Raw genomic sequence first — 57,671 nt, 5'->3', positions numbered from 1 at the left:
TCGTCGCCGCGATGCTCGGCGTACTCAAGGCGGGGGCCGCGTATGTGCCGCTGGACCCCGACTACCCGGACAAGCGGATCCGGCTCATCCTCCGCGACTCCAGTGCGGCCCACCTGCTCACCACGCACGCGCTGGCGGGACGTGCCGCGCCAGCGGACGCCGTACCCACCACGTGCGTCGACCGGCTGGGCCCGGTGCCAGCGCCCGCGGTGCCGCCACCTCCGGCCGCGGTGGATCCCGGCGACCCGGCGTACGTCACCTATACCTCGGGGTCGACCGGCGTGCCCAAGGGCGCGATAAACACCCACCGCGGGATCGTCGCGTTCGCGCTGTCCGCAGCGGAGATCTACCACCTCACCGCGGAGGACCGGTGGCTGCAACTGGCCCCGCTCGGCTTCGACGTCCTCTCCGAGGAGATTTACCCGGCACTGCTGGCGGGCGGTTCGGTCGCCCTGCCCGACGGCCCGGCCCCATGGGACCCCGTGGAGCTGTGGCCGCTCGTGCAGCGGACCGGCGCCACCGCAATGTCCACCACACCCTCGGCACTGCTGTCTTGGGCGGTCGACGGGGTGGCGAAGGTTCCCCGCAGCCTGCGGCGCATCATCTTCGGTAGCGAGACCGCGCCGTCGATCCGGGCCTTCGACGCGTGGCGGGACTGGCCGGGAGAGCTCTGGCACACCTACGGACTCACCGAGACGAGCTGCGCCTCCAGCGCATACCGCGTCGATCCGGCCACTGCGCTGGAGGGCGCGCAGATGTCGGTGCCCATCGGGCACCGACTGGCCCGGACCCAGATCTACCTGCTCGACCGGCACATGGAGCCGGTGCCCGACGGCGTCGTGGGGGAACTGTGCATCGGCGGCCCCACGGTGGGGCTCGGCTACTGGAACCGCGCGGAGCTCACGGCGGAGCGCTTCGTCCCCGACCCATACACACAGACGTCCGGCAGCCTGCTGTGCCGTACTGGGGACCTGGCCCGGCGGCTGCCGGATGGGGCGCTGGAGTTCCTCGGTCGCCTCGACGACCAGGTCAAGCTGCGCGGTCTGCGGATCGAGCCGGGCGAGGTCGAGTCGGCGCTGCTCGCCTATCCAGGGCTGCGCCAGGCGGCGGTGGTCGTGGACGGCGGCGAGCGGCTGATCGGCTACGCCGTGCCCGCGCCCGGGCACGATGTGGACGCCGCGGCACTACGAGAGTTCGCCGGGAAACGGCTCCCTGCATACATGGTGCCGGCCGCGATCGAGGTGCTGGACCGGCTGCCGCTGACCCCCAACGGCAAGCTAGACCGGCAGGCGCTTCCCGCACCGCAGTTCAGCGGGAATTCGGGCGACACGCCCCGGAACGAGGTCGAGGCGATCCTCGCCGGTATTTGGGCAGAGCTGCTTGGCCTCGACCGGGTCGGCGTCTACGACAGCTTCTTCGACCTCGGCGGCCACTCCCTGCTCGCAACCCGGATGGCGAGCAGGGTGCGACAGGCGCTGGGCACCGAGCTCTCCGTGCGCGACATCTTCCACCGGCCGACGGTGGCCCTGCTCGCCGAGGAGATCACGCCGGAAAGTACGACCGGGACCGGTGAGGGGGCTGACGCCGCGCCCGGCAGCGGCACGGCACCGCAGGAGACGGCCGCCCCAGCGGAACGGCCGGAGCGGATCCCGCTGTCGTCCGCGCAGATGCGCCTGTGGCTCGTCAACCAAATGCGGCCCGACCTTGCCGACTACCTGATCCCCACGGTGCTGCGGGTCCGAGGCGCCCTTGACCTGACCGCGCTGGCCGCCGCGTTCACCACCCTGGTGGCGCGGCACGAGTCGCTGCGCACCCGGTTCATCCTCGGCCCAGACGGAGAACCGCACCAGATCGTGGACCCTCCCCGGCCGGTCGAGGTCGACGAACACGACCTCTCGGCTGTTAACGACATGCCCGAGCGGTGCCAGCGGGCCCAGAAGCTCATCGCGGCGGAGACCTCTCGCCCGTTCGACCTGGCCAAGGAACCGATGCTGCGGGTCGCCGTCATCCGGTCGACGGCTGACGACGCGACGGTCGTCGTCTCAGTGCACCACATCGCGGCGGACGGCTGGTCCATGGACCTGCTGGCGAGGGAACTCACCGCCTGCTACGCGGCCGAGTCGGCCGGCCGCTCTCACGGTCTGCCGGAACCGCGGCTTCAGGCCGCGGACTTCGCTCTGGCGGAGCAGGACCCGTTGCAGGTCGCCGAGCAGGAGCGCCAACTCGACTACTGGCGGCGGCAGCTGGCCAACGTTCCGGAACTGGCCCTGCCGACCGACCGGCAGCGGCCGGTGAAGCTGTCGGGAGCGGGCGCGTCGCTGCCACTCGAGGTGTCGCCGGAGACTGCCGCGCGGTTGCGCGCTCTAGGCGCCGAACTCAACGCTTCCCTGTTCATGGTGATCCTGGCTGCGTTCGCGGTGGTGCTGTCCCGCTGGAGCCGGCAGGACGACATCGTCGTCGGCGTGCCCGTCGCGGGCCGCAACCGGACCGACGCCGAGGACGTGGTCGGCTGCTTCGTCAATGACCTGGTGATGCGGGTCGACCTCGCGGGCGCACCCTCGTTCACCGACCTGGTGACGCGCGTGAAGCAGATGTCTCTGGACGCGTACGCGCACCAGGACGTGCCGTTCCAGCGACTGGTCGAGGAGCTGGCCCCGAACCGCCGAAACGGACGCAATCCACTGTTCCACGTCGGGTTCGCGCTGCAGAACGCGCCCGACGCGCACTGGTCGCTCCCCGGGCTGGACGTCACACCGCTGCCGGTGGAGACCACCGCGGTCAAGTTCGAGCTCTCGCTGATACTGCGAGGGCGGCCGGACGGCGGCATCGAGGGCACCCTCTCCTTCTCCACCGAAGTGTTCGACGGCACCACGGCCAGCGGGATGGCGGCGCACATTGCCCGGGTGCTCGACGCCGTGGCAGAGCGGCCGAACGTCTCGATCAGCCAGATCGACTTGATGGCCCCCGGCGAGCGCCGCCACTTGCTCCACGAACTCAACGCCACCGCAGCGCCGTTCGCCGACCAGGTGCCCGTCCACCGACTGGTGGAGGAGCAGGCCGCGCACGCACCGGAGGCGATCGCGGTGGTCTGCGGGGACCGGCACCTCAGCTACCGCGGACTAAACGCGCGGGCGGACCGGCTCGCTCGCCACATCGCCGACCGCGGCACCAGGCTGGGCGACCTGGTCGCCGTGCACCTCGACCGCGGCATCGACCTGGTCGTCGCCCTGCTCGCGATATGGAAGGCCGGCGCGGCGTACGTCCCGCTCGACCTGGACCACCCCGCGGCGCGGCTGCAGTTCATGCTCGCCGACACCCGGGCGTCCCTGCTACTCACCACCACGGCGCTGGCCCGGACCTTCCCGGACGCGGACGTGGCGGTCTTGGCCGTGGACGATCTGCCGTCCAGTCCCGAGTTCGCGCACCGGCTGCCCCGGCCGGGCCCGGACGACCTTGCGCACGTCCTCTACACCTCCGGCTCCACCGGCCGACCCAAAGGCGTCGTGATCCAGCACCGGTCCATCGCCCGGGTCGTGCACGACACCTCCTACCTCCGCGTCAAGCCCGGCGACCGGGTCGTCCAGGCGTCGAACGTCTCCTTCGACGCCTACACGTTCGAGTGCTGGGCGACCCTGACGTCCGGCGCGACGCTGGTGGTGCTGCCCACCCCAACCGTCCTCGACCCCGCCGATTTCGCCACCGCGCTGCGCGAGCACGGCATCACGGTGCTATACCTCACGGCGGGGCTGTTCAGTCAGCACCTGACGGCCGACCCCGCGCTCACGGACGGGATCCGCGAGCTGGGGTACGGCGGCGAGAAGATAGACCGCACCGCCGTGGACGCCCTGGTCCGGCGGGCGGCGGCGCCCCGCACAGTCCGCAACATGTACGGCCCCACCGAGACCACCACGTTCGCCACCTCCTACGAGGTGGCGGCTCCCACGACGCGGCAGGCGCCGGCCGCGGGGCCGTGGGCCACCGAAGCATCCGCGCGGCCTTCGGCCCGCCGGCCCTCGATGCCGATCGGCAGCCCTCTCCCGAACACCGAGGTGTACGTGGTGGATCCGACCGGCGAGCCCGTCCCGGCCCATGTGCCTGGTGAGCTGCTGATCGGCGGCCCCGGGGTTGCCGCCGGGTACTGGCGGCGCCCCGAGCTGACAGCCGAACGGTTCGTGCCGAACCCCTTCGCCCGGACCCCGGCCCCCGGGGCGTCGCTCCGGCTGTACCGGACAGGCGACTTGGTGCGGTGGCTGCCGGACGGCTCGCTAGAGTTCCTCGGCCGGATGGACGGCCAGGTCAAACTGCGCGGGCAGCGGATCGAGCCGGGTGAGGTCGAGTCGGCGCTGCTGGCCCACCCAGGAGTGCGGCAGGCGGTCGTGGTCGTCGACGGAGGCGAGCGCTTGGTCGGTTACGTCGTGCCGGCGCCTGGGCACCGACTCGATGCCCCGAAGGTGAGGGAGTTCACCGGCGCGCACCTGCCTGCGTACATGGTCCCGGCCGCCGTCGTCGTCCTGGACCGGCTGCCGCTGACCACCAACGGCAAGCTCGACCGGCAGGCCCTGCCCGCGCCGCGGTTCACCGGAACCGCCGACGACCGGCCCCGGAACCGGACCGAGACGATACTGGCCGAAATCTGGGCCGAGCTGCTCGAGGTCGAGCAACTCGGCGTCCACGACAACCTCTTCGACCTCGGCGGCCACTCCCTGCACGTTCCCCGGCTGGCCGGTGCGGTACGGCGCGCCTTCGGGGTGCACATCCCGCTGTCCGCCGTGTTCGAGTCCCCGACGGTCGCCGGCCTCGCCCGGCACATCGAACGTGCGCTCACCACTGCGCGCGACGAAGTCATCCGTCCCGCCACGGCACCCGATCACGCTCCACTCAGCCACGCCCAGGAGGGCATCTGGTTCGACCACCAGCTCCGGCCGGACAGCTCCGAGTACAACAGTGGCAGCGCCTACCGGATCCGCGGGCCGCTGGACACCGCCTGCCTGGTCGGGTGCCTGAAGACGCTAATCGACCGTCACCGGTCGCTGCGGGTGGTGTTCCGACTGGAGAACGGCGCTCCGATGCAGCGGGTGCGCCCGCCCCAGGAGGCTAACGTCACGGTAAGGGACCTGGGCGACCTGCCCGCCGCCGAACGCGAGCAGACCATGCGCCGGATCGTCGACGCCGAGGCGGCCCGGCCATTCGCCCTGTCTGCGGCGCCGCCCGTGCGCTGCTCCGTGCTGCGGTTGGCCGACGACGACCATGTGCTCATCCTCTTCGTCCACCACATCGTCTTCGACGGCTGGTCCAACGGCATTTTGCTGCGCGAGCTGACCGCGCTGTACGGGACGCGGCGGCACGGCGCACCGGATGCGCTGCCACCGCTGCCGATCTGGTACGGCGACTACGTCGCCTGGCAACGCGAGCACATCGACGACGAGGCGCTCGCCGGGCAGCTCGACTACTGGGTCCAGGAGCTCCGCGACGCGCCCGCCCGGCTCGCCGTGCCGGAGGCCCGCTCAGCCGACCCCGCCGTCGATGCGGCCCCGGCCACCGGCACTCGGCGCCTCTTCACGCTGCCCCTCGACGCCACCGAACGGCTGGAGCAGCTGAGCCGCGAGGAGGGCGTCACCCTGTTCGTGGCTCTGTTGTCGGGCCTCGGCATCGTCCTGCACCAGTACACGCGGCAGGACGACGTCCTGGTCGGCGTCCCGGTGGCGGACCGTACCCGGCCGGAGACCCAGGGTGTGGTCGGGCTGTTCTTGAACGTCCTAGCCATGCGGCTGCGGTTGGACGGCCGGCCGACCGTCCGCGAACTGCTCGGCCGCGTCATGCGCACGGTGTCCAGCGGCCTCGCTCACCAGGACGTGCCGTTCAGCAGAGTGGTGTCCGCCCTGCGGCAGGCTCGCGGGAACACACCGTCCGCCTCGCCGGCGCAGGTGCTGTTCACCTTCACGCCCGCCTCTGAGTCGGACGCCGAGCGGCCCGAGCTGGCCCTCGAACCGGTGGTGGCGCACCGCGACTCCGCCCCGGCCGACATGGTCGTCGCCTTCTGGCGCACTCCCGCCGGATTGACCGCGGAACTCTCCGTTGCCCGGACGCTGTTCACCCCGGACAGCGCCGCCCGCTTGGCGGACCGGCTGCGGCTACTGCTGGAGAACCTCACCGCCCGGCCGGACGCGCGGGTGGCGGACCTGGACCTCACCACGGACGAGGAGCGCATGGACGCCCTGCGGTGGAGCGTCAGCGCGCCCTCGCCCTTCGACGGCCCTTTGGACCGATGAAAGCATCACACAACCCGCCCCCGGAGAGTCGAGGAGACGCCTGATGATGGACACGGACACGCAGGACTATCGGGTCGTCGTCAACGCCGAGCAGCAGTACTCGATCTGGCCGGTCGACCGGGAACTTCCCAGCGGCTGGGACGATGTCGGTGTGTCGGGCGGGAAGCAGCACTGCCTCGACCACATCGCGCGGGTCTGGACCGACATGCGGCCGCTCTCTGTGCGCAGGCGGATAGCCGAACAGGCGGTTACGGCGCCGGAGAACGACCTGGTGGCGGACGAACCGCCGGAGGAGCCGCCGTCGCTGGTGTCCCGGCTGTCGGCACAGGAGCACCCCGTCGAGCTGCGGCTGCGCGACGGGGAAGACCTCGCACTGATCGTCGCCCGCGGGCATGTGCGGCTGTATTTCCCGGCCACGCAGGGCGGGACCGAACTGACGGTGCCCGTCGACCGCGCTGCTAGCGACCTTTCTGCCGCAGAAGCCGGCTTGGGGTCGGGGACCGTCCGGGTCGTGGGCGAGTTCGTGCTCGACTACGAACGGGTACGGTGCGAGGCCACGGTCGAGCTGGCGTCGCTCGCCGGACGCGGCCGGCTGCGGCCGGTGCCGGAGCAGGCGGCCCATGCCTGACCGCGCCGACCCGCTGTTCCCGGTCCTATGGACGGCCGGGCCCGCCACCAGCGCGACCGGTGATCCGATCCGGCCAGCGGCCGTCGGGGCGAGCGCCTGCGCCGCCGCCGCGTATGCCCTGGCGACCCGGTACGCCGGGCAGCCGCCCGCCGAGCTCCTCGTCCGTGCTCGCGGCGCGGGCGCCTGGACGGCGGCCCCGGTCCGAGGTCTGGGGCCGAACCCGACGATGGGCGCCCTCCGCGCCGCGCTGTCACTGCCGTATGCAGATGATTCCGCGAGCGTGGCGTCCTACGGCGCCGCGGATGTGATCTCGGCCAGCACCGTGACCACCGTAGACGTGGCGCTCGGCGAGTCCGTGACACTGCGCTTCGCGTCACACCCGGACGCCACCTGGACGGTCACCGTCAACGGTGCGGCGACGCCGGCTGATAGCGAGGCACTGGCCAGAATAGCCGCCCACGTCGGCGCCTATCTGCTCGCTCCGGACGACGCGTCCATTGGCTCCGTCGACCACCGCACCGAGGCCGAGCGTGCGCTCCTCGCAGAAGTCAACAGCACCGCCGCTCCGCTGCCGGAGACTGCCTGTCTGCACGAGCACATCGAGGCCGTCGCCCGGGCCATGCCGGACCGCATCGCGGTGGAACAGGGCGGGACGGTCCTCAGCTATGGGCGGCTCGACCGGCTGGCCAACGCGCTGGCCGCGCGAATCGGCGCCTGCGGTGTCGGTCCCGGTGGACGGGTCGGCGTCGCTGCCACCCGGAGCGTCGAGCTGGTGATCGCGGCGTACGCAGTGCTCAAGGCCGGCGCGGCGTACGTGCCGCTCGACCCGCTGCTGCCCGGTGCCCGGCAGGACGCGCTGCGTCGGATCGGCCGGGTCGACCTCATGATCACCGCCCCCGGTCACGACGGCACGGCCGAGGACGCGCAGACGCCGGTGATCGTCGTCGACTCGGCCGCCGGTCTTCCGTCGGCGCCGCGCGGACCGGCGCTGCCCGTCCACGGGTCCGACCTCGCCTACGTCATCTTCACCTCGGGATCGGCGGGGAGCCCCAAGGCCGCGATGCTCGACCACGCGGGCCGCGCCAACATGCTGACCGATCTGAGCTGCCGGATCGGCCTCGGGCCCGGCGACCGAGTGCTGGCCGTGTCGTCCCCGAGCTTCGACATCAGCATTCTCGACCTCTTCTCGACGCTGATGGTCGGAGCCACGGTGGTGCTGCCCGACCGCGGCAAGGAGAACGACGTCCAGCACTGGGCGGATCTGGTGGCGGAGCGCGGCATCACGGTGTGGGAGTCGGTGCCCTCGCTGCTGGCCCAGTTCCTCACCATCTGGCGGACCGATCGCGGTGGCGCCATCCGGGCCGTCTTGGTCGGCGGCGACTGGATCCCGATGGACCAACCGGGCGCCGTGTGGCGGGCGTTCCCCGGTGCGCGGATCATCGGTATCGGGGGTGCCACCGAGGTGTCGGTCGCCAGCGTCACCTACCCCATCGAGGGCGTGGACCCGGCATGGCGGTCGATCCCGTACGGCCGGCCCATGGTCAACCAGACCGCGTATGTACTGGACGCGTTTGACCAGCCTGCGGGCATCGACCAGCCCGGCGATCAGGTCCTCGGCGGTGTCGGTGTCGGCTGGGGCTACCTGGGCGACGCCGCTCTGACCGCGGAGAAGTTCGGTCCGGACCCCTTCAGTGGTGTGCCGGGCGCACGCATGTACCGCACCGGCGACATGGTGCGGATGCGCCGTCAGGGCGAGGTGGAGATCCTTGGCCGGATCGATCATCAGGTCAAGGTGGGCGGGGTGCGCGTCGAACTCGGCGAGATCGAGTCCTGTCTGCGGGAGCATCCAGCGTTGCGCGAGGCCGTGGTGGTCCCGGTACGCGACGAGGCCGGCCGCGTCCAGGCGCTCGCGGCCTATCTCCTGTGCACGCAGACAGTAGCGGACGCGGAGGAGGTGGCCCGGTCGGCGCGCATGCATCTTGCCGAGCGGCTCCCGTCGAGCATGGTGCCCGCCCGGATCGAGGTCCTGTCGGAGCTGCCGGTCACCAGTAACCGCAAGATCGCGCGGCGTGAGTTGGAGGCACGGGCGACCAGGGCGCACTCGTCCGCGGAGTCGGCCGTGCCCGCCGACAGCGACGTGATGGCTGCGGTGGGCGAGATCTGGTTTGAGGTGCTTGGCCTCACCGAACCGCCGGACGCGGAGCGGTCGTTCCTCAATATGGGCGGCGGGTCGCTGGCGGCCATGCAAGTAGTCAACCGACTGAACCGGAGGTTCGACACCGACGTAAGCGTCGCCGATCTGATCGGCGCGGACACGATGGCCCAGGTGGCCCGGATCGTTACCGACCGTCGCGGCAGACGGCGGCGGCCCGCCCTGGTGCGGCGCCGGTGAGGCGCCGCAGCCCGCGTCCCCTCGAAGCAGGAAGGCACCATCGGCGATGACGAGCTCTGCCTGGTCGTGGCCGGACGGCTACGCCTCCACCACCTTCACCGCCGCGCGGGTCGGTGGCCACTCCGCGACGGTCTTAGCGGTGGCGGTCTACGCGGTGTTCGACGCGGTGTGCCGGGACGGGCAGGTGGTCGTCGCCGCGCCCGCCCGCGGGGGCCGCTCGGTGGCCAGGGACACGCAGGAACCCGCCCTCACGCCAGTCGACTTCATCCGGGTCGATCTCACCCAGGTCGACCCGGAAACGGCCACGCTCGCCGACCTGGAGACGCTGCTGTCCTCCGCACTCCCGGCCTTGATGCCCGGCACGGGACTAGCGCCGTCCCATATCGTGTCCACGCTGGCGGAACGGGACCATCGCGCCCTGCTGGCAGAGCTCCGCCCCACCACGGCCCTACACATCGACGAGACGGCCGGGCGCGCCACCTTGTTCGTCGCGCCAGGGGGCGAGAACCCAGACCTGCTGGCGGTTGTGGAAGGTGCCTGGGCAGTCGCCGCGGCCGACAGCACGCATCGGGAGCTGCCTCTCCAGGAACTGCTGGCCGACTGCGTCACCCGCCCCGTACCCGCCGCGTCGGATGAACCGCCGCTGTTCATAGACCGGTTCTCGGCCGTGTGCGCGGAGCACCCCCAACGAGTGGCCGTGGAGGAGGCCGGCTGCGTCACCACCTACAGGGAACTCGACCAGATGGCGAATCTCATCGCCGCACAGTTCGAGGAGCGCGGGCTGGGCGTCGGCAGCCGCATTGTGGTGGTGCCGAACCGCGACCGAGTCCTCGTGGCGGCATTGGTGGCCGCGTACAAGGTGGGCGCGACCTTGTCGGTGCTCAACCGGGCAATGCCGCTCGCCTACCTCGAACGCTGCATCGCCCTCGCCGACGCTGACCTAGTCCTGGACCTGGCTGGCGCGGGCGTCGGCGGGGCCGTGACCTCCCTCACGACACAGGGCGCACCGGCGGCCCGATACGACCGCGACCGCCTCGGCCCCGACGACCCCGCCGTGCTGACGTTCACCTCCGGCACCACCGGGCTGCCCAAGGGGGTGCTCGGTCGGTACGGCTCGCTCACGTACTTCTTCGACTGGATGGACCGCAACTTCGGGCCGCTCGCGGGCGCCCGGTTCGGCATGTGCTCCAGCATCGGCCACGACCCCCTGCAGCGGGACATCATGACGCCGCTGTACCTGGGCGGCACGATCTGCGTGCCGGAGGAGCGCGACCTCACCAGTCCGACGGCGTTGCCGCGGTGGCTGGTCGAGTCCGACGTCGCGGTGATCTGCGTCAACCCAGCTGCGACGGCCTTCATCACCGGCGGCGAGGAGGATTTGCTCACCGGGCTGCGGCGGGTGTTCTTCGTAGGGTCCGCACTGACCCGGGAACAGGCGCGCCGCTTGATGCTCGCGGCGCCCAATGCCGAACTGGTGAACCTCTACGGCTCCACCGAAACCCAGCGCGCGGTCGGCTTCTTCCGGGTGCCGACCGCGGGCCGGTTGGACGCCCTGCCGGCGGTTCTGCCAGTCGGCACCGGTATGAAGGACGCCGAGCTACTCACCCTCACGCCAGGCGGCCGGCGCTGCTTGCCGCTCCAGCGCGGCCAGATCGCGGTGCGCAGCCCCTACGTCGGCCTCGGGTACGTGGGCGATCCGGCCCTGACCAAGGCGAGGTTCCGCGATGACACGCCAGAGGGTGAAGGCGGTGTGCCTGTGTACCTGACCGGTGACGTCGGCTACCTCTCCCCGCGGCACGGTGTGATGTACGTCGGGCGGGACGACACCCAGGTCAAGATCAACGGTCACCGGGTCGAGCTGATGGAGATCACCGAGGCGTGCCGCCAGCACCCGCTCGTCCACGACGCCGCCACCGTGGTGGTCGACGTGGACGGGCACCAGACGATCGTCGCCTACCTGGTCCCGATGGACGAGACGATCCGCTTCGACCCGGCGCGGTTCCGTGCGACGCTCGGCGCGGCCCGTCCCGCCCATCTGCTTCCGCACCAGATACGGACCCTGCCGGCGCTGCCACTCACCGCCAACGGCAAGCTCGACGAGACCCAGCTCGTGGCGCTGGCCCAGCAGCCCCGCAGCGACCGCCCGGAGCCAGCCGGGCCGGATCGCGACGTCGGAACCCTGCTGGGCGAGTTCGTCCGCCAACACACCGGGCTCAACGAACTCCCGCTGGACGTACCGCTGATGGACCTCGGGATCGACTCGCTGCGGTTCGCCTCGCTCGTCAGCCAGCTCAGCACCGGCTGGCGGAACCGGTCCGGAAGCCGCCTCACCCACACTATGACCGCGACTGAACTGATCTCGGCGGCTGCCTCCGATCCGGACACGGCCCGCCCACCATCCCCAGCGGTCTCCTCCCCCACGGTCCCCCTCCCGCCGACGAACTCGCCCGTGGACCCGTCTGCGGATACGCACGGGGACCCGTCCTCGGCTCGGAGTCGGCAGCGCGGCATCGGGACGGCGTCGAAGGTCACCGAGACCACGGTCGAGGTTGGCAGCCGGCACCTGGACCACCTTTGCTCGAACAGCTACCTCGGGCTGGGCAGCGATCCGGGAATCCGCCGACGGGTCGCCGAGTTCGTGGGCCGCGCCGACTCCCTGGGACCGCACGGGTCGAGCGAGGTGAACGGCCACACCCAGGAGCACGAGCGGCTCGCGACATTGCTCCGGCGGATCTTTTCCGCCGAGGCGGTCACGCTGTTCAACTCAGGATACCTGGCCAACATCTCCGCCATCCCCCTGGTCGTCGGGCCGGGCGGGATGATCTTCGTCGACGAGCACGCACACCGCTCCGTGTTCGACGGATGCATGCTCAGCGGCTCCGTGCTGCACATCTACCGGCACAACGACACCGAGGATCTTGCCGCCAAACTGCGCGCCCACGCACCTGGGCCCGGCAGTGTCATCATCGCCGAGGCCGTGTCCGGCAGCACCGGCGGCATCACCGACCTGCCCGGACTGGCGTCCTGCGCACGAGACTTCGGCTGCACCCTCTATGTCGACGAGGCGTCCTCACTCGGCCAGATCGGCCCAACCGGACGCGGGATCGAGGAGCACTTCGGATTGCCCGGGTGCGTCGACATCCGCGTCGGATCGCTGGGCAAGGCACTGGCGTCCAGCGGCGGCTTCGTCACAAGCAGCCAACGCGTCGCCGAGCGGCTCCGCAGCGACCGTGGCGCTGTGTTCTCGACCCCGATCTCTCCGATCGACGCCTTCGTGGCCGCGGAGGCCGCGGAGGTTCTCCTCAGGGACGGCGCACGGCTCGTCGGCCGGCTCCGGCGGAACGGCGACCGCTGGCGCGATGCCCTGCGCGCCGAGGGGTTTGACACCGGGCCGTCGGCCGCCGCGATCGTGCCGGTCCGCGCCGGCGGGGACGACGAGGCCGACCGGTGGTTCTCAGCGGCCTTAGACGCCGGCCTCCTCACCGTGCCGCTCACCGGCACCTGGGCAACGCGGGTGAGCGCGCTGCGCACGACGGTAACCGCCACACACGACCCGGACGCCCTGCCAGCCCTCGCCCGGCGGCTGCGTGCATCGGTGACCGCCGCCGAGTCCACCCGGCAGAACGGCAGGAGCGACGATGCCTGACCTGGACGCGACCGGCCGCGGCTACCTCGTAGTCGGCGGCACGCACGGCATCGGGGAGGCGACGGTCCGGCTGCTCGCCCAGGATCCTGCCAATGTGGTGGTGTTCGGTGGGCGCGACACCGACGCTGGCACCAGGCTCAGCAAGGATCTGCCGGGACGCAACATACGCTTCGTCCCCGTCGACGTCACCCGCAGCAAGAGCATCGACGCCTTGTTCGCCGCGCTGCCCGACCTGCTTCCCCGCCTCGACGGCGCGTTCAACTCCGCCGGGGTGATAGGGACCGACACGATCCTGCGCGGCGCCCGCTTCCACGAATCCGAGGAGGACCAGTTCGACGAGGTCTTCGCCGTCAACGTCAAAGGGATGTGGCGCTGCCTGCGGCACGAATTGCGGATGATGTCCGCCGCCGGACGGGGCTCCGTCGTCAACTGCGCTTCGGTGGCCGGCCTGCGCGCCGCCGACAGCCTGTCAGTGTCCTACACGGCGAGCAAGCACGCGGTCATCGGCATGACCAGAGCGCTGGCGGCCGAGTACGCCCGCGACGGCGTACGGGTCAACGCCGTCTGCCCGGGCGTCATCGACACCCGGATGCTGGGCGGCCTCCGTGACCGCCTCCTTGAGGATCTGCGGCAGAAGAACCCCGGCGCCGCCATCGGCCGCCCCGAGGAGGTCGCGGAGGCCGTCGGCTTCCTGCTGTCGGACCGGGCTGCCTACGTCAACGGGACGGCGCTGACGGTAGACGCGGGCGGCCTCCACGGGGCGCTGTGACGGTCCGGGCGGGCGCGTACTGTGAGCGCCAGGGACCCACCCGATCAGGCGGGCTAGGCCGCGAGGAAGGCGGCAGGCCGGGGCGTCGCGCAGTTTCCCCCAGCAGCAGGCCGAGGACGGGGGGCGACCCCCTCTCCGAGGCCGACCGCGACCCCCAGCAGGGGACTCCCGAGCAGCATCCCGTTCACTCCCAGCGCGAGCGCCTTCAACACGTCCGCCCCGCCGCGCACACCGCTGTCCAGCGATCCTCGGACCCGGTAGCCCGGAAAGGGATGATCCACTCTCGCACACTGGTCCTCGCTCGTCGCACCCTCGCACACTGGCCACCCGCTATGACCATGCCTTGGTCATGCGCCTCACCCAAGGCGCGCAAGCGGCTGCCGCCCTCCTGGCTGCGCTGGAGGAAGACTGCCGCCAGGCGCTGGGCAGCAGCCATCCAATCACCCAGACGATCGTCACTGCGCGTCAATGAGGCCGCAGCCACCCGCCGCGTCGTCTACAGGCCGAGTTGGGCGAGGGCCTGGCGTCGCTGGGGGCTCAGCGCTGCCTTGCGGCGGCGCAGGTTGGTCAGCCACTGGCCCAGGCGCACAAGGTCACCCTCAACGTCTTCGATGTGCCGTTGGGGGACGTCGAGGTGGCCCTCCCGCTCGAGGAAGGACCGTGCGGCCGCCAGTCCTCGTTGAAAGGCACGTTCACGTGCGGGCAGTTGGTGCTGTGACGGGGTGGGAGCAGATTCCGGGTGCAGGTCGAGTCCGAGGGCGGCCAGGAGGCGTTGCTGCTCGGAGTGTAGGGCGGGGGCGTGTGCACGCTGGGCCTTCAGCCACTCCCCCGCCTCGGGAGCTGTCTTGGCATCCGTCAGGCCACGCCGGGTGTCGTTGTAGGCGCGTTGCCAGGTGATCGGCCAGGGCGGGTTCCACCACCGGTCCAGGGCAGTGAGGGCCGCAGCGCGTTCGGCGGTCAGCTGGCCGGCGCGGGTGCGCTGGGTGGCCAGCCAGCGGCCCAGGGCGAAGTCGTCATGGACGGTCTCGACGGGGACAGCAAGGTGGCCGTGGCGGGCGGCGTAGGCAGCGGCATGGGCAAGGCCGCGGTCGAAGGCCTGCTGGCGGGGGCGCCAGATGATGCCGAGGCGTTCGAGGGCCTGAGCGCGTGCCGCATCGAGGGCGCCGGTGGTGTGGAGGTGGCGCTGCCAGGTGAGCCAGCGGCCCAGGGGGTAGCCGGTGGTGTCTTCGTAGGTCTGGGGGACGTCGAGGTGGTGGTGGGTGTGGTGGTAGCGGCGGGCGGCTTTCAGTCCGCGGCGCCATTCGGCGCTCTTGGGGGCCAGTACCCGAAGTGAGAGGGTGCTTCCGAACTGGCGTCAGAACACGAAGACGACCCCTTGTAAGTCGCCCGCCGCCGGGCACCCCACGGACCTCTTCGAGATCCTTTTCGGGCGGGTCGCAGCGCAGAAATCAGCCGTGGGGTGCCGGTCCGACCGCGACGTATGGGCGGAGGACATCATCGCCGACAACCGCTGGAGCGCACGTGAGTGCGCCTGTCCCCCGCCGCCGGAGCCGCCCTTCATCAGCATGCACACGGCCGTCGTCCTCCTCCACCCCGCCGCTTGGCCTCACGGTCAAGCGGCGGGGTGGAGGGAGCGGACTTCGGCATGCGGATCTCCGTAGTGACTGGAGACCCAGGTGTCAACGATGATCGCCAGTTTTAGACATGGCCTTCGAAGCGTTCGGCACACCCCTCCAGCCTCATCCCCGGGCTAGGCAGGAAGGAGCTCGCCCGACTGACCACACGGGACGTACGCCACACTGGCCTTGCTGTAACCCAGAGCCGTTCAGTCGCGCCATCGAGAGAATCTCGAAGAATTCGAGGTGAGTCTACCTGGGACGCCTGGCGTCTTCTTCATTCCATACCGAGATCACGTGCCCCTCGCCGTACTGCTCGATGACGATTGCCCGGGCTTCGCTCGACGACGAAGCCATCAGCCGCAATTGAATTTCCGGTTGGCCAGCGATCCGAATGAAGCCGACGTACTCGCGCTTCGACTCCCCCAGCTCCGCGTTCATCATGTCTCCCGTGGCTTACCTTTAAGGATTGAGGCAACTCGCGCTATGACAGAAAGCTCCGATAATGGTCCCGGGGCTTTGCAGAACTCCGCTAATCTCCTCCGGCGACATCGACGGGATATTGTGAACCGTGACACCTGGAAGGTCCCCAAAACGGTCAACATCTTCAGTGTAAAAGCGGTACTCCGGAGTCAGGGTACCACTCGCACTACCATGCGTCCCGGTGAGGATGTGGATGTCATCCCCACGCTCAAGGGCCTCGTCCACGATATGGACGAAGTCTTTCTGCCCGATGGGTGCTTTTGAAGTAAAAACTCTCCCACCAGCCGCATTGCCGTCCTCTCGCCACCACCTCATTGGATTAGGACTCACAGGGCCAGCGTCCCTATCCTTCGCCTTCAAGGCTCTGATTGCATTGACCTCGCTCTCGGCTTCAGCACCTGCACCCCGCGTCCCCAAAAGCAAGGCCAGGTCGAAGAGTAGCTTTCCGGTTCCTTGGGCACTATCGCCGTTTGCGTAGTCGTCGTATATTTCAGCACCACGGGAGGTCAATCCCATATCCCCAGCGGTGGCCGGGTTGCTGGCAAGGAGAAAACCGGCCACGTCGTCGCAGCCGTCGCCATGGAGGACGCAACCCTTTTCCGTGAGGTACTGCTGGTAAGAGCCTTGGAGGTAAGAGAGTCCGGTGTTTATTGTCTCGTCGACCACAGTGCTGGCGACATCACCGAGCCAGCCAAGGGGGCCGCCGCCACCGGAGTTGCCACTGCCGCCGTGCGCCGTGCCGCAGCTGCTGTTGCAGGGGTGCGATGGACGCGGCTTGCTCGGGTCGACACCTTCACCGGGGCGTCCGTTGCCCTTCGTGCCGTCGGGGCGGGTTGGGCAGCCTTCCTGCTGGCCTCCGGCTCCGCCGCAGGCGAGTCCCTTGCCCGACGGGTCGGACTGAGTGGTGGGATTCTGGGCCCCGTAGCTGTAGCCGTTGAGGGTCTGGTGCTTGTCGAGTTCCAGGAGGGGGTCGACGTTGATGAACTGGCCGATGGTGGGGTCGTATTCGCGGGCCCCCACGTGGGTCAGGATGGTCGTGTCGTCGGTCGGCTTGCCCAGGAACGTCTTGTCGTCGGGCCAGGACGTCGGCTTGGTGCCCCGTGGGGCGCCGAACGGGGTGCTGTAGCGCTTGGTGACCGCGTAGGTGGTGGCGTCCAGGGCGATGCTGGAGGTGCCGTGGTGGTCGGCGGCCAGGAAGCTGAGTTTTGTGTTGGAGACTCCGGACGTTGCCGTGCGGACCGCGATCGTCTGACCGTTCGCCGTGTAGTAGCGGGTGCCGGACGCGGTCTTCGTGGTGCCCTTGGTCGTCAGGCGGAGTTCCGTGCCGGCGCCCAGGTAGAGGATTGTGTCGCCGTCTCCCTTGGCCCGGCGGATCAGCAGTTCACCGTTGGCGTCGTAGAGGTAGCTCGTCTCCTTCGTGCTCTCGGTGAGCTTGGACAGGTCGCCTTCGGCGTTCCAGGCCAGCGTCTGCTGGGCCGTGGGGCCGGGGCGGGTGATGGTGTTGCCGCTCTTGTCGTAGGTGTAGGTGCCGGTGCGGGCGCCGGTCGTCTTGTCCAGGGTGTGCGGCTTGGTGTCTGTTGTGTCGTCGTAGGTGTACGTCGTGGTCTTGTCACCCGACGTGGTGTGCTGGATCTCCGTCTTGCGCTGGCCCGCGTCCGTGTAGGCGTACGAGGTCCAGTACGGGGCTGCCCCGTCGAGGTTGGCCACCGTGCGGCCGGTGGTCGCGCAGTCCGCGGTCTTCGGGGTCCAGGCTTCGGTCATGCGGCGGTTGCCGTCGTAGGCGAAGCACTGGTAGTCGGCCTTGGCCGTGCCGCCCTGGGTGGTGGCGTCGAAGATGGAGGTGACGTTGCCTGCGTCGTCCTGGGTGAACTTCAGCTCCTGCGGCATGTAGCCGTGCACGTCATCGGTGACGAAGGAGCGGGTCAGGCGCCGGGTGCCTTCTTCGTAGTCCCAGTTGAGGTAGGCCTTCTTCGCCGAGGATGCCCCGTCCTTGCCCAGGGTGAGCTGGCGCAGGTCGCCCTGCGGGGAGAATGCGGCGCCTTGTAGGTAGCCGGTGGTGCCCGTCGCGGTGAGCTGTTGCCCCAGGGCTCCGGAGGTGTAGGAGACGGTTTCGGCGGCCAGGCCGCCCACCGCCGGTGCGGAGTACTGGCTGATCGTGCCGTCCAGGTTGTAGCCCGTGCTGAACGACAGCAGGTTCTTCACGTGCTGTCCGGAGACCAGGTCTTCGGTGTCGGGCAGGATCAGCTGGCTGCCGGTCACGTGGTACATCGCGTCGAAGGCGGTGACCTTCTGGGTGTAGGCCTTGCCGCTGCTTACGGCGCCGCCGTCGTACCGAGTGGCAGTGTCCTGCTGGCCCTTGGCCACCGCGTCGAAGCCCCAGGCGGCGAGCTTGTTGGCGTCGGTCTTGTCGGCCTGCCACATGCCCTTCTTGCGGCCCAGTTCGTCGTACTCGTACAGCAGTTTCTTCGAGGCATCATCGTTCGGCATCGTGCTGACGACCTGGTCGAGGTCGTTGTACTCGCTGCTGGTCTTGCCCTTGTCGGGGTCGGTCGCCGTGACCTGCCGGCCGAAGAGGTCATAGGTGTACGACCACTTGGTCTGGTCGGGTCCGGTGACCGTCTCCTGCTGACCGGCAGGGGTGTAGGTGTAGTCGGTCGTGGTGTAGTTCGTGCCGGTGGGTGTGGGGCCGGAGTATTCGCGTCGCTGGGTCGTCTGGCCCAGCGCGTTGGTGACGACGGCGGTCGCCTGGCCGCCGGCTGGGGCGGTGGCGGCGACTGTGTCGCCGGTGTAGGTGGTCTCGGTGGTCCAGCGGGTGACGCCGTGGACCTTGGTCACCGCCTTGGTGGCACGGCCTGCCCCGTCGTAGGTGGTGTCGGTCTGGATCGGTGCCTGGCCTCCGGAGATCTCCGCGGCCTTCGCGCTGGGCAATGACGTGCTGTCCCAGATGTCGCCCTGCTGGCTGACCGCGAGGCCGCGTGCGTCGTAGAGGGTCAGGGAGAGGAGCCGGCCGCCCTGCGGCGTGGGCGCCTGGGTCTGGCGCAAGCGGAGCAGGGAGTCGTAGAACTCGTAGGAGGTGTTGTAGCCGGAGCCGTCGTTCTTGAGGGTCCCCGTGGAGACCCAGGACATGTCCGCATTGGTGACGTGATAGGCGTAGACGTAGTTCGGGGTCTTGCCCAGCACCTTGTTGCGGTTGGGCAGCCACAGCTTGGTGATGCGGCCGAGGCTGTCGTACTCGCTCTCGGTGGCCTTGCTGTTGGGGTCGGTGACCTTGAGCGTCGCGCCGGTCGCGAAGTCGAGAGCCGTAGTGGTCGTGTAGGTCTTGACGTCGGCCACCGCAGTCGATGTCAGCGGTCCTGCGGCAACGGGGACATAGGTGGTGTCGGAGATCGTCGCACCGTTGATGTCCTTGACGATCCGCGGGCGCCCGAGGGTGTCGTACGTGGTCGTGGACACCTTCTGCCAGGCCGGGGCGTCGTCGCTGCCGTATCCCTTGGCCCGGCCGGCCCAGTTGGCCTCGCCCTTGGTCGGAGTCTGCGAGGCCGACCACGTGGTAGCCGCGGTGTTGTCGTAGACGGTGGCGGTGTCGGAGATGACGTCGCCGGCGCGCTTGGAGTCGGCCGGCAGGTCGAGCGAGCCGTCGGTGGTCGCGCAGGTTGCTGCGACCGTGCGGGTGCGGGAGACGAGGGAGTTGATGCCCTTGCTGGTGTTGCGGGCGTACCAGGTGCGCGTGCATTTCTCGTCGCCGGTGATCGAGTCGTCGCCCTCGTCCTCGACGGTCTGGGCCATGCCGTACTCGTCGTAGGTCGTCTTCACCGTGTGCACGCGGTCGTACGGTGTGAGCTTGCTGGTGATGTTGGTGCCGGTGTGGGTGGCGGCGGTGCGCACGTAGTACGCCTCGGTGTCCGCGTACGACTTGTGCTGCGTTGCCGTCTTCTTCGACCAGGGGTCGTTGACGGTTGCGCCGACTTCGGTGTCGCCGTTGTACGTCACCGACTCGCGGGTGAAGCCCGCGTACTGCTCCGAGTCGGTGATCTTGTCGGCTTTGATGCCGGTGATCTCGACGCTCTTGCGCTTGTCGGGGTCGGGGGTCTTGCCGTCCGTGCCGAGTACGCGGTCGCCGTTCATGCCGCGCAGGTAGAAGGTGACCTCCTTGCTCTGTGTGTGTCCGGAGACGCCGGTGATGTGGGTGACCTGCTGGTAGCCGCGCCAGATGGACCAGGTGCGCTCCTTGGCCGGGGTCAGCGGGTTCTCGTCGTAGTGCCAGGCGCCACCGCCTGTGTACTGGTAGCTGTGCTGTACCTCTTCCGAGCCGCCGAACGGGTCGTTGGTGGACACCGCGTAGACCGGATACTTCTGGAACCAGTCGAGGATCGGCTCCTTCTCGCCGTTCGGCGACCAGTACACCGGGTAGCAGCGTTTGGTGTTCTCGTCCACCTTCGGCTTGGTGCCGGCTGCGGTGCAGTCGGCGTCCAGGTACGTGACGATCGTCTGAGCGCCGGTCTCGGACGTGACGGTCTTCAGGCGGGGCTTGTCCAGCGGCAGGATGTTGTCAGTGCCGTCCACGCGGTTGGGCAGCATCACATGGCTGAACTTGACCGGGTCCAGGGACAGGTCGGCTCCCCGCTTGCCGGTGTGCTTGATCTCGTCCAGCCACAGCGACTGGTCCGTGGAGTCACCCGTGTCACCCGGGTCGAGGTACAGCTGCTTCAGCGACCAGACATCAACGGGGTCGAATCCGGGCGTGGCGGCCGCCGCGTTCCACGCGTAGGTGGTGATCGTCGTCAGCCGCTTGCGGGTGAAGAACGACGGGCCGACGTTGCCGGTGCACTTGTCGCCGTCCTTGCAGATCGCGTCGAACGGAACGTCCGGCCAGTTGTCCCGCGTGTCCTTCGTCAGTGAGTCACAGCCGGTGCCGGACGCCAGGCAACGTTCGTCGTAGTCGAAGACCATCTTGTCCGAGGCGGCCGGAGAGCCGGAGAAGAGGGCGCCGGCGCGCTGGCCGTAGCGGATCTCCTTCAGATAGCCGCCGCGGACGTAGTCGGTACCGGTGTTGTCGTCGCCGAGCTTGTCGTAGTTGTTGTGCTCAGCGGTGTACCAGTACGACATGGCATTGCCGTGGGTGTCCTCGACATAGTCAAGGTTCCATCGCCAGGCCTGCATCTTCGCCCGGTCGGCGAACGAGTCGCCGCCGGTGAAGCCGGGCTCGACGGGGTCGTCACCGAAGACGGGCACGGTCCACACCGAGTTGGTGCGGTCGCTGTCACCGGCGCCGTCGAGCTTGTTAAGGCCGAAGACGTACTTCTTGCCATCACCCGTGACAACGGTCCAGTATTCGCCCTGACCGTCGATGCCGGTGGTGCCTTCGTCGCCGTTGTCGGCACCGGTGGAGTGGGTGACGGTGGAGGCGTCGTCGTCCTTGAGCCGCCACACGCCTGTGGTGTCGTCCATGACCAGCTCGGTGGCCTTGCCGTTCAGCACGAGCGAGGCGTTCTCGTACTTCCAGCACAGGTCGTACTTGCCGTCCTGGCCGTCGTCGTCGCAGGAGCCGTACTTGCGCTCGATGTAGGACGAGGTCAGATCGAAGCCCGTGCCGACCTGGCTGCCCTGGTTGTTCGAGTTCGCCGTCTGACCGTCAACGGCCCCGGAGTCGTAGGAGATCGCCAGGTCCGGCTTGGGCCCTGCCGCCGCGGGCGGCACCCGCAGCGGGTACGACCAGGTGAACGATCCGGACGAGCCCCCGGCCTCCCAGGTGGAGGAGGAGGACAGCGGCGTCGCCTTGTAGGTGCCGGCTCCGGACGTGGTCCCCGCGGCCAGGGCCAGCATCATCGTCTGCCCACCGGAGGCGAAGCTCACAGGTGCCGCGATGCTGTCCTTCTCGCGGTAGTTGACCGAGTCCAGCTCGCTACGCTTGCGGCACTTCGCGGCCGACGGGGCCTTCAGTGCGCAGTCGGGCAGGCGCATCAGTTGAAGGCGACCGGCCCAGTCACCGCCGTATGCGGAGGCGAAGGCCGAGTAGTCAATGCCGAGCCGGGCCCTGCCCCCGGCGTCTGGCCCAGTGAGCTTGAGGACCACGCCCTTGACGCCGAGCCGTGCGGCCGTCTTCTGGTCGAGGACCTCTACGGCAACGGAATCAGCCACCCTGCCCTTGCCGGGTGCGGTGACTGTGACGGGCAGCGAGCCGGGCTTGGCCTTGCGGCTTCCCTTGGTGGGGAGGCTCAGCAACGTTTTGCCGGCCTTCGGCCAGGTCACCTGGCGCTGCTGGTCGTGGCGGGCTCGCGCGGCTGCCACCCGGTCGGCCTCGGCAGCCTTCCTCACCTCAGCCGCGGCCATCTTGTTCACCTTGGCGGTGAACGGCCTGACCTTGGTGGCGTGTGGGGCCTCGAGGTGCGGACGCCCCAGCGGGTCGGTGTCCGCGGCGAAAGCAACGGGAGTCAGCAGACCTGGCAGCAGTGTCAGGCCGGTTGCCGCGGCAATACGCCGCGACCAGCGTTTTCTGGGCCCAGGCCCGCGACCTGCTGGAGGTCGGGGTATGCCAAAGGGATTCATGGTGGGTCTTCCTACGAGGCGCCCGGGGGTATGCCGGCCGGGCGTGTGCCGTTGGGAACAGAAAGTGCGGAGCATCGAAGCAGGCGGACGCGGGGACGGCCGTCCGGGCGGCCCGCTCGGTGAGCGGGCCGCCCGTCGTGGCGCCTACTCAGAGATGTCGAGCACCTGGGCGCGCACTTGGTCGGCGTTCATGGCTCCGGTCCAGATCCTCAAGTCCTGCAGGCCACCTGGCAGGTAGTTGCCCGTGGTGCCAGCGGTGGTGCCTCGTCCCAGGCTCAGTTCTCCGCTGCCCTGCTGCGGCGTGCTGAAGGTGGCTGCATCGTCGGCCGGTTGGTCGATTTCACCGACGTAGAGGTGGAGCTTGCCGTAGCGGGTCTCGGTCTTGGTGGCGTCGGAGGGGTCGGTCTGCTCCCAGGATTCCTGGGCGTCGAACACCCCGGTGATCTGCACCCATGAGTCGGTGTCGGCCACGTCTGCTGCGGGTACTTCCGCGTTCTGGGTCACCTTGCCGGCCTCGTCCACCGCGGTGCGGGTGAACTTCCACTGGTAGGTGTCCTCGGCGGGCTTGGTCACCCACAGTGCCCAGGAGGATTCGCCGCCCATGCGCTGTGCTGCTACCTGGGCCTTGTAGCCGACCGGTTTCGCCTTCAGTGCCTGTGCATCCAGACGGGTGCGGGCGGAGACGGTGAACGATCCGGTCTCGTCGACCACCGGTCCCGTGGAGGCGGCGTACTGGCCGGTGCCGTCCAGGAACAGGGCGTTGTCGTCCTCGTTCACGGTGGTCCCGCTGGGCGCCAGCTTCATCGACGGCACTGGGTAGGCAGTGCCCTCCGGGATCTCGCTGCCCTTGGCCGCAGTGGCGTCCCAGTACGCGACGAGCTCGTTGGCTGCTACGCCGTCCTGTTCGAGCTGCGCGTCTTCGGCGATCTCCTCGGGTGTGAGCGCGTACTGCCACACGGTGGTCTCGTCGATGCGGCCACGGAAGTTCTCGCCCCAGACGCCGCCGACCAGGGAGCGGCCGAACTGCAGACCGGCCGTCGACGTCCAGGGCTGGTAGGCGGTGGACTGGTCGTTCAGCACGACGGGTTTGCCCTGTGGGTGGCCGTTGATGAACAGCTGGATCGTGTCGTTCGTCTTGTCGGCATCATTCTTGGTGTCGAACACGGCCGCCAGGTGTGTCCACACCTTCAGCGGTGGGGGGCCTGTGTCGGCGATCGACCGCAGATACACCGGGCTGTCTTCGACGTCCCCGGCGGTGCGGTTGAAGACCCACTTCTTGTAGGACGCGGAGTAGTACAGTGTGAACGCCGACCCGTGCGTGCCGGGCGCTGCGAGCACCACGCGGTTTTGCGAAGTGTCCGTCAGGTACGCCCAGGTCGAGACGGTGAAGGAGTCCTTGGTGTTCACCGCCGGCGTGGCAGTGGCGGCATAGCCCGAGCGCTGGGTGTCGTCCGAGCCGTCGTTGAGCCACAACGAGTAGTCGGCCTCACCGCGGCGGCCAAGGGTGGACCATCCCGCACCTGTCTGCAGTGTGGCGTCGTGCCGGGTGCCTTCCGTCGCGCTGTCCTTGGCCAGCGTCGTTCCGGAGCCGGGAGCTGCGTCGTCGAAGTGCCAGCGCCCGACGGCGCCGGGGGCCGGAGCTACCTTGAAGACGAAATCGGCGTACGCGCCCCACCGTTTGTAGACGTCCTTGGCTCGCACCGACAGGACTTGGGTTCCCGACAGCCGTGGTGTCACGTCTTTCGCGTCGGCTTTGAGGCTGCCCGTGACCGTCTTAGCGGGCGTGGACAGCAGCTTGTATTCGTACGCGGTGATGTCGGTGTGCCCGGCTGCGTCGATGTCGGCGGTGTTGGGCTGGAATGTGAACGCTCCTGGTACGCCCGGGCCGCCCTTGCCGTCGCAGAGGTTCGCTGTGCACTGCGTGTACGGAGAACCGGGGGTGATGCGGGGTGGCTTCGGCGCCGACGAATCGATCTTGAAGTAGCACCAGGGGCTGTAGGACGACCACAGATCGCCGCTTTTGCCGTCGTAAGACCAGTGCGACTGTGTACGAGCCTTGTAACGGTACAAGCCGCCATCGGCGCGTTCGCTGGTGTCCATCGTCTCCAGTCTCCCGTCTGGAGCCCAGCCCTTGTCGGGCCGATAGCCGGTCCACACTTGATGCCAAGGCGAGTCGTCGCCACGCTCAACGACGAACTCGGCCTGCAGCTCGGCTGCGGGTTCGCCCTTGCGTGGCTGGACCTGCGTCTGCACCTTGGCCTGGACCGTCGGAGTCTTGATCGTCGACACGAGCGGGTCCGACGAGGATTTGCTGCAGTCGGCCGTGCCACCACTCTCGACCCCAATGACTCCGACATTCGTGGGCACGCCCGGCTTGTAGGCGAAGTTCACCTTGAGTTCGGCGTTGTCGTCGAACCGCTTCCAGGCACGGGGGTCGCTCTCGTCCTTGGCGCGCAGCATCAAAGTGAGTCGGCTGATCTTGCCGTCCGCGAAGGAGCGGACGGTGCTCTTCAGGTTCTCGTCCGACTCGCCGGGGTTGTCGTTGAACTCGACCCAGGCATCAGGCTGGTCGGGGCTGCACAGGGTGCCGCGGCCCGCCGCAACGTACTTGTCGCCCATCAGGTCCAGCTGCTTGGGCCCCGGCCACCGGGTGCCCTCCGAGATGTTGTCGGTGCGTACCAGGTCCACCCAGTGGGGGTCGCAGTTGAACGACCACGTCTCATGGGCCCGGAAGGTCGCATCCAGCACATATTTGCCGGCCAGCTTGGTCGGGGCGAACTCGAAGTACATGCGGTCGACGTAGCCACCGCCGCAGTAATAGCCGTCGGCCGTGCCGCACTTGCCGACGCCCTTGTCACCGTCGAACATCCAGAACTTGTCGCCGTCGGAGGACAGCTTCGTGCGCTCCGAGACACCCAGCCCCACGGAGGGGTCGATGTAGACGGGGTAGACGGTGTCCTTGCCGCGCAGCAGGCCCAGGTCGGGGTGCACGGCGACCGCGCCGTCATCGACCTTGACCGGCAGCACCGCGGTGGTATCGCCCTCCCCCGGCTGCGACGGATCGTCCTGTGCCTGACCGTCCGCGGACACAGGGGTGTCGGCGTGCATCAGTTGCGTCTGCGGGCCTGACTCGCTGTCACCGGCGGAGTCCCACATCTGGCCTGCCGGACCACGGAAGACAGCGTTGCCGTCCTCGTCGATGGCCCGCAAACCCCCACCAGCGCCCGGCACCACGGACAGACCATCCCCGGATGCGGCGAGCCTGACCTGCTCCAGGGCGGGATTCTGCGCCGCCTCGGGTGTCTTGACGACCAAGACTTCCCGGTAGCTCTCGGCCGTGGCCGTCAGCTGCAGGTCCACACCGTCAAACACGTTCGCATAAGTCGCCGTTGCACCATCGAGAGTCGGGTCCGGCAGACTCCCGGCCCAGCCCAGGGTGACCGACCGCCCGTCCTTGCCCAGACGGATCATGTCCGAACCCGAACCGCCGCCGGAGAACGACAGGTCCACCACAGCACCCTTGGGAGCAAGCCGGCCATCCGCACGGCGCTCCAGCACCGGATCAACCGCACCCCAGCCACCGTCGTCTTCCTTCACCCGCTGGGGTGTCGTGGACTGCGTCAGCGTGAACGAACCGTCCGGATTCGCCATGGTCGTGGAGTACTCGGTCCGGTCCGCCGTCACCTCCACCGGCTCACCCAACGCCTGCGCCCTCGCCGACGCGGTCGCCTCACCCACCGCCCCGGAATCCCCAGCAGCGGTCGACAGCGGAAGAGCAGCAACAGTCGGCAACCCAGGCAACACAGACAGCACAAGTGCAGCCGCGACACCTCCCCAAAGGCAGGCGCGCGCTCTTCGTGCCCTCCTCGCCGGCGTCACACGAGCCCCCTCAGGCTTCACCGAATCCCCCCGCATATGAATCTTGTAAAGGTCATGCAAAGTAAAGATCCGGTTACCGACAGCAGTCAATTAACTGTGAGGCCGATCACACAACTTGACCCGATGTCACCCTGACCTGCACGAATAAATCCAGCCACCACGCTCACGAACGTAAAGCAGGGCAATCACAGAAAACATCACACAGCCCGGACCAGCAGGACGGAAACACCCGCAACACGCAGACAGGACGTCACCAACAGCACGATCAAGCCATGCAGCCCCCCGGCCCCGAACGCGAGGCTGAACATTTCCTCGCCTTCACGAGCATCGCCTGCACCCTCATCTGCCTGCGCCGCCTCACTCGCTGATGTGCCGCTGCAACAGCTTGACTGCCAGGTCATGCCCGTAGTGAACGGCGAGGTCCATGGGCGTTTGCCCCTCAGCCCCTGAGAGTTGCGGGTCAGCGCCGAAGGCCAGGAGCACTGCGGTGGTATGCACAGTCAGCGGTCTGCCACTCTGCAAGGCACCATCGCCCTCGGCGTCAATGGCGTGCGTCAGGAGCGTCATGTTGTCGCACACCTCATCGGGGTCGACGCCCTTGGCCAACAACTGAGCCAACGTCTCTGCGTCCTCGTTCTCCACCGCTTGATGGGCCGGGGTCCAGGTGTTCTCCACGGCGGCATTCAACCGTTGCCACACCTGTCCGGCCAGCGCATTCCGCCGTCTCTGATCGCCAATTGAGATGAGCTGTTAGGGGTTCTGCCCACCGTAATCAGGAGGAATCAGCCGGTGCCGAACGACCCCAGCCTCCTGTCACGAGACCCCGCGAAGACCCTGCGTGAGATCACCCGGGACCCCGACTGCGGCAGGGCCGAGTACGACAGCCCGCGCAGCGCGGCCCGCCTCCTGCGTGACCTTCGTGAGCTCGTCGAGCACCTGCCCCAGATCCTGCTTAAGACCTCCGTCGCGGTGGATCGGATGACCCGCGACCGGGAAGACGCCACCGCCGTGGCCCGCGTCATCGGCGAGGCCGCCACCACCGCCACAAACCTCACCGATCAGCTCCGCCGCGCACACGAGGCCGCCCAAGACGTCCGCAGGACGCTGAAGCCAGTTCAACGGCTAACAAGGTTCCCTCACCTATCGAAGCCCGACAGCGTCACTCGCTTAAGCACAGGGAAGCCTGGCAGGCGCAGCGCGCCGGCGCGCGGGGCAAGGTTGTACTGGCCGTGCGCCGAGGTCCGCGTATCAGGCAGTACCTACTGCCGCTCGCGCACCCGCGCGCGCTTCGGTGCGCTGTCCGAACGCGACACCGACTGGATCTGCCGTCGGCTGGGAGAACTGGAGCGCCTCGGACCTGCCTGAATCCGCGGCACTCGGCTCGGTCACTTGTTTTCCTTGATCAGCAGGTATCCCTCGCCGTGGAACCACAACGACCAGTCCGAGCCGGGATGGGCGATCGCGATGACACTCGCGTCCTCGCCCACGGCTGCCGTTGCCAGGCTTTCCACCGGACAGTTGATCCTCGCCCGCACCTCACCGGTGGACGGATCCCACAGTTGAACGACGTTCCGGCTTGCGGACACGAGACCGCCGTCCGCGAGGACGGCCAGAGCTGACACATGGTAGGTGGTGTCATGCCGTCCGAGTTCCCGGGAACCACGGCCGGCGTCGTTCGGGTCCCACAGCCGGATCCGGTCGTCCAGGAGGGCGCCGGTCGCCACCCGACCGTCCGGGAGCACGGCGATCGCGGTGGCAGTCGGCTGCTCGCCGAGATCCACGGGGTCCGGGGCATCCGGGTGCCAGACCAGGATGCGGCTGCGGAATTTGCTCCTGGACTCTGAAGCTGTGACCACGCGTCCGTCCGGCAGCGCGGCCATGGCCGTCGCAACGGTACCTCGCCGCCCGATGGGGATCGGCTTGCGTGCCGAATCGTTCGGATCAAGGAGTGTGAGGTGTCCGTCCTTGTCGCAGCGAACGTACCGTCCGTCCGGGAAGACCGCCGCGAGTCCGATGAAACTGATCGGTCCGGTGCAGAACACGAACTCCTCGCCCGATTCGTCGCCGGTCGGGGACCAGGCCCATCCTCCGACGCCGGCCGTGGCCACGAAGCCCCGTGTCAACTGAGCAACGGTGTTGCTGCCGAACGAGTAGTGCCCGAGCTCCCTCACGTGCACGTCTCCGGGTGGCTCGCGGCGGGTCAGGTAGCCGTGGTCCGGGTTGGAGAACAGGTTTCTCGTCGGGTCGGTCATCACTGGAACCCGCCGGTGCGTCAGATACCTCTCGTCGGAGTCCCATACCATGATCTCGCTGTTGCCGCTGACGACCTGGCGCCCCAGCACGGTCATGGCCGACACTCCGCCGGGTTGCCGGCCCAGGCACCGCCTCGACACGCCGGGTTCATCGGGGCTCCACACCAGCAGCCAGCCGCCCCACTCGCCTGCGGTGAGCAGCCGGCCGTCGTCGAGGACCGCGATCGCGGAGACCGAGTCGGGGTGCGTGCCGATCTCGACGGGACCGGACGACGGAGCCGTCGAATCCCACAACAGGATGTGCCCGGTCCGGTGCCCGGTGACGACCCGGCCGTCCGCAAGGGCGGCGACTGCCGTGACCGCTGCCCAATGCCGCCCGAGCTCCATCGGTGGCCCAGGTCGCATGCCGGAGTCCCACATCCACACCCGGCTCTCGTCCTTCTCACTCACCCGGCTGAGCTTCTTCTCACCGGTCACGGTGGCCAGGCGACCGTCCGGCAGCGCCACCAGGGCTCGTACCGGAGCGTCATGCCGGCCGACCTCGATCGGGTCCGCACCCGGCCGGTGGGGATCCCATCGGACCAAGCGGCCGTCGCTGCCTCCCGCGTCTGTCACGATGCAGCCGTCCGACAGCGCCGCCATCCAGTGCACTGTGATGGCGTTGCGCAACTCGCGCAGCCGGGCCAGAGCGGTGGCGGGGTCGGGACCCAGCTTGTGAGGCAGCGGCGTACCGGCCGCCCGGCCGAGCTCAATCGGTTTGCCGTCGGGTTCTGCCAGGTCGTGCACCCAGATTCCGCGGCCGTCCCATTCGATGGCGGCGACCCGGCCATCGGGCAGCACGTCGACTGCCGATACGTGGGTCGTGTGGCGGGACAACTCGGTGGCAGCCGACGGTTCGGCCGGGTTCCACACCACGAGCCGTTCTCCCAGACCGGCCACCACCCTCCCGTCGGGGAGCGCGGCCATGGTCCTGACCCCGTCCAGCCGGCCACTGCGGGCCAGGAGCGCGGGCTCCCTGTGCCGCGTCGTCCGGAACGGGTAGAGGTGAGGTCCGGGCCCGTCGGTCAGATACGTGTGGAGCTTTCCGGCCAGGCGGCCCGCGCTGTCCTCCAGCGCCCGGAACATCAACTGCCGGGCCACGAACAGACGCTGTTGTGGCCCTGCCCCCCTCAGCTGCGAAGCCTGGCCCGACAGGGCGCCCACCAGCGCCTCGTGGGCGGTCCGGTCGGCATCGGTGAGACCAGCGCCGTCCACCCGCCGCAGGAACGCGATCACCGTGTCCACGCCGGCCACCGGAAGCGCGGTGACCAGCCAGTTGACGTCCTGTGTGAGCTCGTACAGCAGTCCGGGCTCCTCCACCAGCGTGGCGGGATAGGTGTCCAGCAGGTACGCCGGGGTGCGTGCGGGGTCCCACCGCGTCTCGCTCCAGCCGCGAGCCCACGCGTGGATCCGCTGCCTCACCTCCAGTGCCCCGAGATCAGGGTGCTTCTGCGCATGCTCGAGCAGCGACAAGTGCCGGAACTGATAACGCACTGCGTCCGGAGGGCCGACACGTTCCAGGCTGTGCGCCAGGTCGCCGCGCAGGATGCGGCGCAGCCGGCGGCGCCGGTGCGGCTCAGCGGGTGTCTGCTGGATCTGGAGGAGGTCGTCGGACCCGATCGGTCCGCCGGCCGCCGCGAGCAGTGCGAGGATGTCGACCGCTTCGTCGTCCGCGGAGTCGAGCAGTGTGTCCATCTCGCGGCGCGCGAGCACAGCGGCCCGGCGTGGTTCCTCGAGCGTCGGCAGGTCGATGCGCCGGTGGTCCTGGATCGGATGACCGAGGGGCAGTTCGGACATGTCGAAACCGGGACGGGTACTGAGCAGTACGGCGACACGGCCGCTCACCCGGGACGGCAGCAGGCCGTACGCCGGTAAGCGCCGCCCTGGATAAGGCCGCTCCTCGTCGAGCCCGTCGACGATCAGCAGCAGTGTGCGCCCGGTCGACTCGGCGCGGTCGCAGGCACGTTCCCAGAGGGCCTGCAGATTGATCGAGTCCGCCACCGGTGGCGGTTCGTCGAGGAGCGCGGCCAGTTGCGGGACCACCGCGGACAGCAGTCGTTCACCGTCCGCGTTGGCCTCGCGGTGTGACATGAAGTAGCACACGACGTCGGTGTCCCCGGCCTCGTGCAGTTCCGTCGCCACCGCCGCCAGCAACGCCGTCTTGCCGGCGTAGGGCTCACCGACGACCCAGGTGTAGCCGCCCGTACCGTCCGTGAGCACGGACAGCTCCTGGTCACGGCCCTTGAGCTGAGGTGTACGACGCCGGATGTCCCGCACGGTCGCCCAGTAGGCGGGCGGCCGGGCTCCCGTTCGAGGCCGGCGCGATGCCGCCGGTGAGGTGCCGGCCCGCCTCGCGGACGACGTCCGGGCACGTGTGCCGGGCGTGTGCGGTCTGCGCCTGTTGGCTTGGCGGTACTCGCGAGCCGCGTGCCACAGGTCGTACCACCGTCGCTCCGCATCCTTGTCGAGTTTCCCGTTCGGCAGCAGGACCACGGACAGAAGCTGCTGTACTGGTGGCCACTCGGGGATGTTCTCACCCCGCTGCCACCGGCTCAGCTGCTGTTTGGTGATCTGCAGCCCTCGTTGTCTGCCTCGCTGCGCGGCCTGACCGAGCGTCAGCCCCCTGGAGCTCACCAGCTCCTGCAGCTTCTCCCCGAACGTCACAGCCGGGTCGTCGTCGCGCGTCCGGTGGTCACCCGTGTCGCCGGACGATCCCGTGACACTTTCTGCACCGTCCTCGGGCTGCGAAGACGCACCTTGACCGGAGGGCCGTGCGTCGCGCGACGGCGGTTGGGGGTGGAACCGTGCCATGGCAAGTCAACTTACTCCAAAGGGGGCACTTTCATGGTCCATTTGTCGGCATTGCATGACGGTGCGTTGTCTGCGGGGGGTGCTGCACTGCTCTACAGCGCAACCATCACCGTCAGCGCCCTCGTCGCGGTACTCGCGCCCACTCCGGCCCGTCGCCGGGCGGCACGCGACGTCCTCGGCATCCTGCTACGGCGGCCCCTGATGCTCAGGCGGAACCGGCGGCGTGAGCGGCGCGCCGGTCCCGGACGATGAGGCGCTGCGGAGCGCCGCATGGCGTGAGGGGAGATCCACAAGTGGCCGTGGGTCCCGGTACATCCCTGCGGCCGGCCGGCCGAGAGCGCGTGCGGCGCGGCCTCATGTCCGCCGCTGCGGGCCGTTCGCCGCCCGGATGAACGGCGGGGACGCGTCGTCGGAGCGCTCCGCGGCGACAAGCCGCTCGGCCGGTTACTGAGGCCGACACTGGCCACGAGGGCGGTTGATGGTATGACCTCCGCACGCCGAGGTGGCCACGAGGCCGGTCCTGGACCGTCCTCGTGGCCACCGGGACGACTTCTCAGCGCTGCAGCTGACGCTCCCTCAAAGGGCTTTTTCGGCGTGGCCACTGATCGGGTGACGCCGGTGAGGCCGAGGTGAAGACCGCAACGCACAAGGCCCCCGTGCCGTTGGGGGAGGTGTTCGACGTCTCAACCCACCGGCGCTGGAGCCCTGTTGGTTCCCTATCCTGCCGCACTCGACCTGCCGCACACCCTGGTCGAGTGCGTCACCATGCTCATCGTCACCCGTGAGGGTGACCGGCGGTGCAAACTCCCGCCGCACCAGCGCGCGCTCGTCGCTCTGGTGTACCTGCGCCGCCACGACACCCTCGCCCGGATCGCGGCCGGCTTCGGGATATCCGTCGGCACCGCCCACGCCTACGTCACCACCGTGACCGGCCTGCTCGCCGAACGGGCCCCTGGCCTGCTCAAGACGCTGCGCGAGCACGATCCGGAGTTCGTCCTGCTGGACGGGACCCTCTCCGAGTGCGACCGCGTCGGCGACAGCCGGGCCGACTACTCCGCCAAGAATCGCGGGCACGGAGTGAACGTCCAGGTCGTCACCGCCCCCGCCGGAGAGGTGCTGTGGATCTCGCCCGCACTGCCGGGCCGCACCCACGACCTGACCGCAGCCCGGACCTACCGCATCATCCGGATCTGCGAACGCCAGGGCGTCCCCATCCTCGCCGACCGCGCCTACACCGGCGCCGGCCCCTGGGTCACCACCGGCCTCAAACACCCACCGGGTGGTGAACTCACCCTCACCCAGCGCACCGTCAACCGGACCCTCGCCCAGGCACGGGCACCGGTCGAACGCGGCATGGCACGGCTGAAGTCCTGGCAGATCTTCCGCAGATCGCGCATCAGCCCCAACCGCATGACCGTCATCACCAAAGCCGTCCTCACCTTGGAGAGGCAACGCTGAAAACGCTCAGTAACTTGCCCGATGTGGCGCACGTGGGCGCCGGCAGTTGTTCCCGTGACGATGGTGAACCAGAGCCGGGGCCCGGGTAGACACGGCGACGTGACCGAAGCTCGTGGGCTCAGCCGAGACCGAGGCTGCTGAGCGCGGTGGTCCAGTCGGTGACAATGGCGTGCTGAGCGGCGGCCAGGGGGACCTTTCCGTTGCAGACCGCGGTGTGGAGCTTCGTCTCCACCGGGTCCTTCTTGTTGTTCACACCCGCTCCCGGCTTGTGGCCGGGGTCCGCGGGCTCCACCCACAGGTTGCGGTAGTCGTTGGGATCGCCTCCGAGCTGAAGGCTGATCAGGTGGTCGTACTCCGCGTCCCCGAGGCGTCCGGTGTAGCCGTAGGAGGCGGCGTTCAGCATCTTCTCCTTGCGGGTGACCGACTCCGGCGGCCGGATGTCCCCGGTGTAGCCGCCCTTGCGGCAGATCGTCGACTTCAGATTCGCCTGGGTGACAGCCGGGGAGATCGCACCCGGCGTGCACTTGGTGTCCTCCAGCGGCTCCCCGTTCTCGTACCGGTAGTGGCAACTGCCCGCCGCCGGCTGCTGCTGCACCGTGTACGTCGTCTGCGGCCCGGCACCCACCGCGATTTCCTGCCCCGCAGAACCCGTGGGCGTGACGGCACCCGACGGCCCGGCCGCTGGGCTCCCGTTCTTCCCGGATCCCTCCGAGTCGGAGAGCGAACCGGACGAACAGCCCGCCAGCAGCAGGCAGGAGAGCAGCACCGACGGCACGGCGCGGCGGATGGAACCCATGGCAACCCCTCACGAAGGCGTGACACCCGGGCATATACTCCCCCACTCAAGTACCGTCCTACCGCGCAGGGTCGGGCGCGAAGGCGCGGGTGCGCGTCGGGTGTGGAGAGCCGATCCGACGAGGTGTCCTGCGAGGGCCGTCTCCTGCGGCTGGAGGCGATCGCTGTGCGCATTCGGGGGTCGTTTGCCGATGGCTACGGAAGTCATCGAGGAGGTGCCCGTGTGATCAACATCGATGAGTTTCGACGTCGTTCGGGCGACGTGCGTTCGTCCAGGTCGCGATGGTCTCGGGTCTGCTCGCCGACTGGAGCATCGATCCCCCAGCCTCCCACCGCTCCACGCTCTGGCCGAAGGCTCCGCGAGGACCTGGACTGCACCATGTACAACTCGCGCTCCACACCGGCCTCGTTCGATGCGGCCAAGGCGCCATCAGCAGGGGTCACGCCGGAGCCGAGGCGTCTCCTTGGGCAGGCACTTCCCTAGGATCGCCCCATACCGGCCAGTAAGTAGTTCAAACGGCTATAAGATCCCGCTGCACTCGCTCCACATCAAGGGGGATTCCTTTGCGCGCACGTCTTGCTGCCTCGGTCGTTGCTGTTGCCCTGGCCGGTGTCTTCTTCAGCGCACCCACTGCTTCGGCGGCGACACTGCCGTCCACCAACACGGCACACCACTGCGTCCACCACACCACCGGGGTGTGCGGCTGGACGCACCATCAAAGGCCGAAGGACAAGTACGAGACGGCGAAGTGCAAGGACGCTTCCCTGTCGTACTCGCGGCACTCGCAGGGCACCTGCTCGCACCACCACGGCGTGAGGTACTGGTTCAAGTAGACCGCCTCAACGCAGGTCGCCTCCTCTGTTCCCAGAGAAGGCGACCTGCCCGGGTTCACTGCCAGCCCGATACCCGGGGGCATCCTGGACGTGCAGCCAGACAGCCCGGCCGGCGGGGCGACACGGCATCATCCCGAGCGGACCGCATCAGAGGCACATCAGGCCGCTGTCAGAAGCCCCTGCCAAAGTTGTTCACGTGAACGGCGCGGGACACCCCGAGGCCGGGAACAGGGAGAGGTGCCCGGAGTGGTTGATCGGGGACCAGCGAGCACGCCTCAAGGTCGGGCCCCACAAGGCCCACGCAGGTTCGAATCCTGCCCTCTCCGCCAGAACGTCTCCGGACGCACGCCTCAAGCTTTGCCGATCGGCATCCACGGCTTCTCACAAGTGGCGGGCCCTACGCTCAAGCGGTCAACGACGCAATGAGTGCGGTGGCGGCCTACCGCACAGGCGCCACTTCACCACTGGACGACGAAGACGACGCCCGGCTGATGCTCGGGACCGCCATACTGGCCGCGTCGCACGTCATCGCACACCCGGCTCCGAACCCCACGGCAGTGCCATTACCAGGGGGGTCGCATGCTGCGCGCCGACCGCCCCTCGGACGCCTCGTAAGGGCCCTGGCCGGGCCGACTCCCCGGTCCTGCCGGCAGCAGACCAAGTCGGCTTCGGGCGCCGCCTCGTTCCCGCACTCGCCGACCGCGTTCCCTCACCATCAGGCGAAGACCGCCCGCCCAGGGACAATGCCGGCGTACCGCGGACATGGCCAAGGCCCACGCAGTCCCGCAGCCTGTGTGACTTACCACCCCCGCGGGTGAGACGACTCCGGATAACCCGGCAGCCCGCCAGGCCGTCCGCTACGAAGATCACAACAAGTTCGTGATCTTCGAGAGGAAGACCTCGTGCGCCTCCCCCGCATCGCGTTGACCACGGCCGCCACCTTCTCCGCGCTCACCGCCCTGCTCGCGCCGGCCACCGCCCACGCCGCCATCGCCCCGCCTGCCGCCGCCCCCGCTTCGCTGCAGCGGCACGCCCGGGCGACACGATCACCCTGCCCGTCCGCGACGCCCTGGCCGCGCTCATCGTCCAGGACGAGAACCGCACCGGCTACTCCCGCGACAAGTTCAAGCACTGGACCGACGCCGACAAGGACGGCTGCAACACCCGCGCCGAAGTCCTCCTCGAGGAAGCCGTCACAGAGCCGACTATCGGACCGGGCTGCACCCTCACCGGCGGCTCCTGGTACTCGCCCTACGACGACCAGCACTTCGACAGCGCCAAGAAGCTCGACGTCGACCACCTGGTCCCCCTCGCCGAAGCCTGGGACTCCGGCGCCTCCGCCTGGACGCCCAAGCAACGCGAGCTCTACGCCAACGACCTCGACGACAAGCGCGCCCTGATCGCGGTCTCCGCCAAGTCCAACCGCTCCAAGGCCGACCAGGACCCCTCCACCTGGCTGCCCCCGTACGCCGGCTACTGGTGCACCTACCTCACCAACTGGGTCGCCGACAAAACCCGCTACCAGCTCACCATCGACCCTAAAGAACAGACCGCCCTCGCCGAAGGCCTCGCCCGCTGCCCCGACCAGCCCATCACCGTCACCCTCGCCCACTGACGCAGAACATGACCCCAGAAGGCCCGCGCCACCGCCTCAAAGCGCGGGCCTTCGTCATTCCACTCAGGTGCTGGCTGGGGCAGCTCTGTCCTCTACACCGCCGCCAATGCGCCGGAGCCGACAGCGGCACCCACGGACGAGGTCCAGCCCGAAACCGCCGGATAAGCCGCGGACCCTCGGCTGCCCGCATGACCGTGCTCGCCTGTCGTCTTGCGTTGGTCAGCGCTCCCGGACGGAAGCTCCGTAGCGGTCGGTCTGGCGGAGCACCACCACGTCCTGTGCCGGTGCGAGCCATAGCTGGATGAGGTACCACTCGGTGATCTCGTCCGGAGCAAGGTCGATGGCGGTGTCCCGGCCGCGGGCGTGGATGCGCAGCCGGTAGTCGCCGGGGCCGTTGAAAGACAGCACGGGCAACTCTTCGTCGAGATCAGCCATCAGACCTCGCACCATGAGTTCTGCCGATACCGCGTGCAGGGACAGTTCGACGATCTCGTCCCACCCGATGTGCTCCGGCTGGGGTGCATGGGTGTGGAAGGTGACGGTGACGTCGACGTCGCCGGTGTGGATGCCGGTGAGGACCGTCGCAATGCCGTCTTGGACGTGGACGAGACCGTTGTGCCCGCCGGGCAGGTCAGGGCCGGCGGAGCCGTCCTCGTCGCTGATGTGGAACTGGTGGTAGTGCACGGGCACGAGCCCACGCCCTTGCCCGACCTGGTCTCTCGTGGTGTGTCCTGAATGGTCTGCGATCAATTGGCTCACCCACGGGCATCGACAGTGCCGCCGGCAGGCCAGCCCTGTACGTCTACCCTGACGGGTGGCAGGTCGACCGCGCACCAGGCTCAGCCTGCCCGGCCATCTCCCGGAGTCTTTCGCAGCCCTGATTGCCTGTGTCTGAACCCGCCGCCTTCTAGGCGAGGTCGTGTACGGGCGTTTGAAGACGGCTGCCGAGACGCATCCTTCTGCCATTGCGGCGAGCGTTGGCAGGAAGTGGTGGGGATGGCCAGGTCGTCCAGAGGACAGAGGGTCCTGCCCGGACACCCCATACGCGAGGAGATACCCCCCGGGCCGCGCCGCGTCGGCCGGTCATGGGCGACGGGCCTCGCCGTAGTTTGCGGCAGCGTGGTGCTGGTCGCCTTCGTCACCGTGGTAGCACCGCGCTACCTGCTGAGCTGGGACGCTCCCTCGACACCCGTCGCAGACCGGGCGAAGGCGGTCAACGACATCCGCACCACGCTGCTGCAGGGCCTGGCGGGCGTAGCCCTGCTGATCGGTGCGTACTTCACCTGGCGGCAGCTGGACGTCAGCCGCCAAGGGCAGATCACCCAGCGCTTCACGGCAGCCGTGGAGCAACTGGCAGCACCAGCCCGGAAGTACGGATTGGCGCGATCTACGCCCTCGAACGCATCGCCCATGACTCGCCGGACGACCGCGGGCCGATCGCGGAGGTCCTGTGCTCCTTCGTGAAGCGCAACGGACTGGCAGTTCCCCTCAGCGAGCGGCCGGCCCCCCGTGACGAGGCGCACAAAGGCGAACTGGCACGTACCCACGGCGGGGAAGAGCCGCTGTCCGTGCGGTCCCCTGACCGGCAGGCCGCGATGACGGTGCTTGGCCGCCGGGCGCTGACGCCGCGCCATCAGGTACTGCCACTGGACCGGATCGACCTTCGGCGGGCGCGGCTGGCCTTCGCCGACCTGGCCGACGCCGACCTGCACTACTGCGACCTCTCCGACGCAGGCCTGACTAGTGCGGATCTAGGACGTGCGGATCTGACCGGCATCTGGCTGGCCGGCGCCGTGCTCATCAACGCCAACCTGCACCAGGCCGACCTGCGGACTGCGGTCTTGTGGCATGCCCGGCTCGATGGGTCGGACCTGAGCGCGACGGACCTGACCGGGGCCGATCTGACGGGTGCGGTGGTCATAGGCGCGCGGTTCGAACTGGCCGATCTGCGCGGCGCTGACCTGACGGGTACCGACCTGGCTATGGCCAGCCTGACAGGCGCAGTGTGTGACGCCACAACGATCTGGCCAGCAGGATTTGACGCCGCAGCCGCTGGCGTCGTCACGGCCCCGGACGACGCGCCACCGCTGCGGCCGCAGTCGTCCCACGACCTGCCCCGGTGAGAGCCGCGAGGTAGCCGGCCCAGCTGTCCTGGGCCAAAGCCCCCACTGCGTGGCGGTGTTCCTGTGGATTCCGAACAGGTCACACATGATGATCGGCGGAAGTTCACCGGCCATGCCGAACAGGGCTGTGTTCCGGGCTGCGAGGGTGGGCAGATCGTGCTTCGCAAGCTGCGCCGCCAGACCTCCAGGGCTTCGCGGGCGGCCAGCGAGACGGCTCGGGAGGAGCAGCTCCAGGTGCTCGCTGTCGGGCAGGGACCCACAGCCGAGCGTCTCCGGCCCTCAAAGAGCGTTTTGTCCTGGCAAGGATGTTTGGTAACTGGCGCGATGCCAGCCGCTTGGGGTGGCCCGTGCTGGCGTGTGAGGATCCGCCTGTGGAGTGTGATGTGTGCGGGCGGTCGATGTGGCGGTGGCCGTGCCACCGACGGCCTGGGAAGAGGAGATCTGGTCCTGTTCCTGGTGCCATGCGGCCACCCATGTGGGCGGCGAGTGGTTCGAGATTTCGCGACCGCCGTATCTACCCATGGGGATGCGCTGGGAGGGTTGCGTCCTGAGAAGTGGTGTACCGGTTCCCACCTGATCCGGGCGTTTGCCCTGGCGTCGGAGTGAGTGTCCGGATACAAGAACGGCCACCGGCTGATCTTCGAGATGTCGAAGGCTCGAAGGAGATCAGCACGATGACCGCACCTGACAGTGTGCCCCTGCACACCCTCGCGGAAGACGCCCTCGCCGCGGCGAGTCCCGATCTGCTGCGCGCGATGGTCAAGACGATCGCCGACGCACTCATGTCCGCCGAGGCCGACGCGCTCTGCAACGCCGAATACGGGCAGGTCAGCGATGAGACAGTCAACCACCGCAACGGCTATCGCCCACGCGAGTGGAACACCCGGGCCGGCACCGTCGAACTGGCCATCCCCAAGCTCCGCAGCGGCAGTTACTTCCCTCACTGGCTCCTTGAGCGCCGCCGACGGGCCGAGCAGGCCCTCATCAGCGTGGTTGCCACCGCATTGGCTCGGTGTCGGTAAGAAGGCCATGCTCGGACGGTACGTTGTACCTCTGACAGCGTCCCGCCTCGGTCTCCCCTCGCGCCGCCGCCGACCGACCCGACACCCTCGGCGTCGTCGGCGTCGCGACGGCAAGCCGGGCCTCGATGCTGGTGATGCGTATGACGTCAGCCTCTTCGCTCCGTTCGATACGGTCGCCTCGCCGGGCGCCCCGCTCTACCTCCTCAGCGGCCTCGACCGCAGCGACCGGTCGGCCACCTGGCGTCCGAGCGTCGAGCAGCCGTATCGATCGTCTGCCGGGCGGAGGTTCATGCCTCGGGGAGCCGGTCGAGGAAGCCGAGGACGGAGGTGATCCGCCCGTCCTCGGCGAGGGTGACCACGTCCGAGCCGGCGACCGGCGCCGAGCCGTCGGCGGTGGACACCAGCTCCCAGCCGAAGCGGGCGATGTGATGGTTGCCGTCCACCTCACCGGCCAGCCTGAACTCAAAGCCGGGGAACTGCTCCTGCGCGGCCCGGATCACCGCGGCGACCTCCTCGTGGCCGCGCACGTCGGCCAGCGGGTCGGTGTAGGTGCCGTCCTCGGTCCAGGCCGCGGCAACCGCCTTGGCGAGCGCGTCGGCGTCGGTGGCGTTCCACGCCTCGAAGTAACGGACGACGGCGGCAGCGTAGATCGACATGGCGAAACTCCCCTTTAGGCGAAGTGGCACAGTAATGAAGTCAGTCGGCCCGGGCCCCGGACCGGAGTGCGCCGGCCCGGAACCCGATGACTCCACCTTGCGGCCCCCCGCCCGGCCACGCGATTACCCCCCAGGTAATAGCCCCCGTCCCACCGAAACAACCCTCGATCGATTTGCCATCGCTGTTGGCTCGAACGGCTATAAACTCCGGCTGCACTTGCTCCACATCAGGGGGATTCCGTTGCGCGCACGTCTTGCTGTGCCGGCCGTCGCTGTTGGCCTGGCCGGCGTCTTCTTCGGTGCATCGGCTGCTTCGGCGGCGACGCTGCCGTCCACCAGCACGGCCCACCAGACCACCGGGGTGTGTGGCTGGAGGCACCGTCAAAGGCCGAAGGGCAAGTACGAGACGGCGAAGTGCGAGGATGTCTCCCTGTTGTACTCGCGGTACTCGCAGGGCTCCTGCTCGCACCTCCACGGCGTGAGGTACTGGTTCAAGTGGATCACCTCACGGCAGGTCACCTCCATGGCGCCCTGGGACGGCGACCTGCCTGGACTCACCGGCGGCCCGATAGCGGGGGCATGCTGGACTTCCGGGGAACAGCCGCGGTCAGCGGGGCAACGCGGTGGTCCCGAGTCCGATGCGCAGGGCTCGTCCGCCTGACCACTGGCTGACGGCCGCGTGAGTCGGAAACCAGTCACCACACGAGGAGATCGTTCTGTGTCCCGATGGTCCACCGCCCTGACCCGGGCCGGCGTCAGCGATGAGGGCATGCGGCGGGACTACGACGTCCAGCGCAAGCTCGTACGGAGGTATCGCCGTGAGGAGTACCTTGCGGCTCGCCTGCTGCTTCCGGCCGAACTTCGCCCGTATGTCCTGGCCGCAGTTGCCTTCATGCATGAAACGGACCGCCGAATCGACCTTGGAGACCTCAGTGCTCGGCACGAGGCTCTTCGCTCCTGGAACGGTGAGGTCGGGGCGGTCCTGGACGGCGCGGAAACCGAGCAGGGCACACTGCGGGCCCTGGATGACACAGTGCGGCGCCATCCGCAGATGGCCGGGCGTGTGCGCGATTTCCTGGACGGAGCTCCCGTCGAGGCCGCCTGGCGCGGTTTCGAGAGCGAGGCCGAGTTGCAGACGTATGTGGACTGCTACTCGATGCCGGCCCTGATGCTCACCGCCTGCCTCATCGGCCCGCTCCCGGGGGCTGAACCGTACGAGGCGTTCGAGAGGGGCTGCCGTCGGCTCATCGAGGCGATGCAGCGCACCGACTTCCTGGCCGACTTGCCCGAGGACCTGCGTCAAGGGCACATCGGCATTCCCCGGGACGAGCTGCTGCGTCATGGTCTGGACGTTGAGGATCTTCGTGAACGGCCCGAGGCGTGCCTGCCTGCGATGGAGAGGGTGGTGAACGCCCAAGCGGCTCTTGCTGAGCAAGTGTTCTCGCAGGCACGAGGGCTGCCGGCACTCGTGGAGCCGCAGTATCGCTCGTTCCTGCGTGCTCTGATAGCCGTCCAGGAAGTGCGCCTTCAGGCGGTCAAGGCCGCCGGCGGCTCTGTTCTCAAGAGCGGGGCGAGCCCGGCCGCTTCGACGACTTTGAAGATCCTCTGGAAGGAGTACCGGGCGTTCAGGAAGTATCAGCGCTGAAGGTGCGGAAAGGGTGCATGGTCCCGTGCACCAGCTGACCCTGACGGCACCGATCGTGTAGTGGGACGCTGGGGTGGGGAGGGTCTTGTCAGTCCATCCCCACAATGGTGCGGAGAACGCGGATCACGCCTCTCCGCTTCTTCTCCGGCAGTGACCGGCCGGTAATTCCTGAGTTCGCGCAAGTCGGCGTCCTCTTGTGCGGGAGGCGTCTTCGTTGCAGGCGTCCTGGCTCGCCGGGCAGAGGCACGTCAGGCGGGTGTCAGAGGCCCCTGTCAAGGTTGTTCACGTGACCGGCGCGGGGTACCCCGGGGCCGGGAGCAGGGAGAGGTGCCCGGAGTGGTTGATCGGGGACCAGCGAGCATGTCTCACGGTCGGGCCTCACAAGGCCCACGCAGGTTCGAATCCTGCCCTCTCCGCCAGAACGTTTCCGGATACGTCCCTCAGAAAATTCGCGCGACCGCCGGCTGGATCGAGACCGCGGCCGCGACCGGGCAGGTCGTCCTGGACGAACAGCTCGCCCGGCTGCTGCGGGGCCGGTAGCCGTGGGGGCGGGTCTGCCCGCCGGTCGCCGTCCGCTTCACCCGCTCGTGCTTCCAGGCCGTGATCATGGGCTCGATCAACGCCCACTGCTGGTCGGACAAGTCGCTCGGATACGCCGCTCGCTCCATGCCCCGCATCCCAGCATGTCCATGGCTATCGGCGAGCCCACCCCGGCGATCAGTGCTCCGAGCGAGCGATCACCAACCGAGAGAGAAGAGGCATGACGACCCATTAGCGGGCTGGAATCGGCACGGCCGACGGCCGCCACTCTCGCCTGATCAACCCGAACACCCACGAGTCGGACACCTCGCCGTTCACGACGCAGTCCTCCCGCAACGTCCCTTCACGCACGAATCCGATCTTCTCCAGGACCCGGGCAGACGCCACGTTGCGCGTATCGGTCTCAGCCTGAACTCGATTCAGGTCCAGTGTGTCGAATGCCCACTGCAGCAAGGCGTGCGCAGCCTCCGTCGCGTAGCCGTGACCCCACATCGCATCGTCGAGACAGTAGCCCAACGATGCACTGCGGTAGTCCGGGTTCCATCCCGTCAGACCGCACCAGCCGACGAAGGCCCCGTCAGAAGCACGGTCGATGACCACCCGCGCCCCGGTGCCTTCGTCCGCCATCTTCCGGCAAGCCGTGATGAAGCGCTCGGCGCGCCCCTGTTCGTTCCACGGTGGGGAGTCCCAGTAGCGCAGCACGTAGGTGCTGCTGTGCAGCGCGAAGAGAGCGTCCGCGTCGACGTCGTTGAAGGGTCGCAGTCGCAGGCGAGCAGTGTGCAGTACGGGAGTGGCCAAAGTCATGCGCACCATGTTGCGTCCTCATGGGGCGGGCCGAACACCGAATATTCGATCCCGGTCCGGTCCCTTCAACCAGCACCCCGACCAGTCGTTCCGGGTCCGCGAACTGCACGAACTCCTCGGCATGCCCACCGACGACCCCGCCATGAACGTCACCCGCAGCCGCCTCGGACGCCTCACCCGCCAAGGCTTCCTCACTCAACCCGGCCGAGGCCGCTGCCAGAAGCGGACCTAACGACCTCTAAGAAGTGAACGCCCATCCGCCCGCCTGTGTCGGCCCCCTCGCCCTGACGTGCACCGGACTCCCGAGTTGAACGCGTTCAAAAAGAAGGGCTACGCTGATGTCGAGCGAAGCCGAGGGGGTTCGATGAAGGTAGTGCTGCCCGGGGGAACCGGACAGGTGGGCACGATTCTCGACCGTGCGCTGACGGCGGCCGGCCACGAGGTCACGGTAGTGACCCGACGTCCTGTACGGGCGCATGACATCGGATGGGACGGGGCCACGCTCGGCCGCTGGGCCGCGGCGATCGACGGCTGCGACGTCGTGATCAACCTGGCCGGGCGCAGCGTCTCCTGCCGTTACACCGCCGAGAACCTGCAAGCCATGATGGACTCCCGGGTGGATTCGGCGCGGGTGCTCGGCGAGGCGATCGCCGCCGCCGCGCGGCCACCGCGCGTCTGGCTGCAGATGAGTACGGCCACGGTCTACGCCCACCGCTTCGACGCGGCACACGACGAGGCGACCGGAGTGATCGGCGGCTCGGAGGCCGGGGTGCCGGACTACTGGGCGTACAGCGTCGAGATCGCGCAGAACTGGGAGCGCACGCAGGCCCAGGCGCCGACTCCCGCGACCCGCAAGGTGGCGCTGCGCTCGGCGATGGTCATGAGCCCGGATCGGGGCGGTGTGTTCGACGTACTGTCGCGGCTGGCGCGACTCGGGCTGGGCGGTCCGGTGGCCGGCGGCGCGCAGTACGTCTCCTGGATCCATGACGAGGACTTCGTGCGAGCGGTGGAGTTCCTCATCGCCCGGGACGACCTCGAGGGGGCGGTGAACCTCGCCTCGCCCGGCCCCCTTCCGCACCGCGACTTCATGCGGGCGCTGCGCACGGCCTGGGGCGTCCCGGTGGGGCTGCCGGCGACGCGCTGGATGGCCGAGCTGGGGGCGTTCGCGCTGCGCTCGGACACGGAACTGCTGCTCAAGAGCCGTCGGGTGGTGCCGGGCCGGCTGCGCGCAGCCGGGTTCACTTTCGCGCATCCCGAGTGGGAGAGGGCCGCTACGTCCCTCGTACAGCGGGCCAGGCTGGTTCGCGCGACCTCGAGGCGGGCCCGTGAATCGAGCCACGCTGCGCAGACCACCACAAGAAGCGGACCAGAGCCTTTGTGAGGGAGTCATTTCGAAGCGACTTCGGGAGTCATTCCGGGGCGGGCATCGCGATCAATGGCAGTGACTTTTCATGTCACTTGGGCACTGCGGAGCTACTCCCTCCGGTTCCAGGCTTCTCTGAACCAGACCATCGCTCTGGCTTGCAGGAGTCGCCTCGGATCGGCTCTTGCTGCCGTGAGCAGGGGGCTCTTGACCCTCACGTGGCGTCAGGCTGCATAGTCGGTGCCGTGGAGGATCACTGGACCGTGGGACGCGTGGCCGAGCTGGCCGGCGTGAGCGTCCGCACGCTGCATCACTATGACGAGATCGGGCTCGTTCGGCCGTCGGCGCGGACCGCGGCCGGGTACCGGGCCTATTCGGCGGACGACGTGGAGCGGCTGCGGGAGGTGCTGGCCTATCGGCGGTTGGGCTTCGGGCTGCGGGAGGTTGCGGAACTGGTCGGCGACCCGTCCACCGACGCGGTCGCACACCTGCGCCGCCTGCGCGGCCTGCTGCTGGAGCGGCGTGATCGCGCTGACGCCATGGTGGCGGCCATCGACAGGGAACTTGCGGCACGGGCGAAGGGACTGATAGTGACTCCGGAGGAGCAACTGGAGGTGCTCGGTGCACGGTTGTACGACGCGATCGGCGGCGCTTACACCGCGACACGGCGTACCGAGCCGCGGATCGCCGCGCAGATCTGGGACGCGCTCGGCGACGCGCAGACGGTGCTGAACGTCGGGGCCGGCACCGGCTCCTACGAGCCTGCTGATCGCGACGTGACCGCGGTGGAGCCATCGGCGGTCATGCGAGGGCAGCGGCCTGCCGGCTCGGCGCCGTGCGTGGCCGCCGCCGCGGAGAGCCTGCCGTTCGAGGACCAGTCCTTCGACGTCGCGATGGCCATCTCCACCATTCACCACTGGGAGGACCCGATAGCGGGGCTGCGCGAGATGCGGCGCGCGGCCCGCCGCGTGGTGGTGCTCACGTTCGACACCGACGAACCCGGATGGCAGGACCGGTTCTGGCTCACCCGCGACTACCTGCCCGAGTTCGCCGCCGTCCTCGCAGAATTTCCCTCCCTTGCCGGGATGGCCGACGCGATCGGCGCCCGCGCTGAGCCGGTGCCCATCCCGTGGGACTGCGCTGACGGCCTGTTCGAGGCGTACTGGCGCCGACCCGGGGCGTATCTGGAAGATCACGTGCGCCGTGCGATGTCGGTGTGGACGAGGGTCGGGCCGGAGGCCGAGCAGCGCGCGGTGCGAAGCCTCAGCGACGACCTCGACTCCGGCCGGTGGGCCAAACGCAACAGCGACCTCGCCGACCTCGACGCGGCAGATCTCGGCCTCCGCCTGCTCATAACCTGACCCGCATCGCAGGTTCAGCGTCATGGCGGCTCCTGGACAGCCCGCTTGGAGGCCGGGCTGACCGACTGCGCTACTACGCCAAGCCCGGGGTGCTCGCCGGGATCGTGGAGAAGGCCGACCGGCCCTACGAGAGCCTGTCCGAGGACGGTGCCTATGCGATCGGCATGACGCCCCGGCGCTCATCGGGAGGGCAGGACTGATGGCCGTCACGGACGTGCGGACCGGCGAGTAGAGCGAGACAGCTGGTCCCAGGCCCAGCCCAGCCACAGGTGCACGTGCCCGAAGGCGGACGCTGTGCTCGATCCGCCGTTTCAGCTGCTCCATACGGTGACATCAAGCTTCATGATCCCATTGGCGGAGGGGAACGTGATCTCCTTGATCTTGGCTGCCACCACGGCGTCCTTATCTGTGCGGATGCAGAAGGTGGCGCCCTTCCTGACTCCCGCAGCTCGATTCGACAACCCGCTGTTGTCGTCCAGTTCGAAAGTGGTGATGCCGCCGCCGCTCGCTTGCCTGCATGCCTCGGCAGTGACTGTTTCGTCCGGCTGCAGGACTGCGGCGCCGGACGCCGACAAGAACTCCACAGTCGGCTCTCCCCGGTCGTTCGTGCCCATGTCGTACCGCGCCTTTGTCGGCCTCGGTCATGGACTCGAATTCGTCCGCTGCGATCCGGCGGGTCACCGGTTCGCCCGAGCTCCCGCTTCGACCTCAGCCCCTGCCAGTCTGCTGCGTCGGTTGCTGTCGCGTCCTACGTCGCTGCGCAGGAAGCCCACCCCTGCTGAGAGTCCGGCGGAGACGAGAGCCAGCAATGCCACAGGGACACGAAAATCCGGCGACGTCAGCCCGGCAGCTCCGGAGATGCCGGCGAGCACTGCAGCGGGAAAACCCAGCGCGACCTCGATGACAAGCCAAAAGCGCAGCCGTAGTTCGGCACGGCGTTCTTGAAGCGGAGCATCAGATGCGGGTGGCGACCAGAAGGAAGGCGCCGGTGCTGTTCTCCTCACCTTCGGTTCCGCCCACGGCCTGACCGGCAAGCACGTCTACATCACCCAGAACTCCACCAACATCCCCGGCACGGCCGGGTATCAGGACTTCTTCGGCAGCAGCCTCGCCAGCGGCGACGGGTACGCCGACCTGCTGGTCGGCAGCGAAGCAGACAGCACCGCCGGCACGTCGGGAAACGGCTCGGTGACCGTGCTGTGGGGCGGCACCTCCCCGTTCCGCAGCGGCCTGGCCCTGCCGTCGGGACCCTCATATCCCTCCCGCCTGTTCGGTGCCGACATCGCCGTGGGTGACTTCACCGGCGACTCCGCCCCGGACATCGCCGTCAGCGGCCAGACATCACTGCGGCTGTACTCCGGCACGTTCACCCGCACCAAAGCCCCAGCCGGGATCGACGTGACCGACCCCGATCTCACCGGCAGCTGGAACCTCGCAGCCGGCGACTTCACCGGCGACGGCAAAGACGAACTGGCCGTCGTCCAGAGCAAAGCCACCCTCGTCTACGGCCAGAACCCCGGCACCACCGACGCCGACTCCTTCACCGTCCAGGCCCGGCTCGCCGGCGGAGACCGCGTGGCGGCCGGAGACCTCAACGGCGACGGCCGCGACGACCTCGCCATCGCCCTGTACGACCCCCGCCTCCACCCCAACGGACAGGCCGACCCCAGCCACGGCGCCGGCTACGTCACCGTCCGCTACGGCGACCCCGACATCAGCGGCGGCCTCGCCCCCTCAGGGCACGTCTACCACCAGAACACCGCCGGCGTCCCCGGTTCCAACGAGAGCGACGACAACTTCGGCGCGGCCCTGTCCATCGCCGACATCACCGGCGACCACCGCGCCGAACTCGCCATCGGTGTCCCCTACGAGTCCTTCGGCCGGGCCTTCAGGGCCGGTGACGTACTGGTGCTGCGCGCAAGTGCCCGCGGGCTGACCACCACCGGAGCTCAACGCTACTCACAGGACACCCCCGGTATCCCCGGCAGCGCCGAGAACAACGACGTCTTCGGCTCCCAGGTCCGCCTCGCCGACTTCAACCGCGACGGCAAGGCAGACCTCGCCGTCTCCGCCCCGGGGGAGAACGTCCACCACAACGAGGGCAGCGGCGCCCTCTGGCAGGTGCGCGGCACCAGCAGCGGACCGAGCACCAGCAACGTCAGCGTCTACGGCCCCAAGGACTACGACGTCGCACCCGGCTCCGGCATCGGAGAAACCCTCCTCGGCTGAACCCTGATCACCACCGGGGCGACGGCAACACCCTTACGCGGACTGGACGACGGCCGAGCAGAGCCTCACGGTCGTTGGAACAGCACCACTGCCCGCAGCACCTGCGACAGCGACCGCGTCGCCAAACTCACCGCCGGAACACGCCCGCCTCGGTACCGGATTCCGGTACCGAGGCGGGCGTGTTCCGGCGGTCATGCCCGTGCCGTGCCGGTGGCCGCATGCGGCGCCCGGCCGGCTCCCTGCCGACCTGCAGGGTGACAGCGTCGGCCTCACCGTCCTTGTAGGCGGTGCGGATGCCTGAGACGGACCTGCCGCTGGCCTCGGCAAGCGGTTCGCGCTTGTAGCGGCGGTCGCCATGAAACTCGCGGGCGTAGGCGAGGAGTTCGCGGATCTCCGTCTGGGCGGGCTCCGAGCTGAAGCGGACCAGGTCCGGCGAGGGAAGGAACGAGTCGCGGAGCCAGGCAATGAAGACGGCCGCTTCATCGGCGGTGTTGTCCGTGAGGACGACGGTGTCCCGGCCCTCGTTGCTGGCAAAGCCGGTGAACTCGATGCCGTCCTCGCTCACGGCCCAGAAAGACAAACGCAGTTGCCCGCCCTGCCTGGTCTCGTAGCGGACCTCGGGAAACGTCGCTTCGAGAGCGGCACCGAAGGCGGCCAGGTCGAGATTCCAGCCGCCGGGGTTCTTGGCGGGTGCGTAGAGCAGATAGGTCGTCTGGTGTTCGTCGAGGTCCACAGCAGGGTGCGTCAAACGTCGCGGGCAGGCCTCGTCAAAGAGACACCCTCTAGGTCTCCTTACTGGGAGAGCCCGAGACTCCCGTCGACCAGGAAGCGCTCTGCCACGCCTGCTCAAACTCCTCGCGGTTGATCAGGCAAGCGGCAAAATCCGGCTGGCTCGCCACATCCTCGATGGCGCCTACTGGAATCTCACTCAAGCCGATTTCTGCAGACTCGTGAAATTCATCAGCCTTCAGCCTTCGCCCGTCTCGATAATGCTGAATCTTGCGGACCTCGTATCCGTCATGGCCGATTTCACTGTAGAATCTTGTCGGCTCATTCTGGAAGTCGTGCAGCCAGTCAACCTTCCAATATTCCACGAACTTAGCTCTTTCCATGGCTGACGATGCGACCTGTCAGGTCGAGTGGACCCTGGTTGTGTACCACGAAGACGTCGGGCCGCTCAACCGATCGCATGACCTCAAGTCCACGAACGTCTACCTCGATGAAGTGGCTGAACTTGTGGCCAGCCCATGGCACCCGCACGAAAGCATAGGAGAGCTGGCCGGGGGTCTTCGTTCCAGGCTGGATGTCGGAAAGGTACTGGCCATCTCCGAAGCGTGCGTCCTTTGGATTGTCTGCCTTCAGGGATGCTCGCAGTTCCTTGCTCTCCAGGATGCCGTTGTAGCCCGTCTCGTTTGTGTAGTGGTACAGGGTGCCCAACTCTTCGTCGGGAACTGGTTCGACACGGTACGGGCACTCGTCCGGTGCCAATCCCAGAGGATCTCCCCACGTATGCGGGTTGTGAACATACGTGTCGGGGTTCGGTGCGGGTGCGAGCCCGAGAGGGTCAGGGGTGACGTAGCGCGCAACTTCGGGGTCGTAGTGGCGGAAGTAATTGTAGTGGAGGCCGGTTTCGGGGTCGTAGTACTGGCCGGGGAAACGCAGGGGTGTGTAGGCGGTGCTGTTGGCGGCCCATGCCGTCGTTCCCCATAGGGTGCTTCGGGTCCGCCAGGCGATGTCGCCGTGTTCGTCGATGAGTTCGCTGGGGGTGCCGACGAGGTCGGTGACGATGGCGAAGAAGCGGGAGTCGATCTCGTCTTGGGGCACGTCTGCTGTGGTGATGCGTTCCGTCTGAGCGACAGGTCGCAGGCCCTGGTGGTCCCAGGTGAGGGTGACCGGGTTGGGGAGGTCAGGGGACGTGGTGGTCTGTTCGCAGAGCGTGGTGCCGTCCCAGGTGAAGTCGACGCGCTCCACAACGGTTTCGCCATCCGCTGTGAGCCGGAGTTTCGCCGTGCGTCGGCCCAGTGGGTCGTAGGTGTAGTGCCAGCGGGTGCCGTCGGGGGTCACCACCGATGTCAGGTGGTTCTCGGTGTCCCATTCGTAGCGCCAGGTGTCCGGTTTGCGGGACAGGCGGGTCTTCTGGCGGAGGGTGATGCGGCCGAGGGCGTCGTGTTCGTAGCGGACGTTGCCGGCGCGGGTGATGCGGGTGCCGGTGTAGGTGCGGGTGCCTACTGCTTCCTGGCCGGGGTGTTCGGTCGGCCACTGTGCCTGGGTCTGGTTGCCTGCCTCGTCGTAGGCGTATGTCTCGGTCCAGTTGGACGCGTGTACTGCTGTGACCCGGCCTGCGGCGTCCAGGTCAAAGCGGCGGGAGCCGGACAGGTGGTCGTCGATGCCGAGCAGGTTGCCGTCGGCACGGTAGGTGTAGGCGCGGTGCACCATGTGTCCGTGGGTACCTGTCACGGACTGGGTCTTCAATCGGCCCAGGGCGTCGAAGGTGTGGTCCAGGGCGATGGTTTCGCCGATGTGACGAGTTCGTTCGCGGCCTGCTTCATCGTAGGTGAAGTCGATGGTTCGGCCCGAGGCCACCATGCTGGTGCGGCGGCCGACGGCGTCGTACGACCAGGTGGTGGTGGCTGCGGTGGGGGTCGTGCGGCCGATGCGGCGGCCCAGCGTGTCATAGGTGTAGGTGAGGGTCCGGCCGTTGACCGTCTCGGAGCGCAGGCGGCCGTGGCGGTCGCGCAGGAGAGTGAGGGTCGTTCCCTCTGGGCCGGTTGCCTGTGCCAGCTCGTCGGTCAGGTCGTAGGCGTATGTCGTGACCAGTCCGGCGGCGTCCTTGCGGAGTACCTGGCCCAGTTCGTTGCGCTCGAAGGACACCACCTCGCCAAGAGCGTTCCTGCGAGAAGTGAGGCGGTTCGCGGCATCGTACGCGTACGTCAGCGTGCGGTCGTCGAAGTCCGTCTCCGTCACCAGGCGGCCGGCCGCGTCGTATTCGTACGTCCACGTCAGACCCTGCGGATTCGTGACCTTCCTCAGGCGCAATTCCGTGTCGTGGTCGAACTCGTAGCGCGCTCCGTCCGGACCGGTCCGGGCCCTGAGCAGGTCGAAGTGGGTGTACTCGAAATGGGTCACTCCGCCCATGGGGTCGGTGTGGCTGGTGCAGTTGCCCTCTCCGTCGTACGTCCAGGTCTCTGACGTGTCGTCGGCGGCTGTGCGGCGGGCGAGATGGCCTTCGGCTGTCCATTGCAGGCGCGTCGTGGCGCCGGTCGGGTCCGTGATCGCGACCGGGCGGCCGAAATCGTTCCGCTCATATCGGGTGGTCGCGCCTAGCGGGTCTGTGACCTCCAGCGGGAGGCCGGCGCGGTCGCAGGTGACTGTTGTCGTGTTGCCCAGAGGGTCGATCACGGAGGTCAGGTGGCCGGCCTCGGTATACGTGAAGCGCGTCGTCTGGCCGGCGGGGTCCGTCACCGACGTGCGGTTGCCGCGTTCGTCGTACGTCTGGCGTACGACCGTGCCGTCCGGGTTCACCATCTTCACGGGCAGGCCGAGTGGGTTGTATTCGGCTCTCGCCTCGCGGCCGTCCGGGCGGACCACTGACGTGAGGTTGCCCTTGTCGTCGTAGTCGAACGTCGTTGTGTGGCCCAGTGGGTCCGTCTCGGAGAGGAGGCGGTTGTAGCGGTCGCGACGGTAGTGGGTGGTCGCGCCGAGGGGGTCGATCGCCGCGACCACCTGCCAGTTGTTGTTGATGAGGTAGCGGCGGGTGTGGCCTTCGCCGGTCGTGGCAGTCGTTGTCCGTAGACCGGTTTCCGGGTCGGGTTCCTCATAGGACAGGCGCAGTGCCATGTGTCCTGCGGATCCGCCCTCGGCTATGCAGCGGTCACGGTCGTCGTATTCGTAGGTGTAGCTGCGGTCGTTCGTGTCTGTCCACGAGGTGATGCGGCCGGCTTCGTCGTAGGTGAAGCGGAGGGGCAGGCCGGAGGAGTTGATGATTTCTGTGAGGTTGCCGTCCGTGTAGGAGTAGCGCTTGAGGTTTTCGCCGGTGGCGGACAGGTGGAAGGCCGTGATGCGGCCGGAGTCCGTGGTGACTTGTACGGCTTGACCACTGCTGGATACGACGGCGAGCGGGGTGCCTTCCGCGTCGTATTCGAAGGTGATCCAGTTGCCGTTGCGGTCGTCGATCTGCTCCAGGACCGCAAGGTTGTCGCCCTGGTCCGCGAAGTGCCAGGCGTGGTGTGTCTGGGGGTCCGTGATGGTGTAGCCGCCGTCCACACGATCCAGGGGACGGCGCGGGCCGTGGCTGGGCAGGGTCGGCACGCCGGGTGCGGGGTGGGGGTAGGCCAGGAGGAGGCCGTCCTCGGTGACGAAAACGACGCCTTCCGCGTCGATCTCCAGGCGCTGGTCGAGCGTGGAGGACCAAGATGGTCCGAACCAGCGGCCGAGGTGGTAGCCGGACTCCACCCGCCGCTTGAGAGACAGGGGCAGTACACCGGGAAGGGTGACGTCCGTCTGCGGCAGGTACATCTTGCCGGTGGCGAGGTCGATCGGGTCGGTCTCCTCGCTGTGCTTGCCCTCGGACCGGGAGTCCTCCGCCGGGCCCTCATTCACCCTCTGTCGAGCTGACTTCCCGGCCGCATTCTCGCTCCCCTCCTCAACCGCGTTCCGGGCGCCTTTACGCAGCCCCTGCGACGCCGCCTCTTCCGCGCCCTCCTTCAACGCGAGTCGCAGCCCGCCCCGGGCCAGCCCCGCGCCCTTCGTGCCGATGAGTTCCGGGATGAGGCGGCCGATGAACTCCGAAGGGTCCTTCTTGAAACCGTCCACGGCGGCCTGGACGACCCGCTCGGGGTGCGCGGCCGTGGAGACCAGGCCGGCCAGCGTCATGTTGACGTTCTGCGCATAGGCGGCCGGGTGGGTCAGGCTGTAGGGGTCCATGGGGTTGAGGCCGCGGGCGAAGTTGAGCAGGCCCGCAGTGCCCTTGAGGGCGCCTCCGACCACATGCGTGAGTTCGGTGTTGACGGCCTGATAGCCGTCCGCGAAGTCATTGCGTAGGCGCTCCAGCGGCGGGGGCTCGGCCGGCGCGTGCGCGAGGGCGGCCTTGACCTTGCCCTGCGCCTCGGAAGCGGCCGTGTTGCGCTGCTTGCGGGCTTCGCGGAGCTTGTCGACGGCCGCCTTGATGGCGGCCTTTCCAGCGTTGTGGTCCTGCTCCGGCTTGGGTCCCGGGTCCTCATCCGCCCGGAGTTTGGCGTTGTAGGCTTCGGCCTTGGTCTGGTAGGTGGTGGCTGCGTCCTGGGCTGCCTTCGCGCCCTTCTTGTAGAGCTCGATGGCCTCCTTGGCCTGCCCTTGCGCCCACTTGACGGTGTCCGCGTACGACTCCAGTGCCCCCGCCGCCGATGCGCAGGCTTCGGCAGCCTGGGCCCACTTGGTGGGATGGACGCCGAACTTCTCCCGGAAGGCGTCGCCGCCCTCGCCCTGCCAGCCGGAGGAGTCGACCTTCTTCAGGCCCGAGCTGACCTTGTCGAAAGCGCCGTGGAAGTCCTTCAGGTGCTTGGCACTCTCGCGGATCTTGTCCGGGTTGCCGTGGACGAGTTCGTTGGCGTCCTCGGTCTGGCCGAGCTGCTGCTCTCCGGGGGTGGCGCCCAGGTCGGAGGCCATCTCGTCGCCCCAGTCCTCAACCCCGTCGGCCCAGTCGTGCAGACCGGCATGGTCCAAGGCCCCGCCCAGCTTGTCGCTGCCGTAGTCGACGGCCTCGCCGAGCTTCTTCTTGCCTTTGTCGTAAAGGTTCTCCGCGCCGCCGAGGAGCGAGTTGGTGACGTCGCCGAGTCCCATCAGCCCTCACCGCCCTGCTGCTCGGCCGCCTTGGCGCGGGCCTCGGGAGAGGGTCCGAAGGTGTCGTCCAGGTACTGGTTGTACTCCTCGTCCGACACCCCGAACGCACCGTGGAGGTCTTCCGGGTTCAGGCCCGGCACCGCCCCGATGGTGTGCGAAGTCATGACGTCCCGGCCCGCGTCCTTCCAAGCCTGCCCGCTCTTGTCCATGGCCTGGTCGAAGGACTCCTTGCTGTAGTCCACGTTGCCGCCGTACACCCCGGACTTGGCGATGTCGCCCCAGCCCATCTTCTCCACGTCCTCCTCGGAGGCGTACGGATTGCCGATGGCCGCGTTGGTGACGACCTTGAAGGTGCCCTCGACGTACTTGTCGTTCTCGTAGTACGTGCCCGCCGCCAGCCCCGTCTTCACGGCGAACCCGTTGCCCTCGTTGATCAGCGAGCGCACGCCCCACTCCCAGCGCTCGCAGAACGACTTGAACTCCCCCGTCAGCCCCTCGTGGCCGAGTTCCAGCCCGGACAGGGAGATGTCGCCGAAGCCGCGCCCGGCCCCGGCCTCGCCCACCATGCCCAGCTCCTTCAGCTCGCCCAGCGCCTCGGTCAGCCCCTTGGCGATCAGGGCGAGCCCATCGGTCTTCAGATCCTTGCCGTCACCGCTCATAGCGTGTCCCCCGCGTCCCTGTCGGCGTCGATGTCGAAGTCCAATGCCGCCTCGTCCGGCACGATCCCGCGCACCGGCGGGAACACCATGCCTTCCTCGCCGTCCGCGCAGTCCAGCGCCACCCCGCAGGGCACCCCGGCCGCGGGCACCGCCACATCCAGCAGACGTGCGCCAAGGACGGTCTGGTACCTCCACTCGCGCGCCGCCTCGCCGCGTGCCACCGCGTAGCGGGCCAGAGCCTGCTCGTCCGAGAAGGCCAGGATGAAGCGGATACCGCCCAAGTCCGCGGTTAGCAAACCGCGTTCCTCGTCCGGGCCAGGCCCGTCGCCCAGCGGGACGAGCACGGAGGTGCGGCGGAACTCGCCGAGGAGGGCCGCGAACTCGCGTCTACGAGCAGCTACTTCGGGATCATCAAGTGTGGGCTCGCGAACAGGCTCGGAAGCGGGCGGCTGGTCATCCTGCTGCGTATCCCGCTCCTGGCGCTCGCGCGAAGACGTCATCGGCTCTCGGGAGCCCGACGCCTCCCCCATCTCGATGTAGTCCGCAAGTCGCGACCGTGGAACCCTCTGCGGCTCGTCGACCGCACCCCCGTGCTCAGACATGAAACACATCATCACAACTGCACACGGCACGCCGCAAACGCCAGCCGGAGCAACCGTCGCTTTCGTGTCAGCCATGCAAGCAGGTGACGGACGGCCATGCGGGAGGAGGGCTTCGGCCAACGCCTCCATGCCAACTCCACGCAGCAGCGCAGCGGTATGCCGGACTGGTCGGTGCCCCGCTCAGTTGCTGGCCTCTTACGAATCAGCCGCGACCGCTGCGGGCCCGGCTACCTTTCATCCATGACCGCGGCCGTCCCCTGTCCGACTGGACAGGGGACGGCCGCAAGCCGAGTGTCACTTCTTCAGTTTGTCGAAGTCCAGGACCTCGTCGGCCGGCGGGGGCGTGACGGTCACAGGCTCGTTGAACGCCGAGTACTCGAGCGAGCCGGGCGCAGTGCCGCCCTCGACGGTCATCCTGAGCGGGTAGGGCTCTCCCTTGGCGGATACGAGGATGGTTCGTGTCCCCCCGGAGCCTTCCTTCCCCGTGAGCGTCACAGCAGGTATGCCATCGACCTCGGTTTCCGCGCCTCTGCTGAGGGAGCTGTCCTTCGTGAATACGTTGAAGTCGCAGGCGTAGAAGTCATCGCCCGCCTTCGCGGCCTGTTCCGGCACCGCGAACCATCGTCCCTTGAACATCTCGGCGAGGGCGTTCGTCTCCTTGGGCGGCGAACCCTTCCTTCTCCCTGACTGCTGCCAGAACTTCTTGTCGCCCTTCATGTACCTGTGACCGCTGACCACACGGAGATCAGTGTGCGCGCCTGCGACAGTGAAGGTCCCCTGACAGCTGCCTTTCCCGGCGACAGTGAAGTCGATGGTCATCTCCACGCCGTGGCTGGTTCTGCCGCCCTTGACCCTGAACGACTTCAGCTTCGTCATGGCCAGCCGTGACTTCCCGGCAATCTGGGCCGCGCTCAACCCCTCGAACAGCTTCGCAGGCGACGGCGTTGCGGAAGCAGAGTGTCCTGCCACTTTGGCATCGGCCTTCTTGTCGTCTCCGCACGCGGTGAGCGCCACCACTGCCGTCACGCACAGGGCCGCAGCCGCCAGAAGAGTACGATTAGTCACCTTTATTTTCCCCTTAAACAATCTGACAAAGGGATACAGCCACCAGCGCCTGATACGGCTCACTAGTGACGCGATGCCCTCCCCAACGTGCCCAAAGCGTTGCCCGCCGGCGGAAGCGGCTGCCGTCTGTCGCGCCGCCAGGCGCCATAGAGCCGAACCGGGGGGTCTCCCCCGTGATCTTGTACCTGGTCACACCGACGGAAAGCATGCGCGCACGCCCAGACGCCATCAAGCCCCCTCCCACACGCCCGCTCCCCCGCATCACGTGAATGGGGAACCGGCGGCCCAAAACACAACAAAGGCAGGCCAACGAGCCGAACCGACTGGCCATAGCCCAGTATCCAGTCGACTCGACCGAAAGTTGATCAGTGAAGCGAGACTGTAGACGTTATGAAGAAGCCGTGAACAGGGGGAATGCTGAACGGCCCCCACACGGGCAGGTGATGTCGATCACGACCGGGGCCCCGACGTAGCCCTCCCCTGTCAGCACAGGTATCCGCTGGCCGGATTCACGGATCACACGCGAAGCTTCAGACGATCGCCATCCTGCTTGTCGCGCTGATGGCCATGACCGCCGCTGCTTGAGGTAGCTCAGACAGCGCTCGACGACGCTACGACGGCGGTAAACAGCCCTGCCGAAGCCGCACCGGCGGTCGCCGCGGTGCATCCAGCCGCCACCGGTCGAAGCGCTCGCCGGATGTGCGCCTTAATTCCGCATCTGCGCAGGACCCTGAACTGGCGCCCCGTACGCCGGCTACGGGTGCACCGCGTCACCGGCCGGGGGCGCACAAGCCCTGCTGCCGGCTGAGTCCCGACTCTTCAGCACGCTCTGCCAGGGGTGTCGTGAATCCAGGACAGGCCGCCAAGGTCCAGACGCTGGCGGGTACGAGTGACGGCTACGTAGGCCAGGCGTGCTTCGGCGTCGTCGATCGGCTCGGGGGCAGTCGCGGGATCGCTTGGTTCTCCCGGCTGCTGGTGCTGCTTGGGGCGGGCGAAGTCGTCGGCGATCAGGACGCACGGCCATTCCCGTCCCTTGGCTTTGTGGGCGGTGGAGATAGTGATGTGGGCGGCCTGTTCGGGGACGAGCCGGGCGACAGCGGTGAGGATCGCGTCGGTGCCGTGGGTGTCGACGAGGTTGACCAGCGGCTGCAGGTCGTGTCCGGCTGGGTCATGGGCGGCGTAGTCCTGCAGATCGCCCCAGCAGGGGAAGAGGGTCAGTTCGGGATGGTGGGTGCGGCGTCCTTCTTTCAGCTCGCGCGCAGCCTGGGCGAGAGCGCGCAGGCCGTCACCTCCGCCGGCCAAGGCAACCTGGTACCCCGCGGCCATGAGTGTCATGACGTGGGCCATGGCACCGACATTGGTGCGGCACAGCACGGCGTCCGGATGGGCGACGGGGCCGATTTCGGTGGCCACGGTGGGGGTGCCGGTGAGCCGGATGGGGGCATCGGCCAGGTGCAGCCAGCGGTTGGCTTCCTCGGCGAGGGCGGGTCCGAAGCGGAAGGACTGCGACAGGGTCAGGCGGGTGCCGTTGAAGCCGGTCATGACGTCTTTGGCGCCGCGCCAGTGGTAGATGGCCTGGGCGGAGTCGCCGACCAGGACGAGCTGGGCGTGGTCGCGCTGGGCGAGGAAGATCTCCTCAACGACGGGGTTGGTGTCCTGGGCCTCGTCCAGGAGCAGGAAGTCGGCGTCGAGTTTCGGCCGGGTGAGGGCCCAGATCTTCAGGTAGTGGTCGTGTTCGAAGCGGACGCAGCCG

The 57,671-nt window shown here is 68.4% G+C and carries 37 protein-coding genes and 4 pseudogenes (2 of these 41 only partly in view); 20 read left to right on the top strand and 21 right to left on the bottom strand.

What is annotated here, in order from left to right; all coding sequences use genetic code 11:
• The 5 genes in view from CRP49_RS36235 to CRP49_RS36215 are tightly spaced (at most 46 nt apart) and all read left to right on the top strand, a layout consistent with a single transcriptional unit that may run on beyond the window.
• Positions 1-6,269: the 3' portion of an amino acid adenylation domain-containing protein gene (locus tag CRP49_RS36235; RefSeq protein WP_179851864.1), read on the top strand. It extends 1,579 nt beyond the left edge of the window; only the last 6,269 of its 7,848 coding nucleotides appear in the window; its start codon lies off the left edge, out of view; the stop codon is at positions 6,267-6,269.
• A 43-nt stretch (positions 6,270-6,312) separates the two neighbouring features.
• On the top strand, positions 6,313-6,897 hold the full coding sequence (locus CRP49_RS49315; RefSeq protein WP_218892987.1) for an MbtH family NRPS accessory protein: 585 nt from the start codon (positions 6,313-6,315) through the stop codon (positions 6,895-6,897).
• Entirely contained in the window at positions 6,890-9,289 is a 2,400-nt protein-coding gene (locus tag CRP49_RS36225) for a non-ribosomal peptide synthetase (RefSeq protein WP_097257112.1), read from the top strand. The genes CRP49_RS49315 and CRP49_RS36225 overlap by 8 nt, the downstream gene beginning before the upstream one ends.
• 46 nt (positions 9,290-9,335) lie before the next feature.
• Complete coding sequence (locus CRP49_RS36220; RefSeq protein WP_097257111.1) at positions 9,336-12,935, top strand: aminotransferase class I/II-fold pyridoxal phosphate-dependent enzyme; 3,600 nt, start codon at positions 9,336-9,338, stop codon at positions 12,933-12,935.
• Positions 12,928-13,704, top strand: coding sequence for an SDR family NAD(P)-dependent oxidoreductase (locus tag CRP49_RS36215; RefSeq protein ID WP_097257110.1), 777 nt, complete (start codon positions 12,928-12,930; stop codon positions 13,702-13,704). The genes CRP49_RS36220 and CRP49_RS36215 overlap by 8 nt, the downstream gene beginning before the upstream one ends.
• A gap of 53 nt (positions 13,705-13,757) precedes the next feature.
• Here the strand turns inward: CRP49_RS36215 and CRP49_RS48945 are convergent, their stop codons facing one another.
• The 6 genes from CRP49_RS48945 to CRP49_RS36180 all read right to left on the bottom strand — a co-directional run bounded on the left by CRP49_RS48945 (position 13,758) and on the right by CRP49_RS36180 (position 26,903).
• The gene (locus tag CRP49_RS48945) at positions 13,758-13,892 is read right to left on the bottom strand and encodes a hypothetical protein (RefSeq protein WP_306459788.1); all 135 of its coding nucleotides are present in this window, start codon (positions 13,890-13,892) and stop codon (positions 13,758-13,760) included.
• Positions 13,893-14,200: 308 nt separating this feature from the next.
• On the bottom strand, positions 14,201-14,992 hold the full coding sequence (locus CRP49_RS36205) for a helicase associated domain-containing protein (protein WP_257033723.1): 792 nt from the start codon (positions 14,990-14,992) through the stop codon (positions 14,201-14,203).
• Positions 14,993-15,572: 580 nt separating this feature from the next.
• Entirely contained in the window at positions 15,573-15,761 is a 189-nt protein-coding gene (locus tag CRP49_RS36195) for a hypothetical protein (protein WP_143670069.1), read from the bottom strand.
• 21 nt (positions 15,762-15,782) lie between these two features.
• Complete coding sequence (locus CRP49_RS36190) at positions 15,783-22,349, bottom strand: RHS repeat-associated core domain-containing protein (RefSeq protein WP_257033635.1); 6,567 nt, start codon at positions 22,347-22,349, stop codon at positions 15,783-15,785.
• 144 nt (positions 22,350-22,493) lie between these two features.
• Positions 22,494-26,087 (bottom strand): LamG-like jellyroll fold domain-containing protein, encoded by a 3,594-nt coding sequence (locus tag CRP49_RS36185; RefSeq protein ID WP_257033634.1) that lies wholly within the window; start codon positions 26,085-26,087, stop codon positions 22,494-22,496.
• 498 nt (positions 26,088-26,585) lie between these two features.
• Positions 26,586-26,903, bottom strand: a complete 318-nt coding sequence (locus CRP49_RS36180) for an ankyrin repeat domain-containing protein (protein WP_097257104.1) — start codon at positions 26,901-26,903, stop codon at positions 26,586-26,588.
• A gap of 114 nt (positions 26,904-27,017) precedes the next feature.
• Here CRP49_RS36180 and CRP49_RS36175 point away from each other — a divergent pair, with 114 nt between their 5' ends.
• Complete coding sequence (locus CRP49_RS36175) at positions 27,018-27,593, top strand: hypothetical protein (RefSeq protein ID WP_097257103.1); 576 nt, start codon at positions 27,018-27,020, stop codon at positions 27,591-27,593.
• A 20-nt stretch (positions 27,594-27,613) separates the two neighbouring features.
• On the opposite strand, the gene CRP49_RS36170 is transcribed toward CRP49_RS36175, so the two are convergent.
• Positions 27,614-31,183 carry an NACHT domain-containing protein gene (locus tag CRP49_RS36170; RefSeq protein ID WP_179851863.1) on the bottom strand — a complete coding sequence of 1,190 codons (3,570 nt, stop codon included), beginning with the start codon at positions 31,181-31,183 and terminating at the stop codon, positions 27,614-27,616.
• An 855-nt stretch (positions 31,184-32,038) separates the two neighbouring features.
• On the opposite strand from CRP49_RS36170, the gene CRP49_RS36165 reads away from it, so the two are divergent.
• Entirely contained in the window at positions 32,039-32,788 is a 750-nt protein-coding gene (locus tag CRP49_RS36165; RefSeq protein ID WP_097257101.1) for a transposase family protein, read from the top strand.
• Between the two features lie 118 nt (positions 32,789-32,906).
• On the opposite strand, the gene CRP49_RS36160 is transcribed toward CRP49_RS36165, so the two are convergent.
• Together CRP49_RS36160 and CRP49_RS49310 are read right to left on the bottom strand one after the other, a co-directional pair.
• On the bottom strand, positions 32,907-33,584 hold the full coding sequence (locus CRP49_RS36160) for a hypothetical protein (protein ID WP_097257100.1): 678 nt from the start codon (positions 33,582-33,584) through the stop codon (positions 32,907-32,909).
• A 203-nt stretch (positions 33,585-33,787) separates the two neighbouring features.
• Positions 33,788-33,964: a nucleotidyltransferase domain-containing protein gene (locus tag CRP49_RS49310; RefSeq protein ID WP_373560414.1), complete on the bottom strand. Its 177-nt coding sequence runs from the start codon at positions 33,962-33,964 to the stop codon at positions 33,788-33,790.
• 183 nt (positions 33,965-34,147) lie between these two features.
• Here CRP49_RS49310 and CRP49_RS36155 point away from each other — a divergent pair, with 183 nt between their 5' ends.
• The 3 genes and pseudogenes from CRP49_RS36155 (at position 34,148) to CRP49_RS36150 (ending at position 36,032) form a co-directional block, all read left to right on the top strand.
• On the top strand, positions 34,148-34,417 hold the full coding sequence (locus CRP49_RS36155; protein ID WP_097257099.1) for a DUF3761 domain-containing protein: 270 nt from the start codon (positions 34,148-34,150) through the stop codon (positions 34,415-34,417).
• 231 nt (positions 34,418-34,648) lie between these two features.
• Positions 34,649-34,746 (top strand): annotated as a pseudogene (locus CRP49_RS47145).
• Between the two features lie 716 nt (positions 34,747-35,462).
• Positions 35,463-36,032, top strand: a complete 570-nt coding sequence (locus CRP49_RS36150) for an HNH endonuclease family protein (RefSeq protein ID WP_179851940.1) — start codon at positions 35,463-35,465, stop codon at positions 36,030-36,032.
• A 219-nt stretch (positions 36,033-36,251) separates the two neighbouring features.
• Here CRP49_RS36150 and CRP49_RS48400 read toward each other — a convergent pair whose 3' ends face one another.
• A complete protein-coding gene (locus CRP49_RS48400; protein ID WP_257033633.1) occupies positions 36,252-36,722 on the bottom strand; it encodes a hypothetical protein in 471 nt (156 codons plus the stop codon).
• A gap of 429 nt (positions 36,723-37,151) precedes the next feature.
• Here CRP49_RS48400 and CRP49_RS47140 point away from each other — a divergent pair, with 429 nt between their 5' ends.
• The 4 genes and pseudogenes from CRP49_RS47140 (at position 37,152) to CRP49_RS49305 (ending at position 39,508) form a co-directional block, all read left to right on the top strand.
• Positions 37,152-37,496, top strand: coding sequence for a hypothetical protein (locus CRP49_RS47140; protein ID WP_179851862.1), 345 nt, complete (start codon positions 37,152-37,154; stop codon positions 37,494-37,496).
• Entirely contained in the window at positions 37,493-38,155 is a 663-nt protein-coding gene (locus tag CRP49_RS47135) for a pentapeptide repeat-containing protein (protein ID WP_179851861.1), read from the top strand. Before CRP49_RS47140 ends, CRP49_RS47135 begins: the two co-directional genes overlap by 4 nt.
• Positions 38,156-38,829: 674 nt before the next feature.
• Positions 38,830-39,156, top strand: a pseudogene (locus CRP49_RS36135) (transposase); the annotation flags it as partial.
• A 28-nt stretch (positions 39,157-39,184) separates the two neighbouring features.
• Entirely contained in the window at positions 39,185-39,508 is a 324-nt protein-coding gene (locus tag CRP49_RS49305; protein WP_220378252.1) for a DUF5701 family protein, read from the top strand.
• Here the strand turns inward: CRP49_RS49305 and CRP49_RS36130 are convergent.
• Positions 39,465-39,833: a nuclear transport factor 2 family protein gene (locus CRP49_RS36130; RefSeq protein ID WP_097257097.1), complete on the bottom strand. Its 369-nt coding sequence runs from the start codon at positions 39,831-39,833 to the stop codon at positions 39,465-39,467. The genes CRP49_RS49305 and CRP49_RS36130 overlap by 44 nt on opposite strands.
• A 718-nt stretch (positions 39,834-40,551) precedes the next feature.
• Between CRP49_RS36130 and CRP49_RS36125 the strand changes: the two genes are divergently transcribed.
• The 3 genes and pseudogenes from CRP49_RS36125 (at position 40,552) to CRP49_RS49300 (ending at position 42,018) form a co-directional block, all read left to right on the top strand.
• Positions 40,552-41,478: a squalene/phytoene synthase family protein gene (locus tag CRP49_RS36125; RefSeq protein WP_179851860.1), complete on the top strand. Its 927-nt coding sequence runs from the start codon at positions 40,552-40,554 to the stop codon at positions 41,476-41,478.
• A 321-nt stretch (positions 41,479-41,799) separates the two neighbouring features.
• A pseudogene (locus CRP49_RS47130) lies at positions 41,800-41,897 on the top strand.
• 28 nt (positions 41,898-41,925) lie between these two features.
• Entirely contained in the window at positions 41,926-42,018 is a 93-nt protein-coding gene (locus CRP49_RS49300) for a DUF6192 family protein (RefSeq protein ID WP_373560413.1), read from the top strand.
• 20 nt (positions 42,019-42,038) lie between these two features.
• On the opposite strand, the pseudogene CRP49_RS48390 reads toward CRP49_RS49300, so the two are convergent.
• Together CRP49_RS48390 and CRP49_RS36115 are read right to left on the bottom strand one after the other, a co-directional pair.
• Positions 42,039-42,146: pseudogene (locus tag CRP49_RS48390) on the bottom strand (IS5/IS1182 family transposase); the annotation flags it as partial.
• A 103-nt stretch (positions 42,147-42,249) separates the two neighbouring features.
• Positions 42,250-42,822 carry a GNAT family N-acetyltransferase gene (locus CRP49_RS36115; RefSeq protein WP_097257732.1) on the bottom strand — a complete coding sequence of 191 codons (573 nt, stop codon included), beginning with the start codon at positions 42,820-42,822 and terminating at the stop codon, positions 42,250-42,252.
• Between the two features lie 364 nt (positions 42,823-43,186).
• Here CRP49_RS36115 and CRP49_RS36105 point away from each other — a divergent pair, with 364 nt between their 5' ends.
• Entirely contained in the window at positions 43,187-44,203 is a 1,017-nt protein-coding gene (locus tag CRP49_RS36105) for a TIGR01777 family oxidoreductase (protein ID WP_097257095.1), read from the top strand.
• Between the two features lie 245 nt (positions 44,204-44,448).
• Positions 44,449-45,546, top strand: a complete 1,098-nt coding sequence (locus tag CRP49_RS36100) for a MerR family transcriptional regulator (RefSeq protein ID WP_179851939.1) — start codon at positions 44,449-44,451, stop codon at positions 45,544-45,546.
• Positions 45,547-45,857: 311 nt separating this feature from the next.
• Here CRP49_RS36100 and CRP49_RS36095 read toward each other — a convergent pair whose 3' ends face one another.
• A complete protein-coding gene (locus CRP49_RS36095; RefSeq protein ID WP_097257093.1) occupies positions 45,858-46,160 on the bottom strand; it encodes a hypothetical protein in 303 nt (100 codons plus the stop codon).
• A 574-nt stretch (positions 46,161-46,734) separates the two neighbouring features.
• Here CRP49_RS36095 and CRP49_RS36090 point away from each other — a divergent pair.
• Positions 46,735-47,775 carry an FG-GAP and VCBS repeat-containing protein gene (locus tag CRP49_RS36090; RefSeq protein WP_257033632.1) on the top strand — a complete coding sequence of 347 codons (1,041 nt, stop codon included), beginning with the start codon at positions 46,735-46,737 and terminating at the stop codon, positions 47,773-47,775.
• Between the two features lie 127 nt (positions 47,776-47,902).
• On the opposite strand, the gene CRP49_RS36085 is transcribed toward CRP49_RS36090, so the two are convergent.
• The 7 genes from CRP49_RS36085 to CRP49_RS36055 all read right to left on the bottom strand — a co-directional run.
• A complete protein-coding gene (locus CRP49_RS36085; RefSeq protein ID WP_097257091.1) occupies positions 47,903-48,508 on the bottom strand; it encodes a hypothetical protein in 606 nt (201 codons plus the stop codon).
• Positions 48,509-48,557: 49 nt separating this feature from the next.
• On the bottom strand, positions 48,558-48,869 hold the full coding sequence (locus CRP49_RS36080; protein WP_097257090.1) for a hypothetical protein: 312 nt from the start codon (positions 48,867-48,869) through the stop codon (positions 48,558-48,560).
• A gap of 4 nt (positions 48,870-48,873) precedes the next feature.
• Complete coding sequence (locus CRP49_RS36075) at positions 48,874-53,592, bottom strand: putative T7SS-secreted protein (RefSeq protein WP_097257089.1); 4,719 nt, start codon at positions 53,590-53,592, stop codon at positions 48,874-48,876.
• Positions 53,592-54,251 (bottom strand): hypothetical protein, encoded by a 660-nt coding sequence (locus CRP49_RS36070; protein WP_097257088.1) that lies wholly within the window; start codon positions 54,249-54,251, stop codon positions 53,592-53,594. The genes CRP49_RS36075 and CRP49_RS36070 overlap by 1 nt, the downstream gene beginning before the upstream one ends.
• The gene (locus tag CRP49_RS36065; protein ID WP_097257731.1) at positions 54,248-54,853 is read right to left on the bottom strand and encodes a hypothetical protein; all 606 of its coding nucleotides are present in this window, start codon (positions 54,851-54,853) and stop codon (positions 54,248-54,250) included. Before CRP49_RS36065 ends, CRP49_RS36070 begins: the two co-directional genes overlap by 4 nt.
• A gap of 294 nt (positions 54,854-55,147) precedes the next feature.
• The gene (locus tag CRP49_RS36060) at positions 55,148-55,879 is read right to left on the bottom strand and encodes a hypothetical protein (RefSeq protein ID WP_143670068.1); all 732 of its coding nucleotides are present in this window, start codon (positions 55,877-55,879) and stop codon (positions 55,148-55,150) included.
• Positions 55,880-56,737: 858 nt separating this feature from the next.
• Positions 56,738-57,671 carry the 3' portion of a UvrD-helicase domain-containing protein gene (locus CRP49_RS36055; RefSeq protein WP_097257086.1) on the bottom strand. Its footprint extends 533 nt past the window's final position, so 934 of the gene's 1,467 nt are visible here — the last part of the coding sequence; the start codon falls outside the window, past its right edge; its stop codon occupies positions 56,738-56,740.

It is taken from the genome of Streptomyces sp. Ag109_G2-15, assembly GCF_900215565.1.
Lineage (GTDB): Bacteria > Actinomycetota > Actinomycetes > Streptomycetales > Streptomycetaceae > Streptomyces > Streptomyces diastatochromogenes.
This window is presented reverse-complemented; position numbering and strand designations above follow the sequence as displayed.

What these genes read in the sequence shown, in the direction of transcription:
- CRP49_RS36195 (WP_143670069.1), bottom strand. Translation starts at nt 15,761, where the DNA reads ATGAACGCGGAGCTGGGGGAGTCGAAGCGCGAGTACGTCGGCTTCATT.
- CRP49_RS36075 (WP_097257089.1), bottom strand. Translation starts at nt 53,592, where the DNA reads ATGGGACTCGGCGACGTCACCAACTCGCTCCTCGGCGGCGCGGAGAAC.
- CRP49_RS36105 (WP_097257095.1), top strand. Translation starts at nt 43,187, where the DNA reads ATGAAGGTAGTGCTGCCCGGGGGAACCGGACAGGTGGGCACGATTCTC.
- CRP49_RS49315 (WP_218892987.1), top strand. Translation starts at nt 6,313, where the DNA reads ATGATGGACACGGACACGCAGGACTATCGGGTCGTCGTCAACGCCGAG.
- CRP49_RS49310 (WP_373560414.1), bottom strand. Translation starts at nt 33,964, where the DNA reads ATGGTGCAGTCCAGGTCCTCGCGGAGCCTTCGGCCAGAGCGTGGAGCG.
- CRP49_RS36220 (WP_097257111.1), top strand. Translation starts at nt 9,336, where the DNA reads ATGACGAGCTCTGCCTGGTCGTGGCCGGACGGCTACGCCTCCACCACC.
- CRP49_RS36160 (WP_097257100.1), bottom strand. Translation starts at nt 33,584, where the DNA reads ATGGGTTCCATCCGCCGCGCCGTGCCGTCGGTGCTGCTCTCCTGCCTG.
- CRP49_RS36190 (WP_257033635.1), bottom strand. Translation starts at nt 22,349, where the DNA reads ATGAATCCCTTTGGCATACCCCGACCTCCAGCAGGTCGCGGGCCTGGG.
- CRP49_RS36070 (WP_097257088.1), bottom strand. Translation starts at nt 54,251, where the DNA reads ATGAGCGGTGACGGCAAGGATCTGAAGACCGATGGGCTCGCCCTGATC.
- CRP49_RS36065 (WP_097257731.1), bottom strand. Translation starts at nt 54,853, where the DNA reads ATGTCTGAGCACGGGGGTGCGGTCGACGAGCCGCAGAGGGTTCCACGG.
- CRP49_RS36225 (WP_097257112.1), top strand. Translation starts at nt 6,890, where the DNA reads ATGCCTGACCGCGCCGACCCGCTGTTCCCGGTCCTATGGACGGCCGGG.
- CRP49_RS36130 (WP_097257097.1), bottom strand. Translation starts at nt 39,833, where the DNA reads ATGTCGATCTACGCTGCCGCCGTCGTCCGTTACTTCGAGGCGTGGAAC.
- CRP49_RS36095 (WP_097257093.1), bottom strand. Translation starts at nt 46,160, where the DNA reads ATGGGCACGAACGACCGGGGAGAGCCGACTGTGGAGTTCTTGTCGGCG.
- CRP49_RS36215 (WP_097257110.1), top strand. Translation starts at nt 12,928, where the DNA reads ATGCCTGACCTGGACGCGACCGGCCGCGGCTACCTCGTAGTCGGCGGC.
- CRP49_RS49305 (WP_220378252.1), top strand. Translation starts at nt 39,185, where the DNA reads ATGCTCGGACGGTACGTTGTACCTCTGACAGCGTCCCGCCTCGGTCTC.
- CRP49_RS36115 (WP_097257732.1), bottom strand. Translation starts at nt 42,822, where the DNA reads ATGACTTTGGCCACTCCCGTACTGCACACTGCTCGCCTGCGACTGCGA.